Source organism: Peribacillus phoenicis, from assembly GCF_047238085.1.
Lineage (GTDB): Bacteria > Bacillota > Bacilli > Bacillales > DSM-1321 > Peribacillus.
In genome coordinates, this window is record NZ_JBDFMF010000001.1 from 1,222,701 (window position 1) to 1,280,371 (window position 57,671).

61 protein-coding genes, 1 pseudogene and 2 other annotated features (2 of these 64 cut by a window edge) are annotated in these 57,671 nt (G+C 40.6%); of the genes and pseudogenes, 43 read left to right on the forward strand and 19 right to left on the reverse strand.

What is annotated here, in order from left to right:
* Window positions 1-245: the 5' portion of a hypothetical protein gene (locus tag ABC374_RS05895; protein ID WP_350301896.1), read on the reverse strand. It extends 121 nt beyond the left edge of the window; 245 of the gene's 366 nt are visible here — the first part of the coding sequence; its start codon is at window positions 243-245; its stop codon lies beyond the left edge, outside the window.
* Between the two features lie 118 nt (window positions 246-363).
* Here ABC374_RS05895 and ABC374_RS05900 point away from each other — a divergent pair, with 118 nt between their 5' ends.
* Window positions 364-744, forward strand: a complete 381-nt coding sequence (locus ABC374_RS05900) for a fluoride efflux transporter FluC (RefSeq protein ID WP_350301897.1) — start codon at window positions 364-366, stop codon at window positions 742-744.
* Entirely contained in the window at window positions 741-1,103 is a 363-nt protein-coding gene (gene crcB, locus ABC374_RS05905) for a fluoride efflux transporter CrcB (RefSeq protein WP_350301898.1), read from the forward strand. The genes ABC374_RS05900 and crcB overlap by 4 nt, the downstream gene beginning before the upstream one ends.
* A gap of 170 nt (window positions 1,104-1,273) precedes the next feature.
* On the opposite strand, the gene ABC374_RS05910 is transcribed toward crcB, so the two are convergent.
* Window positions 1,274-2,137 carry a metallophosphoesterase gene (locus ABC374_RS05910; RefSeq protein ID WP_350301899.1) on the reverse strand — a complete coding sequence of 288 codons (864 nt, stop codon included), beginning with the start codon at window positions 2,135-2,137 and terminating at the stop codon, window positions 1,274-1,276.
* Between the two features lie 160 nt (window positions 2,138-2,297).
* Between ABC374_RS05910 and ABC374_RS05915 the strand changes: the two genes are divergently transcribed.
* From ABC374_RS05915 to ABC374_RS05930, 4 genes are all read left to right on the forward strand, one after another.
* Window positions 2,298-4,157 carry an SLC13 family permease gene (locus ABC374_RS05915; protein ID WP_350301900.1) on the forward strand — a complete coding sequence of 620 codons (1,860 nt, stop codon included), beginning with the start codon at window positions 2,298-2,300 and terminating at the stop codon, window positions 4,155-4,157.
* Window positions 4,158-4,354: 197 nt separating this feature from the next.
* Entirely contained in the window at window positions 4,355-5,560 is a 1,206-nt protein-coding gene (locus ABC374_RS05920) for an EAL domain-containing protein (protein WP_350301901.1), read from the forward strand.
* Between the two features lie 74 nt (window positions 5,561-5,634).
* A complete protein-coding gene (locus ABC374_RS05925) occupies window positions 5,635-5,862 on the forward strand; it encodes a hypothetical protein (protein ID WP_137018849.1) in 228 nt (75 codons plus the stop codon).
* Between the two features lie 181 nt (window positions 5,863-6,043).
* Window positions 6,044-6,529, forward strand: coding sequence for a DUF3993 domain-containing protein (locus tag ABC374_RS05930; protein WP_413016472.1), 486 nt, complete (start codon window positions 6,044-6,046; stop codon window positions 6,527-6,529).
* Window positions 6,530-6,620: 91 nt separating this feature from the next.
* Here ABC374_RS05930 and ABC374_RS05935 read toward each other — a convergent pair whose 3' ends face one another.
* Together ABC374_RS05935 and ABC374_RS05940 are read right to left on the reverse strand one after the other, a co-directional pair.
* Window positions 6,621-6,854, reverse strand: a complete 234-nt coding sequence (locus ABC374_RS05935; protein WP_350301903.1) for a glutaredoxin family protein — start codon at window positions 6,852-6,854, stop codon at window positions 6,621-6,623.
* A 91-nt stretch (window positions 6,855-6,945) separates the two neighbouring features.
* Window positions 6,946-7,905, reverse strand: a complete 960-nt coding sequence (locus ABC374_RS05940; protein ID WP_413016474.1) for an MBL fold metallo-hydrolase — start codon at window positions 7,903-7,905, stop codon at window positions 6,946-6,948.
* A 183-nt stretch (window positions 7,906-8,088) separates the two neighbouring features.
* Here ABC374_RS05940 and ABC374_RS05945 point away from each other — a divergent pair, with 183 nt between their 5' ends.
* The 4 genes from ABC374_RS05945 to ABC374_RS05960 all read left to right on the forward strand — a co-directional run bounded on the left by ABC374_RS05945 (window position 8,089) and on the right by ABC374_RS05960 (window position 10,791).
* The gene (locus tag ABC374_RS05945; protein WP_034314086.1) at window positions 8,089-8,328 is read left to right on the forward strand and encodes a YkuJ family protein; all 240 of its coding nucleotides are present in this window, start codon (window positions 8,089-8,091) and stop codon (window positions 8,326-8,328) included.
* 115 nt (window positions 8,329-8,443) lie between these two features.
* Window positions 8,444-8,590, forward strand: coding sequence for a hypothetical protein (locus ABC374_RS05950; RefSeq protein WP_089362373.1), 147 nt, complete (start codon window positions 8,444-8,446; stop codon window positions 8,588-8,590).
* 122 nt (window positions 8,591-8,712) lie between these two features.
* Window positions 8,713-9,153: a cyclic-di-AMP-binding protein CbpB gene (gene cbpB / locus ABC374_RS05955; RefSeq protein ID WP_063232001.1), complete on the forward strand. Its 441-nt coding sequence runs from the start codon at window positions 8,713-8,715 to the stop codon at window positions 9,151-9,153.
* 132 nt (window positions 9,154-9,285) lie between these two features.
* Window positions 9,286-10,791, forward strand: a complete 1,506-nt coding sequence (locus ABC374_RS05960) for an MDR family MFS transporter (RefSeq protein WP_413016477.1) — start codon at window positions 9,286-9,288, stop codon at window positions 10,789-10,791.
* Window positions 10,792-10,830: 39 nt separating this feature from the next.
* Here the strand turns inward: ABC374_RS05960 and ABC374_RS05965 are convergent, their stop codons facing one another.
* Window positions 10,831-11,568, reverse strand: coding sequence for a sulfite exporter TauE/SafE family protein (locus tag ABC374_RS05965; RefSeq protein ID WP_413016478.1), 738 nt, complete (start codon window positions 11,566-11,568; stop codon window positions 10,831-10,833).
* A 113-nt stretch (window positions 11,569-11,681) separates the two neighbouring features.
* Between ABC374_RS05965 and ccpC the strand changes: the two genes are divergently transcribed.
* The 4 genes from ccpC (at window position 11,682) to ABC374_RS05985 (ending at window position 15,322) form a co-directional block, all read left to right on the forward strand.
* Complete coding sequence (gene ccpC / locus ABC374_RS05970) at window positions 11,682-12,566, forward strand: transcriptional regulator CcpC (protein WP_063231999.1); 885 nt, start codon at window positions 11,682-11,684, stop codon at window positions 12,564-12,566.
* 124 nt (window positions 12,567-12,690) lie between these two features.
* Window positions 12,691-13,401 carry a 2,3,4,5-tetrahydropyridine-2,6-dicarboxylate N-acetyltransferase gene (gene dapD / locus ABC374_RS05975; protein WP_101224529.1) on the forward strand — a complete coding sequence of 237 codons (711 nt, stop codon included), beginning with the start codon at window positions 12,691-12,693 and terminating at the stop codon, window positions 13,399-13,401.
* Between the two features lie 75 nt (window positions 13,402-13,476).
* Window positions 13,477-14,601 (forward strand): N-acetyldiaminopimelate deacetylase, encoded by a 1,125-nt coding sequence (locus tag ABC374_RS05980; protein ID WP_137018995.1) that lies wholly within the window; start codon window positions 13,477-13,479, stop codon window positions 14,599-14,601.
* A gap of 58 nt (window positions 14,602-14,659) precedes the next feature.
* Window positions 14,660-15,322, forward strand: a complete 663-nt coding sequence (locus ABC374_RS05985; protein WP_284702805.1) for a potassium channel family protein — start codon at window positions 14,660-14,662, stop codon at window positions 15,320-15,322.
* A gap of 112 nt (window positions 15,323-15,434) precedes the next feature.
* On the opposite strand, the pseudogene ABC374_RS28810 reads toward ABC374_RS05985, so the two are convergent.
* The 3 genes and pseudogenes from ABC374_RS28810 to ABC374_RS05995 form a co-directional block, all read right to left on the reverse strand.
* Window positions 15,435-15,555 (reverse strand): annotated as a pseudogene (locus ABC374_RS28810) (transposase); the annotation flags it as partial.
* A 455-nt stretch (window positions 15,556-16,010) separates the two neighbouring features.
* Complete coding sequence (rnjA, locus tag ABC374_RS05990) at window positions 16,011-17,681, reverse strand: ribonuclease J1 (RefSeq protein ID WP_034314071.1); 1,671 nt, start codon at window positions 17,679-17,681, stop codon at window positions 16,011-16,013.
* Window positions 17,682-17,684: 3 nt separating this feature from the next.
* The gene (locus ABC374_RS05995; RefSeq protein ID WP_034314070.1) at window positions 17,685-17,894 is read right to left on the reverse strand and encodes a DNA-dependent RNA polymerase subunit epsilon; all 210 of its coding nucleotides are present in this window, start codon (window positions 17,892-17,894) and stop codon (window positions 17,685-17,687) included.
* An 886-nt stretch (window positions 17,895-18,780) separates the two neighbouring features.
* Here ABC374_RS05995 and ABC374_RS06000 point away from each other — a divergent pair.
* On the forward strand, window positions 18,781-19,548 hold the full coding sequence (locus ABC374_RS06000) for a Cof-type HAD-IIB family hydrolase (protein WP_413016481.1): 768 nt from the start codon (window positions 18,781-18,783) through the stop codon (window positions 19,546-19,548).
* A 47-nt stretch (window positions 19,549-19,595) separates the two neighbouring features.
* On the opposite strand, the gene def is transcribed toward ABC374_RS06000, so the two are convergent.
* Entirely contained in the window at window positions 19,596-20,150 is a 555-nt protein-coding gene (gene def / locus ABC374_RS06005; RefSeq protein WP_350301908.1) for a peptide deformylase, read from the reverse strand.
* Between the two features lie 240 nt (window positions 20,151-20,390).
* A complete protein-coding gene (locus ABC374_RS06010) occupies window positions 20,391-20,546 on the reverse strand; it encodes a YjcZ family sporulation protein (protein ID WP_063231991.1) in 156 nt (51 codons plus the stop codon).
* A gap of 214 nt (window positions 20,547-20,760) precedes the next feature.
* Between ABC374_RS06010 and ABC374_RS06015 the strand changes: the two genes are divergently transcribed.
* The 7 genes from ABC374_RS06015 to ABC374_RS06045 all read left to right on the forward strand — a co-directional run bounded on the left by ABC374_RS06015 (window position 20,761) and on the right by ABC374_RS06045 (window position 28,457).
* Window positions 20,761-21,420 (forward strand): YkyA family protein, encoded by a 660-nt coding sequence (locus ABC374_RS06015; RefSeq protein WP_413016483.1) that lies wholly within the window; start codon window positions 20,761-20,763, stop codon window positions 21,418-21,420.
* Window positions 21,421-22,064: 644 nt separating this feature from the next.
* Window positions 22,065-23,180 (forward strand): pyruvate dehydrogenase (acetyl-transferring) E1 component subunit alpha, encoded by a 1,116-nt coding sequence (pdhA, locus tag ABC374_RS06020; RefSeq protein WP_241590432.1) that lies wholly within the window; start codon window positions 22,065-22,067, stop codon window positions 23,178-23,180.
* A 3-nt stretch (window positions 23,181-23,183) separates the two neighbouring features.
* Complete coding sequence (locus tag ABC374_RS06025; protein WP_034314063.1) at window positions 23,184-24,161, forward strand: alpha-ketoacid dehydrogenase subunit beta; 978 nt, start codon at window positions 23,184-23,186, stop codon at window positions 24,159-24,161.
* A gap of 120 nt (window positions 24,162-24,281) precedes the next feature.
* Window positions 24,282-25,640: a dihydrolipoamide acetyltransferase family protein gene (locus tag ABC374_RS06030; protein WP_101224535.1), complete on the forward strand. Its 1,359-nt coding sequence runs from the start codon at window positions 24,282-24,284 to the stop codon at window positions 25,638-25,640.
* A gap of 3 nt (window positions 25,641-25,643) precedes the next feature.
* Window positions 25,644-27,056 carry a dihydrolipoyl dehydrogenase gene (gene lpdA, locus ABC374_RS06035; protein WP_133348424.1) on the forward strand — a complete coding sequence of 471 codons (1,413 nt, stop codon included), beginning with the start codon at window positions 25,644-25,646 and terminating at the stop codon, window positions 27,054-27,056.
* A 269-nt stretch (window positions 27,057-27,325) separates the two neighbouring features.
* Window positions 27,326-27,583, forward strand: coding sequence for a hypothetical protein (locus ABC374_RS06040; protein ID WP_306804763.1), 258 nt, complete (start codon window positions 27,326-27,328; stop codon window positions 27,581-27,583).
* A gap of 46 nt (window positions 27,584-27,629) precedes the next feature.
* Window positions 27,630-28,457 carry a polysaccharide deacetylase family protein gene (locus ABC374_RS06045; protein ID WP_350301910.1) on the forward strand — a complete coding sequence of 276 codons (828 nt, stop codon included), beginning with the start codon at window positions 27,630-27,632 and terminating at the stop codon, window positions 28,455-28,457.
* A 26-nt stretch (window positions 28,458-28,483) separates the two neighbouring features.
* On the opposite strand, the gene ABC374_RS06050 is transcribed toward ABC374_RS06045, so the two are convergent.
* Window positions 28,484-28,918, reverse strand: a complete 435-nt coding sequence (locus tag ABC374_RS06050) for a DUF1885 family protein (protein ID WP_413016486.1) — start codon at window positions 28,916-28,918, stop codon at window positions 28,484-28,486.
* A 585-nt stretch (window positions 28,919-29,503) separates the two neighbouring features.
* On the opposite strand from ABC374_RS06050, the gene ABC374_RS06055 reads away from it, so the two are divergent.
* Window positions 29,504-29,629, forward strand: a complete 126-nt coding sequence (locus ABC374_RS06055; protein WP_072272684.1) for a GapA-binding peptide SR1P — start codon at window positions 29,504-29,506, stop codon at window positions 29,627-29,629.
* A 145-nt stretch (window positions 29,630-29,774) separates the two neighbouring features.
* Here ABC374_RS06055 and ABC374_RS06060 read toward each other — a convergent pair whose 3' ends face one another.
* Entirely contained in the window at window positions 29,775-31,232 is a 1,458-nt protein-coding gene (locus ABC374_RS06060; protein WP_350301912.1) for an aminotransferase class I/II-fold pyridoxal phosphate-dependent enzyme, read from the reverse strand.
* A 417-nt stretch (window positions 31,233-31,649) separates the two neighbouring features.
* Between ABC374_RS06060 and ABC374_RS06065 the strand changes: the two genes are divergently transcribed.
* From ABC374_RS06065 to trpA, 9 genes are all read left to right on the forward strand, one after another.
* Window positions 31,650-32,609 (forward strand): NAD(P)H-dependent flavin oxidoreductase, encoded by a 960-nt coding sequence (locus ABC374_RS06065; RefSeq protein ID WP_350301913.1) that lies wholly within the window; start codon window positions 31,650-31,652, stop codon window positions 32,607-32,609.
* A gap of 56 nt (window positions 32,610-32,665) precedes the next feature.
* Complete coding sequence (locus tag ABC374_RS06070) at window positions 32,666-32,941, forward strand: UPF0223 family protein (protein ID WP_063596342.1); 276 nt, start codon at window positions 32,666-32,668, stop codon at window positions 32,939-32,941.
* A gap of 69 nt (window positions 32,942-33,010) precedes the next feature.
* Window positions 33,011-33,240, forward strand: a binding site (T-box leader).
* Window positions 33,241-33,276: 36 nt separating this feature from the next.
* Window positions 33,277-33,513 (forward strand) — a binding site (T-box leader).
* 172 nt (window positions 33,514-33,685) lie between these two features.
* Window positions 33,686-35,080 carry an anthranilate synthase component I gene (gene trpE / locus ABC374_RS06075; RefSeq protein ID WP_413016489.1) on the forward strand — a complete coding sequence of 465 codons (1,395 nt, stop codon included), beginning with the start codon at window positions 33,686-33,688 and terminating at the stop codon, window positions 35,078-35,080.
* Window positions 35,077-35,682 (forward strand): anthranilate synthase component II, encoded by a 606-nt coding sequence (locus ABC374_RS06080; protein WP_413016491.1) that lies wholly within the window; start codon window positions 35,077-35,079, stop codon window positions 35,680-35,682. Before trpE ends, ABC374_RS06080 begins: the two co-directional genes overlap by 4 nt.
* A 27-nt stretch (window positions 35,683-35,709) precedes the next feature.
* Entirely contained in the window at window positions 35,710-36,732 is a 1,023-nt protein-coding gene (gene trpD / locus ABC374_RS06085) for an anthranilate phosphoribosyltransferase (protein WP_413016493.1), read from the forward strand.
* Entirely contained in the window at window positions 36,732-37,508 is a 777-nt protein-coding gene (gene trpC / locus ABC374_RS06090) for an indole-3-glycerol phosphate synthase TrpC (RefSeq protein ID WP_413016495.1), read from the forward strand. Before trpD ends, trpC begins: the two co-directional genes overlap by 1 nt.
* 10 nt (window positions 37,509-37,518) lie before the next feature.
* Entirely contained in the window at window positions 37,519-38,133 is a 615-nt protein-coding gene (locus tag ABC374_RS06095) for a phosphoribosylanthranilate isomerase (protein ID WP_413016497.1), read from the forward strand.
* Between the two features lie 4 nt (window positions 38,134-38,137).
* The gene (gene trpB, locus ABC374_RS06100) at window positions 38,138-39,343 is read left to right on the forward strand and encodes a tryptophan synthase subunit beta (RefSeq protein ID WP_413016498.1); all 1,206 of its coding nucleotides are present in this window, start codon (window positions 38,138-38,140) and stop codon (window positions 39,341-39,343) included.
* Window positions 39,336-40,115 (forward strand): tryptophan synthase subunit alpha, encoded by a 780-nt coding sequence (gene trpA, locus ABC374_RS06105; RefSeq protein WP_413016500.1) that lies wholly within the window; start codon window positions 39,336-39,338, stop codon window positions 40,113-40,115. Before trpB ends, trpA begins: the two co-directional genes overlap by 8 nt.
* Before the next feature lie 280 nt (window positions 40,116-40,395).
* On the opposite strand, the gene ABC374_RS06110 is transcribed toward trpA, so the two are convergent.
* Window positions 40,396-41,016 carry a YktB family protein gene (locus tag ABC374_RS06110; protein WP_413016502.1) on the reverse strand — a complete coding sequence of 207 codons (621 nt, stop codon included), beginning with the start codon at window positions 41,014-41,016 and terminating at the stop codon, window positions 40,396-40,398.
* Window positions 41,017-41,210: 194 nt separating this feature from the next.
* Here ABC374_RS06110 and ABC374_RS06115 point away from each other — a divergent pair, with 194 nt between their 5' ends.
* Both ABC374_RS06115 and ABC374_RS06120 read left to right on the forward strand, forming a co-directional pair.
* Window positions 41,211-41,408 carry a hypothetical protein gene (locus ABC374_RS06115; protein ID WP_034314018.1) on the forward strand — a complete coding sequence of 66 codons (198 nt, stop codon included), beginning with the start codon at window positions 41,211-41,213 and terminating at the stop codon, window positions 41,406-41,408.
* A gap of 413 nt (window positions 41,409-41,821) precedes the next feature.
* Window positions 41,822-42,625 (forward strand): inositol monophosphatase family protein, encoded by an 804-nt coding sequence (locus ABC374_RS06120; protein WP_350301922.1) that lies wholly within the window; start codon window positions 41,822-41,824, stop codon window positions 42,623-42,625.
* A gap of 111 nt (window positions 42,626-42,736) precedes the next feature.
* Here ABC374_RS06120 and ABC374_RS06125 read toward each other — a convergent pair whose 3' ends face one another.
* Window positions 42,737-42,919 carry a YlaF family protein gene (locus tag ABC374_RS06125; protein ID WP_034314013.1) on the reverse strand — a complete coding sequence of 61 codons (183 nt, stop codon included), beginning with the start codon at window positions 42,917-42,919 and terminating at the stop codon, window positions 42,737-42,739.
* 124 nt (window positions 42,920-43,043) lie between these two features.
* Between ABC374_RS06125 and typA the strand changes: the two genes are divergently transcribed.
* From typA to ABC374_RS06140, 3 genes are read left to right on the forward strand one after another with little or no spacing between them, the layout of a single operon-like run.
* Window positions 43,044-44,891: a translational GTPase TypA gene (gene typA, locus ABC374_RS06130; protein WP_048684521.1), complete on the forward strand. Its 1,848-nt coding sequence runs from the start codon at window positions 43,044-43,046 to the stop codon at window positions 44,889-44,891.
* A gap of 22 nt (window positions 44,892-44,913) precedes the next feature.
* Entirely contained in the window at window positions 44,914-45,222 is a 309-nt protein-coding gene (locus ABC374_RS06135) for a YlaH-like family protein (protein WP_034314008.1), read from the forward strand.
* 4 nt (window positions 45,223-45,226) lie between these two features.
* Window positions 45,227-45,511: a hypothetical protein gene (locus ABC374_RS06140; protein WP_101224732.1), complete on the forward strand. Its 285-nt coding sequence runs from the start codon at window positions 45,227-45,229 to the stop codon at window positions 45,509-45,511.
* A gap of 36 nt (window positions 45,512-45,547) precedes the next feature.
* Here ABC374_RS06140 and ABC374_RS06145 read toward each other — a convergent pair whose 3' ends face one another.
* From ABC374_RS06145 to ABC374_RS06155, 3 genes are all read right to left on the reverse strand, one after another.
* A complete protein-coding gene (locus ABC374_RS06145) occupies window positions 45,548-45,910 on the reverse strand; it encodes a hypothetical protein (protein ID WP_413016505.1) in 363 nt (120 codons plus the stop codon).
* A 52-nt stretch (window positions 45,911-45,962) separates the two neighbouring features.
* Window positions 45,963-46,163 carry a YlaI family protein gene (locus tag ABC374_RS06150; RefSeq protein ID WP_072272690.1) on the reverse strand — a complete coding sequence of 67 codons (201 nt, stop codon included), beginning with the start codon at window positions 46,161-46,163 and terminating at the stop codon, window positions 45,963-45,965.
* Between the two features lie 159 nt (window positions 46,164-46,322).
* The gene (locus tag ABC374_RS06155) at window positions 46,323-46,922 is read right to left on the reverse strand and encodes a YhcN/YlaJ family sporulation lipoprotein (protein ID WP_350301924.1); all 600 of its coding nucleotides are present in this window, start codon (window positions 46,920-46,922) and stop codon (window positions 46,323-46,325) included.
* A 267-nt stretch (window positions 46,923-47,189) separates the two neighbouring features.
* Between ABC374_RS06155 and ABC374_RS06160 the strand changes: the two genes are divergently transcribed.
* Window positions 47,190-48,521, forward strand: coding sequence for a PhoH family protein (locus tag ABC374_RS06160; RefSeq protein WP_413016507.1), 1,332 nt, complete (start codon window positions 47,190-47,192; stop codon window positions 48,519-48,521).
* A 64-nt stretch (window positions 48,522-48,585) separates the two neighbouring features.
* Here ABC374_RS06160 and ABC374_RS06165 read toward each other — a convergent pair whose 3' ends face one another.
* Window positions 48,586-49,089, reverse strand: coding sequence for a peptidyl-prolyl cis-trans isomerase (locus ABC374_RS06165; RefSeq protein WP_413016509.1), 504 nt, complete (start codon window positions 49,087-49,089; stop codon window positions 48,586-48,588).
* A 221-nt stretch (window positions 49,090-49,310) separates the two neighbouring features.
* On the opposite strand from ABC374_RS06165, the gene ABC374_RS06170 reads away from it, so the two are divergent.
* Both ABC374_RS06170 and pyc read left to right on the forward strand, forming a co-directional pair.
* A complete protein-coding gene (locus tag ABC374_RS06170; RefSeq protein WP_034313996.1) occupies window positions 49,311-49,592 on the forward strand; it encodes an Fpa/YlaN family protein in 282 nt (93 codons plus the stop codon).
* Window positions 49,593-50,163: 571 nt separating this feature from the next.
* Complete coding sequence (gene pyc / locus ABC374_RS06175) at window positions 50,164-53,601, forward strand: pyruvate carboxylase (RefSeq protein WP_350301926.1); 3,438 nt, start codon at window positions 50,164-50,166, stop codon at window positions 53,599-53,601.
* Window positions 53,602-53,782: 181 nt separating this feature from the next.
* On the opposite strand, the gene ABC374_RS06180 is transcribed toward pyc, so the two are convergent.
* Window positions 53,783-54,769 (reverse strand): COX15/CtaA family protein, encoded by a 987-nt coding sequence (locus ABC374_RS06180; protein ID WP_350301927.1) that lies wholly within the window; start codon window positions 54,767-54,769, stop codon window positions 53,783-53,785.
* 599 nt (window positions 54,770-55,368) lie between these two features.
* On the opposite strand from ABC374_RS06180, the gene cyoE reads away from it, so the two are divergent.
* From cyoE to ctaD, 3 genes are all read left to right on the forward strand, one after another.
* A complete protein-coding gene (gene cyoE, locus ABC374_RS06185; protein WP_350301928.1) occupies window positions 55,369-56,307 on the forward strand; it encodes a heme o synthase in 939 nt (312 codons plus the stop codon).
* Window positions 56,308-56,560: 253 nt separating this feature from the next.
* Window positions 56,561-57,643, forward strand: a complete 1,083-nt coding sequence (gene coxB / locus ABC374_RS06190) for a cytochrome c oxidase subunit II (RefSeq protein ID WP_350301929.1) — start codon at window positions 56,561-56,563, stop codon at window positions 57,641-57,643.
* A gap of 24 nt (window positions 57,644-57,667) precedes the next feature.
* A protein-coding gene (ctaD, locus tag ABC374_RS06195) for a cytochrome c oxidase subunit I (RefSeq protein WP_054396968.1) crosses the window boundary here: on the forward strand, window positions 57,668-57,671 show its beginning. The gene runs 1,868 nt beyond the window's last position; 4 of the gene's 1,872 nt are visible here — the first part of the coding sequence; the start codon lies at window positions 57,668-57,670; its stop codon lies off the right edge, out of view.

The window sequence follows — 57,671 nt, forward strand, 5'->3', positions numbered from 1 at the left end:
GCGGGCGGGTATGGAGGAGGATATGGAGGATATGCAGGGTAGACAGGTGGACGGTTATTGAATAGCAACGGTCCAATTGCCAATCCTGCAACAAAAGCTACAGGTGCCAATAGAGGAAAGAAAGGAAAGAAGCGCTCGTCATTCCAATTTTCAGGTCCATATTCATTCCCATATGCATTTCTGTATTCGTTCTGTAGCATCAGGGTTTGTGGATAGTGGTAGTAAGGAAAATACTGTGTTTGCATAAATTAGCCTCCTTTTCTCAAATTCTTTACATAGTATGGTTTTTTTAAAGAAAAGAGCCTGTTTCATCTTAATCTGTTATAATGAGTCTACTTATGAGAAATATTCGGGGGGACCTTAATGGATCGATTTAAAAGCATTTTTGCAGTCGGTTTTGGAGGAGCGGCAGGAGCGATATTGCGATATTGCATAATCTTGACTGCTGGCCATTCCATCTTTCCGTTTGGAACCCTATTGATAAATATAGTAGGCAGCTTTTTGATTGGAATGATCAATGGCTATTTCGCCTCGAAAAAGAAGTCGCTTGTTTTTTTAGCGCTGGGCAGCGGGTTTTGCGGCGGCTTCACCACGATGTCCACATTTTCCCAAGAAATGGTGAATCTACTGCAGACTTCTCTGCCAATGGCGGGACTGTATCTTGGAGCTACGCTTTTATTTGGTTTGGTCGCTTGTTTCCTCGGACTGGGCCTTTTTAATAGACAAAGAGGTGACTCCCTTTGATTGAGGTTCTTTCAGTTTTTATAGGAGGCTTTTTTGGGGCGGCCTCTAGATATGTCTTGCAGATTATTTTTAATAGGCTATTGCCAGCGGTCTCTATACCCATTAGCATTTTACTGATTAACCTTATAGGTTCCTTTGGGCTGGGAATGGTGTTTCCGCAAAAAGAGAGCTGGGCTTTATCTTTGCAGGTTTTTCTGGCGATAGGTTTCCTGGGTGCTTTTACGACCTTTTCGACATTCAGTATGGAAACGCTTGAACTTATTAGAAAACACCGTTATATAGATAGCCTTATCTATATAACGGTGTCTGTTTTAGGGTGTATCGGCACTTTCCTGTGTGGCTATTTAAGTATGGTATAACCTTTATGGCATTACCTTTGATACTGGTAAAAAAAACCTGGTTTTCTCGGATATACTTCTAATGCTATAATTCATAGGAGTCCATTACAAATGATACATGGCAACAAGTTGTTTTATCCGCACAGGTTTTGTTAATAAGTCTGGCTGTTTTCCCCTGTGTTCTTTTTCTATCATTTTTCGGTTTGTAGCTCGTAAACAGTCAACTCCGGACGTGAAAGAAAACGATAGGGGAGACGGGTAGTGCCAAGCCCTCTATTAACATGTAACGTTAATGAATCGATTTCATATGTGCCTTCCCGGTACTTTTCAGCGTATGGAGGAGTTACAAGGGCACCGGCAAACGGAATTTGTACTTGGCCTCCATGACTGTGACCGCTAATTTGATACTGGATGTCGTAAGTCCTTGATATGTCGGCAAGGTCAGGGGCATGTGAAAGCATAATGGTGAATACTCCTTCCGGGATGCCGGAAAGGGCTTTTTCAAAATCCGGCTTTCCTAGCATGGCATCATCAACCCCGGCAATGATTATTTCTTCAGCCGTCAATAAGGTTATCTTAGCTGAGGTATTCTGCAACATGGTAAAATGGGATTTTTCCATGATATCGCTGTAAATTTCTGAGCCATATCCCCCATGATCATGGTTACCGTAGATGCTGAACTTTCCAAGCGGCGCTTTGAGCTGATTCAAAACAAGAGGGATTTTCTGGTGAGCCTTGTATTTATTAGGCTGGTCCATTAAATCTCCGGTAAATAAAATAACATCAGGGTCCAGTTGGTTTATCTTATTGACAATTGCTTGTAAATCTTTAAGCTGAAATTGAAAGCCTAAATGCGTATCACTGAATTGGACCATTTTCATGCCATGAAAACCTTTTGGGATAAGCGGATGGCTGATAATTTTATGCTTGGTTTCTAACCATTTCGGCTCCAAATTATGGGCATAATAGTTTCCGCCAATACCTAAACCGGTTAAGGTAGCCAATGTACCAAGACTTTTCTTTAAAAATGTTCTTCTTGATATGGGTTTATTCAAATTAATCAACCTATCTAATATAAAAATGTTACTTCCTCATACTAACAAACAATATACATAAATTGAAGAAAATATCTTCTATAATCCTATGAAAAACATGTAAACTGGGGTTTGATGAAACCGTATCCGGTTTGAAATTGAACATCTATACGGAGGTAACATGATGACCGAACCAATGTTTATTACACTGATTATACTTCTATGCGCGATTGCGCTTTTTATACAAGGAAAATTTCGAGCTGATTTAATTGCACTTAGTGCACTATCCATACTGGGTTTATTGGGGATTCTTACATTGGATGAACTGGTGGCCGGGTTTGCGAATCAAGTGGTCATCATGCTGGCAGGGCTATTCATCGTCGGTGCCGGCCTGTTAAATACAGGAATCGTGGAAAAGGCAGGAAATAAGTTGTTAGGTTTATGTGGGGGCAGTGAATGGAAATCGCTGCTTATCGTCATGCTGACTGCAGGAATATTAAGTGCATTTTTAAGTGGAACAGGAATTGTTTCCATACTGCTTCCGCTGGTTATGAGCATGGCCTTACAACAAAAAACAAGTCCGACAAGGTATTTATTGCCCCTTGCCTACGCAAGCAGTATTGGGGGGCTATTAACACTTACCGGTACTCCCTCCAATATGATCGTTGCTGATGTATTTAGACAAAACGGAATAGGGACTTTAGAATTTTTTGACTTTACACCTGTTGGCTTAATCGCCTTTGCAGCAGGGTTATTCTTCATGTTGACACTCGGGCGCCTGTTGCTTCCCGAGAAAACGATTGCCGCGAACAACAGTGTCAAGGGACTGTCGGCAGGGGAGCTTGCCGGCATGTACAAAGTATATGACCGATTGCATTATCTGCATATACCCGCTACTTCCGATATTGTTGGAGAAAGGCTGTCAGACCTCCAGCTTCCTATTCAGTATGAATTGACTTTGATTGAAATCCAGCGGAAGCCAAAGGACAAGCAATTGCCACTGCTGCAAAGACAGCTGACGATTTCAGCCAGGGCGGATGAAGTTCTTCATCCTGAAGATGTCATTTTGGTGTTTGGAGAAGAAGAAGCAGTCGAGAGGTTGGCACTTAACTATGAACTGGAGTTTAAACATTTCAATACCGAACAAATAAAGAAACATTTTCTTAGCAGTAGATTTGGATTGACAGAAATATTGATCGTCCCGAATTCGGATTATGAAAATCAAACCTTGATAGATGTGCATTTTCGTGAGAAATACCAATGTAATGTGCTGGCAATCAATCGGAATGGCGAATATATTCAAGCGGATGTCGGAACGGAACGCTTGAAACCGGGTGATGCAATCCTGATACATGGGGAATGGGAGAACATTGAGAGGATTTCCTCGGATTTACAGGATGTCATCGTTATTGGAAGTACCTCGGAAGATGGCTCTCCGGTTCACTCCAGGGGCAAAGCATGGATCGCCTTGGGAATCACTGCATTGATGGTCATTCTTTTATCGATGGAGTCCGTACCTGCTGTACTATCAGTATTGACGGCAGCATTGTTGATGGTGATCACTGGCTGTGTCCGTTCGATGGAGGATGCTTACCAAAAGATTAACTGGGAACCTGTTCTCTTGATTGCTGCCATGTTCGGAATAACGGCTGCTTTGGATAATACGGGTGGAGTGAGAATGATAAGTGATTGGCTGACCGTTTTATTCAGTAATATCGGGGCACACGGCATATTGGCGGTCTTTTACCTCCTGACACTGCTACTGAGCCAATTCATCCCGTATGGAGCCGCCACGGTAATCATGACGCCCATTGCCCTGACATCTGCGGTGAATCAAGGAATCGATCCGCTTCCTGTGTTTCTATGCCTTGCCGTTGCTGGCAGTTTGGCGTTATCCACTCCAAGGGTTGCCACTACCAACGCGCTTGTCATGACGGCGGGTGATTACAAGCATAAAGATTTTATCATAATCGGGATTTCCATACAGATCTTCATTGGTGTTATCATGGTGATCACGATTCCGTGGTTCTTCCCTTTTTGATCAGACTTAAGGCATTGTTCCATTATGGACAATGCCTTTTCAATTTATTTTTTTCAAATGGATAGGATGAACGGGTATTTTAATGTTCTGAAAAAAGAGTTGTTCAGTAGGAATTAAAATTATTTATTATCAATGCCAGAAACTAATGGTATAATTTTGGCATATTGGTGTTTTCGTAATTAGGGGGAAGATGCATCATGGATACAGAAAAGATATTAAAGAATTTAGACAAGGTGACACCATTCTTTCAACCGATTTTCAGTGCAGATCAACATCAGGTAATCGGGTATGAAATTCTAGGGCGCTATGAGGAACAAGCGGAATATAAAAGCCTTGGCCCTTTTTTTCACGATTCTGCAGTGCCGGAAGAGTATAGGGTGGAAGTGGATAATTACGTACTTGAAATTGCCTTGGAGAGAATAAAAGACTATGGTGAAGATTTTCTTATCTTTATCAACAGAGATCCTAATTTGCTTATGCTGGATCATGGCGAAGAATTCATGGAGATTTTACATCGTCATTTTCAACCGGAGGAAATGCACCGGATCGTGCTGGAATTATCAGACACGATCAGTCCGGATAACTTAGATCCTTTGCAGCATGTGCTTGCTTACTTTAAAACATATGGGATTAAGATAGCTTTAGATCATTTAGGGCAAGATACGCAATTGGACCGAATCGCACAGATTTCTCCGAATATTTTAAAAGTTAACCTGGACCAGCTTCGCATTTCAGGTGGAGATGCCTATCAGGTCATCCTGTTTTCTCTAAGCATGCTTGCACGGAAAATCGGCGCCAATTTACTATTTGAGAACATTGAATCCGAATACCAGCTTCGCTTTGCATGGAAGAATGGGGGACGATATTATCAAGGGTATTTTTTGGCGAAACCGGAAGGCGAGTTCATTAATAAAGATTTACTTCGTGAAAAATTCCATCAAGAATGTCAGTCTTTCATTTCTTTAGAGACCAAGAAGCTTGAAGCCGTTTATCAAAAGACTTTGCAATTCAACGAGAATATGCAAAACTTCTTAAAACAGCAAAAGCGGGCCAGCTCCCATGAAGAGTTTCTCGGAGTTTTGGCGAAAAAGTTGGATTCCGTATGTTTCCGGCTTTATATTTGTGATGAAGAGGGGTATCAAAAATCTCCCAATATCCTCCATAAGGACGGGCAATGGTTAGTCCAACCGAGCTATATGAATAAAAATTGGAGCTGGAGACCTTATTTTCTCGAAAATATCGTAAAGATGCGTAATGGGAAAACAGGAATACTATCCGATTTATACAGTGATATCGAAACGGGAGAAACCATTCGGACCTTTTCATATCCCCTGAATAATAAGGAATACATATTCTGTGATCTTTCTTATAGTTATTTATATGAAAATGAAGCACTATTATAAAAAACGATTCATGAATATAATCGCTTTAAATGTGTAACGATAAGCAGAAATGATGCGCTTGGAGGAGACATATTTTGAGCACGTACATCTGGATTCTAATCATAATCGTTACAGTCATGGCGTTATATCTGCTCTTTTATACTTATTCTGTGGCAAGGGCACAGAAAGTGAAAGCCAGATATGATTCGACTATCGATGATTCAGTTAAAGAACATCCTTATTTAAAGAACCCGATATTCGTTTCTCTTTTAGTTGGGACGATTTTGGTTGCCGGTTTTATTTTTTACTATGCTTTTCGATAGCTGTAAGAAGAAGATTTCAATATCATGAAATCTTCTTTTTTATTGTGAAGAATGGGCAATGGTTTCAAGGTCTAACGGAGAATGTGATTTTGTAGTTTGGCTTTGATCTGGACGGGTATTGAAAGACATGGGCAAAAATCCGAATCATTAGGAGAAATTCTATAACTAGGAGATGATTGTAATGAGTAAATATTTAGTTGCATGTCTTGCCAGTATCCTTCTAATTTTAAGTGGGGGATTCACTGCTTCAGCGGAGGGCTTACATAGAGAGGAAGTGCTATCCTTAGTACAGGATGCCATGGAGAATCAAGGCTCGATCAGTGAAGAAGTACGTACTAAGGAAGCGATTGAAGGGAAGTTGGATAAACATTTCACAGATGATTTCATCGAGAAGTTCGTCCAAGCGAATGTAGTGAAAGTTGATGGCGGTTATACCGCATTTGGATCAGATTTCGCTCCATATTATATCCCATTTTTCAGCTACGACAAAAATACGGAAATTAAATATGGCAAAAACGGTGATTTCATTTATGTTCAGGAGGAATTCCAGGACACAGGGGACGGACCTGTATCGATGGAAAAACATGTTGAATCAGTTACTTTGAAAAAGGAAAATGGAGTTTGGAAGATAATGGACGTAAAGTATGGAAGTAAAAAAATGAAATAAGGGATTTAGAGGAAAGTCCTTCAAAGCTGAAAAGTATGGAGGCTGAAATGAAAAAGTCCAAGGAAGGTTACAGCCTTCCCTGGACTTTTTGTTATATATTCAGTTCTTTCTTTATTTCGTCCAATTCAAAACCAATAATGGCTTTCCCATCGATGACGACCGTCGGTGTGGAATAGGCGCCATATTTATTCATTAGTTCTTTTCGTGCATGTCCATCCGCTTTAATATCTTTTTCTTTGTATACGACATTATTATCATCAAAGAACATTTTCATGATTTTGCAGGGAGGGCAATCAGGTTGGGTATAGAGCGTAACGTCTTTCATTTCATTCCTCCATATATGCTTTAGTAAGGTTCACTTTTTCATTATAGAGAATGCAACGACATTTGAATAGGGATAAACCTTAAGGATCCTTTTACCGATCTTTCTCCTGTTTTACAAGATAGTCTATCAATCCCATGGAACAAACGTTCAGGTCCATGGCAATGATATCAAAAACTGGATGATCAGCGGTGATTCCTTTTTCGCCTAAATGAACAGCGACTTCCGTGAAAATATTTTTACTGGTTGCTGCCACTTGATCCTCGAAGCTAGCATATTCCCTATATGCCATTTTGGCAGTCTCCACAAATTTAGGCAGCCAGTAATGAAGTTGTTTATATACTTCCTTAGGGTTTTCCGATACGCCGTAATGGCCAAAATATATACGTTCGACGCCGATGCTTTCATACAAATCCGCTGCAGCAAGCATCGCACCGGGATTAAATTGGTTCGGCGATGTGGACGGTAAGTAAAATTCCAAACCTTCATCATCGAGTTCACGATAATAGATGCCTACGGTGTCACCTGAAAACATCCCTTTTGAAACTGAATCGAAAATGCTTAAATGATGGTTTGCGTGTCCTGGCGTGTCATAAAAGGTCAACTTGGAATTTTCACTTGTTTTTAGCGATTCCCTATCATGTTTAGTCAGGATTCTATCTAATGGAATAGGTAATATCGGATCGAAAAGCTTGTTGAATTCTTCACCATAGACTGCTTTAGCACCAGCGATCAAACGTGTTGGATCTTCTAGATGCCGTGCGCCTTTTGGGTGAACGATCACTTTCGCATTCGGACAATGCTGTAAAAAAAGTCCAGCTCCGCCTGCATGGTCCAAATGAATATGGGTAAGAATGATATATGTAATATCTTCGAGGGCGATTCCCAAATGTTCGAGCCCCTTCATTAAGTGGGGGATGGAAGGGCTGGCAGAAGTTTCGACTAAGGTGATGTCTTCATCGGCAATTACATATGTTCCTGTACGATCTCTTCTATCCAAATCAAAACCATCAATCAATGAAATGCGATATCCAAGCTCACTAATGTTTTGCAACAGTATCTACCCCCAGAAAATTTTTCATGTACAAAATCCATTCCTTATTTTATTCTGTTAATAGTGCCATGTAAAGAATGAAGTTTTAAATTATTCTGAATTTATTTCAGCGTGGCTACTGGATAGAAAAGTATGGTATAGTGAAACCTATCGAAAAGGTTTTATTCAGAAAGGAGAGGGAGTATGTCTCAATTACAGGGCATTCTTACCAGATTGAAAAGTCTTCAAGAGCAAGCGAAGGAATCTGAATCTGCTCAACGTTTTTTTGAAATAGATGGTGTGAAAAAGTGCCAGGTTACATATTTCAGCAAAACAGAAATGTTCGAGCTTGAAGTATACAGTGATAAAGGGAAATCATCTAAATATCAATTCGATAATATTGATATGATTACCATTGAAATCTTTGATCTTCTTCAATCTTAAAAAAATCACAAAAAGCCGCCTTCCATTGGAAGCGGCTTTTTTATTGTGAACCGGTCAATTTTTACTTGAATGAAGTAGTGATTTTTACGACATCTTATTAATTGGAGGGATGTAAATGAAAAATCCAATGGTAATATGCCCGGTATGCGGTGAGGAAAGGGAAATGGAAAATGTATTAACGGCACAATCCAACCAAAATGTGATTTACCAATGCCCGGAATGCGGTTTTAAACAGGTTAACATCAAAACTAGTAAGGGCTAAGGGGCTATTGCTGAAATCCCGCCGTTTGGGATTTTATTGGTCTAGGAATGAGCCTTTTCTGCTTACATATGTTAAACTATAGAAAGAGCTGTATATAAAAACATATGGTAAGGGGTTTTAACATGATCGGTACTCATGATGGGGATTTATTGGAATCCAGCGTTAAAGACTTAATGATTTCTTCTGAACGCGTGGCCCACGTGCAGGTAACCAATAATTTAGAACATGCACTATTGGTATTAACAAAGAGCGGTTATACGGCCATTCCTGTGTTAGATCCGATGTATAAACTGCATGGTTTAATCAGCACACCAGTCATTCTTGATTCAATCTTGGGACTGGAACGAATTGAATTTGATAATCTTGAGAATAAAAAAGTTTCCGAAATAATGAATATAGAAATACCTCGCCTTCATATTGAAGATACATTGACCAAGGGTGTGGAATTGTTGATTGATCATCCGTTTGTCTGTGTAGAGAATGACGAACATGTATTTGAAGGGATCTTAACGAGAAGGGCAATCTTGAAAAAGGTATTTAAACAAAATACACCTGACAAATAAGCAAGGCATAAAATGATGATGGTTAACCTCAAGACTCGCCAGTTGGCGAGTTTTCTTGTTTTTTTACATATTCAATCCAGCTAGTGGTAAAGTCTATAAAAACAATTAAGGTCTAAGGGGAGGATGCGGGAATTGGGCCAAGCAGCGGATAGTGCAAAATTGCAGAATGAAAAATTGAAACGTCCCTTCATATTAGCTGCCATTATGTTGGCTATGTTTATGAATGCTATTGAAGGAACGATCGTTTCGACAGCAATGCCAGCCATTGTAAGTGATTTAGGTGGTTTTTCACTTTACAGCTGGGTGTTTTCAAGTTATTTGCTAATGAACGCCGTAACAGTCTTGATTTATGGAAAGCTATCGGATATTCTCGGGAGAAAACCTGTCTTATTATTTGGAATCGTTGTCTTTTTAATTGGCTCCATTCTATGCGGCTTTGCCGATTCTATGACGGAACTCATCATTTATCGCTTTGTACAAGGATTCGGGGCGGGGGCTGTAGCTCCTGTAGCTTCGACGATTGTTGGTGATATCTATAAAAATGAAGAGAGGGCCCGCGTTCAAGGGTATCTATCGAGCGTTTGGGGCATTTCAGCGGTCATGGGACCCGCTTTGGGCGGCGTCCTCGTTGAATCCCTGACTTGGAAGCTTGTCTTCTGGGTTAATGTTCCTTTGGGCTTATTATCTTTTATTGGGATTTGGTTTTTCCTTCATGAAAAAATCGAAAAGAAAAAACGTGATATCGATTACCTGGGTGCAGCGCTATTGACGTTATCCATATCCACTCTTATGGTGATACTCGTAGAAGGAGGAGTGAAATGGTCATGGGCTTCAGCTCCGGTCATATCCTTGGCATTAGTGGCCATCATCACCTTTATCTTATTCATCCTTCAGGAAAAGAAAGCGGCCGAACCGATGATGCCATTTGAAATTTGGCAGGAGCGTTCGATTCTGATTGCGAACCTTGTATCCCTGACGACAGGGGTGATGATGATTGGATTATCAAGTTTCCTCCCGACATTCGTTCAGGGCGTGATGGAGCGCTCGCCTACGGTAGCTGGTTTTACATTGACAGCCATGTCGATTGGCTGGCCGATCGCATCAATGGTCTCAGGCAGGTTATTGATAAAAATAGGATTCAAATCAACCTCACTCCTTGGAGGGTGCTCATTGGTCCTTGGGAGTTTGATCCTAGTATGGATGAAGCCGGAGGCTGGGCCCCTGATTGCTGCCATGGGATCATTCTTTGTCGGTGTAGGCATGGGGTTGACTTCTACCTCATTCATTGTCGTCATTCAAAAAACAGTCAGCTGGGAACGCAGGGGTATTGCGACAGCTTCCAATATGTTCATGCGTAATTTAGGTAATACGGTAGGTGCCGCATTACTTGGAGGAATCATGAATATGAGACTTCAAGCCTATTTGAACGAGCATGCGCCTGCCGGCTCGGGAGTGACGATAAATACGGCTAACAAACTGTTGAACAGTGAAGAACGCATGTCGCTTCCTGAAAATGTGGTGAAGGTTTTACAGGAAGGACTTACATTGTCACTGCAGACGATTTATCTCATCGTTCTAGTCTTCTCTATAATCAGCTTCCTGTTACTTACGAGACTTAGAAAGAATAAAAAGGCATAGGGAAAAAAGGCAGACTCTTTAAATGGAGTTTGCCTTTTCTTAAGGAAACGCGACTCTGATGATCAATTGAATCAATAATGCGATCGTGACCGAATGTAAAATGAATTTCAATTGTCGAGTGGAGATTTTTTGAGCCACCCGCAGGGCCAGCTGTGATCCGATCAGGGAACCGATCGTGTAATAAATGGCAATCTCCCAAGCAATGTTACCGGCAAGGAAATAGGTGATGAAAGCAGCTGTACAGCTAATGAAAGTTTGGAATCTAGTAAAAGCCAGAGATTGAAGGTAGGTGGCCCCATTTCTTAAAAAGGTATACATGAGCATGGTTGCCTGTCCCGGTCCGAACATTCCGTCATAGACACTGATTCCGAATAGGGATGGATAGACTTTTTTTGTGAGATGCCAATCCGTTTCATCGGAAGGTTTCGGTTTTTTTATGAAATTCATGATCAAAGCGACAGTCAAAAGACAGATGGCCAATAGATTCATCGCCTTTTCAGAGAATGAATTAGCAAGCAGCCCGCCACAAAAGCCACCGAAAAGGGCAAATGGGATTAACTGGAGGGCAGCCTTCAATTTTAACTGTTTCTTTTTGAGTAAAATATAAAAACTGGAAAAAGAAGAAAAGATATTGGAAAACTTGACTGAACCAATAACCTGGTGGATGGGTAAACCTATCAACAGAAGGGATGGCATGCCGATAAGACCGCCGCTCCCGGCCAATGTACCGACAAAAGATGCTGCAAAACTGATGGCAAGCAATACAATGATTGTCAAAGGATATCCACTCCGTTTCTTTTCTCTTGTATTATAAGCTGACTTTGTTGATAATAAAATTTAAATAAATTAATTCATCATGATAAGATTTGATTATCAAGAGGTTGGTGTGTATGTCATTTTCAGAATTTCATTTATTATCCGTGCTTGCTCAGGAAATGAATATGAGAAAAGCGGCTGAGCGGCTGTTCGTTTCCCAGCCGGCTTTATCTCAGCGTTTACAATCAATAGAAAAGGATTGGGGCTCGAAACTGTTTTTGCGTTCACAAAAAGGACTGTCACTGACGCCAGCAGGCGAAGCGGTAATTCGTTTGGCCAATGAAGTTATAGAAAAAGAAGAAAAGGTCAGGGAAAGTATTCAAGCTATGGACCATGAAGTATATGGCACTTTGAAAATAGCCTGCGCCTCGATTGTCGGTCAAAATTGGCTGCCGCAAGTATTGAAAAAGTTCGTCCAAAAATACCCGTATGCCAAAATTTCCTTGATCACTGGCTGGAGCAGTGAGATTTTAAAGTCTTTGTATGAAGGGCAAGTGCATATTGGCATCATAAGGGGAGCCCCGGATTGGAAAGGGGTAAAACAGCATTTATTCACGGATATGCTTTATTTGGTGGATACTGAAATGAAGGAACTGAATCAAGTATTCGAAACGGACCGGCCATTCATTCAGTTTAAAAGCGATTCGAATTATTACCAGGAAATCCAGGACTGGTGGCATCGGCAATTTAAAACGACACCAAAAAACACCATAGTCGTGGATCAAATCGAAACATGCAAACAAATGGTGTTTAATGGTATAGGATATGCGATCCTGCCAGCCATCACTTTACATGATAAAGATACTAATGTATTTAAAATCCCTTTACTGGATGGGCATAACCACTCAATCGAACGTGATACATGGCTTTGCGGCTATGAATCTGCCTTCCAGTTAAAGCAAGTCCAGGCATTCACGGAAGTGGTGAAAGAGCATATTCGCGACCAAGGAATGTTATAGGTCCGCCTACGAAAATGTCAATAGGGCAGAATAATATATAAGAGTGACATTCAACTTGTCTTGCCGGCTGTTGTCTGGTAAATTTAAAACGAGTAATGATACATATTTAGGAGGTTTACCCGGAATGAATAAAATGGATGCAAACGAAATTATTTCTTTTATCTCAAATAGTAAAAAATCTACACCTGTAAAGGTATATGTCAAAGGTGATTTAGAAGGCATGGATTTTGGTCCAACTTCTAAAACTTTCATTACAGGAAATACAGGGGTTGTATTCGGTGAGTGGTCTGAAGTCGAAGAAGCAATCAAGGCAGCAGGAACAAAAATCGAGGATTATGTAGTTGAAAATGATCGTCGTAACTCTGCCATTCCTTTATTGGACCTAAAAGGCATCAAAGCCCGTATCGAGCCTGGCGCAATAATTCGTGACCAAGTATCCATTGGAGACAACGCAGTCATCATGATGGGCGCATCAATCAATATTGGTTCTGTTATCGGTGAAGGTACAATGATCGACATGAACGCAATACTTGGCGGACGTGCAACAGTGGGCAAAAACTGTCACGTAGGTGCAGGTGCCGTTTTAGCAGGTGTCATCGAGCCTCCTTCCGCACAACCGGTCATTTTGGAAGATGATGTGTTAATCGGAGCCAATGCGGTCGTACTAGAAGGTGTCAAAATCGGTGAAGGTTCCGTTGTAGCGGCTGGTGCAGTTGTAACGAAAGACGTTCCTCCATACTCCGTGGCTGCTGGTATCCCGGCGAGGGTCATTAAACAAATTGACGAAAAAACAAAATCAAAAACAGAAATCATGCAAGAACTTCGTCAACTTTAATTTCTTTAGTGAATATTGCCTGAAGCGTGGATAAATATATCCACGCTTTCTGTATAGGGAGGGAATAATGTGAAAATAAATCCTTTTGCCGAGATCCGGCGTGATTTGCATCAAATACCGGAGATAGGATTCAAGGAATTCAAGACGCAGCAATACCTACTGAATTACATAACGAATCTTGCCCAGGAGCGAATGGAAATCGAAACTTGGCGGACTGGGATATTCGTGAAAGTGAAGGGAAGGAATCCGCGAAAAACTATTGGCTACCGGGCTGATATTGATGGTCTGCCGATAAAAGAGGAAACCGGATTGCCGTTCGCATCCAACCACGAGGAATATATGCATGCCTGCGGTCACGATTTTCATATGAGCATAGGTTTGGGGTTATTGACATATTTCACTGAAAATCCGATTGATGATGACTTGCTATTCATCTTCCAGCCTGCAGAAGAGGGGCCTGGAGGAGCTGAACCAATGCTTAAATCGGAAACAATGAAAAAATGGAAGCCGGATATGATTCTTGCTTTACATATTGCTCCAGAGTATCCAGTTGGTACGATTGCCGTTAAAGAAGGGCTTCTATTTGCCAATACATCTGAATTATTCATCGATTTGAGGGGGAAAGGAGGGCATGCAGCCTATCCGCATGAAACAAATGACATGGTCATTGCGGCCTGCTCGCTTGTAGGGCAGCTGCAAACAATCGTTTCAAGGAATGTCAATCCACTTGATTCAGCTGTCATTACAGTTGGGAAGATTACTGGAGGCACCGTTCAAAACATTATTGCGGAGACAGCGCGGTTAGAAGGCACAATACGCACTCTTAACCCCGAATCGATGGTAAAGGTCAAGTCAAGAATAAAAGCGCTTGTGGATGGTATACAAGTGGGATATGAGTGCTTGGCTGATATCGACTATGGAGCGATGTATCACCAGGTATATAATGAAGAACGGTTGACCCGGGAATTCATGGAATTTACAGAGAAGTCAAATGCTGTTCATTTGCATTGTTGTACTGAAGCGATGACTGGTGAAGATTTTGGATATATGTTAAAAGAGATTCCAGGATTCATGTTCTGGCTGGGGGTTTCATCGGAATACGGATTGCACCACGCCAAGTTAAGTCCTGATGAAAAAGCGATTGAACTCGCGATCAATCACTTAACGGAATATATAACGTTTAAAGGAAGCGAAGCGTAAAAATGCTTTTCAGTACAGAACATGCTCTAAAGAGCGAACGAATCACGTTGGAGGGCTTATTGTGAAAAAAGAATTTGCGGTGATTGGACTTGGCCGTTTTGGCGGCAGCATAGTCAGGACATTAGCTGAAGAAGGATTAGGGGTTCTGGCCATCGATGCTGACGAAGATCGAGTGAATGAATTTGCCAGGATAGCTTCACATGCCGTTGTAGGGGATACGACGGATGAAAATGTGCTGAGAAACATAGGTATTCGTAATTTTGATCACGTCATTGTAGCGATTGGCGAGAATATTCAAGCTAGTATATTGACGACCCTCATGCTTAAGGAATTGGGTGTCGGAAATGTAACGGTTAAAGCGCAAAATGATTATCATGAGAAGGTTCTCCGGAAAATCGGGGCCGACTTTGTCGTGCACCCCGAACGAGATATGGGAAGAAGGATTGCCCACAATATCGTCTCCAATAATATTCTCGATTATTTGGAGCTTTCTGATGAACACTCCATCGTCGAAATTGTTGCCAGCCAAAAGATGAATGGAAACTCGATATTTGACCTTGATATCCGTGCTCACTATGGGCTGAATATCGTCGCGATCAAAAGAGGGAACGAAATAAATGTCTCCCCACAGGCGAGCGATTTAATTCATAAAGGTGATATATTGATCGTCATCGGCGCGGATTCGGACATCAATCGCTTTGAAAAAAAAATTGTGGAATAAGCAACGTCCTGCTAAAATCGAGCAGCGCTTTTATCAAAGGAAAACAAAAAGGTTTCGGAATGGTCTCATTCCGAAACCTTTTTGTTTTTTAATTGGATTTGAAGTAGTTATAGAGAATAGCATGCATCGACATTTTTTTAATTCCCTTAAGTAGTCCTACGAAAACCATTCTTTTCTTTTACATCTGCAAGTACACGCAATATTGTTTCTTTGCGTTTCGCATATATAGATTCACATAATGACACAAATGATCTTTACTTTCTGTACACTGTGATAATAGTGAACAAGTGCACGAAAGGGTTTGGATGATTTGTACTCTCTATTTTGATTTATTTTTTCTTGAAGGCGTACTTGATAGGCTCGTGTTTCGGGCACTGGCTTTCCACAGTGTGGAATCAACAAATACATGCTTCTTATCAGTTTACTTTCGGAAGCTTTCCATTAAGATGCGATAGAAAATCTATTCAAGCATCCTTATCACCTCAAGTTTTAATAATCCTTTTTTTAAACAAAAAAGACTGTAGGCAAAAGAAGTTCTATCTAACTGTTAAAACAAAGTTGATTGGAGCGGGTGTTCGAGGCTCCGGGCCGCCCGCGGAAAGCTAGTGCCTGGAGCGGAATTCAACGTTCGAGATTTACAAACCTAAACAAAAAAAGCCCAGCCAAATGATGGCTGGGCTTCTATTATTTATTGCACTTCCATGATGATCGGCAGGATCATCGGACGGCGTTTAGTTTTTTCATATAGGAATGGAGATAGAGTGTCAGTAATTTCATTTTTGATTTCAGACCATTGTGTAGTTTTGCGATCCATCACCTTATTTAAATGCTTGGTGATCAAGGATTGAGCATCGCTGATCAGGTCTCCTGATTCTCTCATATAAACAAATCCGCGTGAGATGATGTCAGGACCGGATGCAATTTTGAATTCCTTCATATTGATGCTGACAACGACAACCACAAGACCTTCCTCGGAAAGAATCCGACGATCACGGAGAACGATATTTCCGATATCCCCGATACCGCTTCCATCGATATAAACCGAACCTGAAGGGATTTTACCAGCGATTTGTGCTGTGTTTTCACTTAAGGAAAGAACTTCACCATTATCCATGATAAAACAATTTTCTTCCGGAACTCCGCAGTCGACTGCATGGCGGGCATGAAGTTTTTGCATACGGTATTCACCATGGATCGGCATGAAGAATTTTGGTTTTATCAAACGTAGCATTAGCTTTTGTTCCTGCTGTCCGCCATGTCCTGATGTATGAATGTCATTCAAAGGACCTGAAATGACGTCTGCTCCTGCACGATATAATTGATTGATCGTTCTGGATACACTGATTGTGTTACCTGGGATGGGTGAAGAAGAAAATACGACAGTATCACCAGGGATGATTTGAATTTGACGGTGAGTGCCATTCGCTATGCGCGACAGGGCTGCCATTGGTTCCCCTTGGCTGCCTGTACAAAGGATGGTTACTTTATTCGCAGGCATGCGATTCAATTGCTGTACATCAATAAATGTATCTTTAGGCGCTACGATATAACCAAGATCTTGTCCGATTGATATGGCTGAATCCATGCTTCGGCCAAAAACGGCGATTTTGCGTCCGTTAGCCACGGCTGCTTCCACAACTTGCTGAAGGCGATGGATGTTCGATGCAAACGTTGCAAAAATGATCCGGCCGTCAACCTTACGGAAAATATCTTGAATGGTATCGCCGACACGGCTTTCGGACATAGTAAAGTTCTGCACTTCACTATTTGTGCTATCCGAGAGTAAGCACAATACGCCTTCTTTTCCGATTTCCGCCATCTTGGTCAGGTTAGCAGGCTCGCCCACTGGTGTGAAGTCGAATTTAAAATCACCAGTATGGACAATTTGTCCAGGTGGCGTTTTAACGACGATCCCATAAGAATCAGGGATACTGTGAGTTGTGCGGAAGAAAGAAACGGACGTCTTCCGGAACTTGATCACTTCATCTTCACTGATTTCAATCATGGTTGTCTGACGTAAAAGGCCGTGTTCTTCCAATTTATTACGAAGCAGTCCAAGTGCCAGCTTCCCGCCGTATACAGGGACATTCACTTTTCTAAGTAAATAAGGAATCCCGCCAATATGGTCTTCATGGCCATGGGTAATGAAGACACCTTTAATTTTATCTACATTTTTCTCTAAATAGCTGTAATCTGGAATCACATAGTCAATACCGAGAAGTTCATCTTCAGGAAATTTAATTCCAGCATCAATGATGATGATTTCATCTTGAAACTGAACAGCATATGTGTTCTTACCGATTTCGCCTAAACCGCCCAGGGCGAATACAGCTGTTTGATCATTTTTTACAAATTTCATAAATTATAGCTCCAATACTTTGTAATCTTCATTTTGTTTTTCATATTCTAAATATGCTCCGGTTACGGGTAGTACGATTTCTACGTTATAAGGTTCTTTTTTTAATTTTAAACGGACGTCACGAACGGATTCACCTTCGACAAACATTGTTTTAGTATTCTCCCTGATGGGAACCTCTGATATGGTTACTTGATAGTATACCTTAAAAACCATTTTAATCTCTCCTCACTTGTTTGCATTGCTTTTTTCATTATATATAAAAACAACAATTTTTTCATGTTTTTCAACATCATGTAAAAATAAACCCAGCTCCGCCATAAAAACGGAAGGGGTTTGATGAATTAAATATACCAATGTCTAAAAGTATATAAAAAAATAGATGGCAGATTTGGTATCAATCCAATTGTAGCTTCCTCTATCTTATATCCTATCCGTTTTTGCCATGTGTAAAACTTAAATCATCTGATCTTTTTTTCGTAAACGATTTCTTTCTAAATTAATCTAGTTTCAATGTGCACACCGTTTCATGAAAAGACAACGACTCATATTTTGATTGAAATATGTATTCACCTGACCATATAAAAGCCAAGATAGAAAGAATGCTTAACAAGAACTTTACAACAAGGAAGAAGCCCTCCGCAAGTTTTTGAAGGGCTGTCCGAAAAAAATTCGCATATGGATGACGGCCAAGGCAGGAATGAGTGGCAAATCATGCGATAGTTTTTTTTCTTAAAAGATCATTCCACTGTTTAACAAGCTTTTTACGAAGCTTTTTTAACATGGCGATCACGCTCCCTTAGTTATTATTGTATAGGATTATTCAATAATGTAAATACGTCTTTACAGGTACTTGGCCCATTTTTGAAAAAAAAGGCTCATTCAAACTAGCAACTGGGATTTTAGAGGCAAGAAGGGTGGGAGAAGTGTAATCGGAAAGCCTTAGTTGATTTCTGATTAACAATAGTATATGCCCATTCCCGAATAAAAAACGTAACTTTGAGGTGGATCCGGTAGAGTTACTTGACTTATCTTGATGACAATTATTAAATGAGTACATATTAAAAAAGGAAAAAATGAATGAATTGGAAGTGAATCGTTAGTGAAAATCGTATTCTTTGATATTGACGGAACATTGCTTGATCATGAAAAAAAGTTACCTGCTTCAACAAAAAAAGCCATTAAGCAACTGCAGGATAGCGGGGTTTTTGTAGCGATTGCCACAGGAAGGGCTCCGTTCATGTTCGAGTCCTTAAGGGAAGAGCTTGGCATCGATACATTCGTAAGTTTCAATGGACAATACGTTGTTTTTGAAGGGAAAGTCGTTTATAAAAACCCTTTGAGCAAACCTGAGATAAAACGGCTCCACGAACATGCTGAAAATAATGAAATCCCGATCGTTTTCATGAATGAGGAGACAATGAAATCGAGTGTTCCTCATCATAGCCGAATTGAAGAGGCATTAAGCAGCCTGAAGTTTCCCCATCCTGAACATGTGGCAGATTTTTATGAGAACCATGAAATATACCAAGCCTTGTTATTCTGCTCGGAAGATGAAGAAGGGAACTTTGTTGGGAATTATGATGACTTTCACTTCATTAGATGGCATGAGTATTCCACGGATGTACTTCCATTCGGGGGTTCAAAAGCTGAAGGCATTAAAATATTAATGGAAAAAGTCGGGTTTGCTCTGGAGGATGTTTACGCCTTTGGAGATGGCTTAAATGATATAGAGATGTTAAAAGTAGCGGGATATGGCGTGGCGATGGGGAATGCCGGTCAACTTGTGAAGCAAGAGGCCGACTTTGTAACGAAGGATGTCGATGATGATGGCATACTTTTTGGTTTGAAGGAACTTGAATTGATATAAAAAACAAAACCCCCGTCAACCAACTTGCGGGGGTTTTGCTTATTACGTTACCTTTCCACTGCAATAGAATTTTCCGGAATGGCATAAGGGTCTTCCGGGTTGATATGATCATAGAACATGATTCCATTAAGGTGGTCGATTTCATGTTGAAAGCAAATGGCTGCGATGCCTTTCAGGCGGAGTTTAACCGACTTTCCTTCCAGGTCGGTACCCACAACCGTTATTCGAGCATAACGGGGCACATAGCCGGAAACGGGACGATTTACGGAAAGGCAGCCTTCTCCGGATGTCAAGTATGCTTTTTCCACTGAATGGCTAATGAGTTTAGGGTTGAAAAGTGCATAGCTATACAGTTGATCATCTTTTTCTTTCAAATGAACCGCAATCATCCTTTTTGAAACATTCACTTGAGGTGCAGCCAAGCCAATGCCTGCCCTTAACCCATATATAGCAGCAATATCGGGCTTCTGGCTGTTTTGGACATATTCCATCAGGCTGGCTAAAAGTTGTTTATCTTCATATGATGCCGGAAGCGGAACCTCTACCGCGACTTGCCTTAAGATTGGATCGTCTTCATTAACAAAATCATCCATGGTTAGCATAATCTTTCACCCCATAAAAATTCTAATAATATGTATAGGGTTATTTTAACAAAAAAAATGCTGAAAGTTAATGGATGGTCTAATGAAAGAAAAATGGAAGGGATGGAATCAAATCGATTAATTCCTAACCCAACCATTATTTTATTTGCCTGTTGAGGTCTATTTAAATAAATAAATCATTTTTTGTGAATCAGGGTAAATAGTTAACATTTTCGGGTATAGGTAATAGTAATTACCTGCTTAGCATAAGCACGCGCCGACAATGATTAGTAGAATGAACAGGACAATGATTATGGCGAAGCCACTTCCAAAGCCGCAGCCTCCACCATCACCATAACCATAGCTGGGTGCAACGGAAACCGGATAACAACATTCCTGGTTGGAACCTCCATACATAATTTCATACCTCCGTTTTTGTATTATTAAAATGCTGACCACTCTGATTTGAAACGGTCCCTACAGCCTATGCAGTATGGTTTAAAGGGTGTAGGCTAGCGCCCAGTAATGAAAAAAACCTGTTCGGAATATTATTGTAACAAGTGTCAGCGGCTTATAAGGGAATTTAGAGAAATATGAATCTTCGAAGAATTATCAGAAGGAGCTGTCTATTTTGAATCGTTTTGGCCCATATGTTATTTTACTTCTTTCTTTAGTGGTCTTGACTGGTTGTTTCAATGGTTCACCGGAAGAAAAAATCCACAAAATCCTAGAGAAAACTGCAGAAAAGGAAAGTGATTTCACCGAGAATCAAGAGCCTCTTAATGATTTGGAGAAAAAAGAAAAAGAAAAATATGAGAAAATCATTAAACTTGGATTGGATGATTATGAACAGATCGTCGAGCTCTCAGATGAAGCAACCAAGAATATCGACCAAAGGGAAGAAATAATTGAAAAGGAACAAAGCAGTATGCAATCCTCAAAAGAACAATTCAATCAGATTGACGAACAAATCGGGAAAATAGAGGATGAAAAGATAAAAAAAGAAGCGACTGAAATGAAAAAGGTCATGAGTGAGCGCTATAGCACCTACGATAATTTATATGATGCCTATCAACAAAGTCTGGCTTATGATCGTGAATTATATGAACTGTTTAAAAAAGAGGATTTGAAAATGGATGAATTACAAATGCAAATCGAGAAAATCAATACTTCTTATACAAAAGTTTTAAAAGCGAATGAGGAATTTAATGCATTAACGGAAAAATCAAATCAAAAAAAAGAAAGTTTTTATGATAGTTCCGGCATAGAAATGGCTGATTCAACAAAATAATATAAATAATGATGGGCTGTGATCCTCAATCACAGCCCATATTTTATTCCACCCAGTCCATTTATGGACTGAAAATTTCTAGAATGATCTTTTTTTGTGTAACCAAATTGATGTGAGATTTTATACCTGTACTAAAAAAAATCGATAATTAAAAATCTAACAGCAGCGTTATATGAAAGCGTTTGAACGTTTTTTTGGAATATTATTCCGAAGCCTCAAATGCCTTTAGTTAAAGCGGTTTTGGAATCGATGGGATATGCGGGGGAATTGAAATGTTATCCTTCGCCAACCTTAAATCGATAAAGACGTAAATTTTAATAGTACAGTTGTAAAGTGAAAACTAATACAGAGAAGAAGTATGAGTGCTGGAAATTCTATTAAATCAAAATTATAAGGAGCTCCAAGTGATTGACTTGATGTTAATTCATCTTGTAAACTTAATCTATAAAAATTCTTGTATCATTTTCCTTGATTTTTTTTATGGTACAGAATAAGATTGAGACATATTAAGCATATCCACGTTTGAGGGATTGGTCTTAAGGGAAAAATAAAAGAATGTATTGTTGAAGAAACTAAAAAGCAAACTTTTTTTGCTTTATAGAATAATAATAGCAAACCTTTTTAATGAAAGGATGAGGTGCCAAATGGCTCAAAAAACTAAGCAAGCTAAAATTAATGTTCAAGATCAGCTTAAGAAAGTAGAAGAACAATTTGAAACTTTTCAAATTTTAAATGAAGAGGGAGAAGTCGTTAATGAAGCGGCTATGCCTGATTTAAGTGATGAACAATTGCAAGAATTAATGCGTCGTATGGTTTATACACGTATCTTGGATCAACGTTCCATATCACTGAACCGCCAAGGCAGATTAGGTTTCTATGCACCGACTGCCGGTCAAGAAGCTTCTCAAATCGCTTCCCAGTATGCTTTGGAAAAAGAAGATTTCATTTTGCCTGGTTACCGTGATGTTCCGCAAATCGTTTGGCATGGTCTGCCGCTTTGGCAAGCATTCTTATTCTCCCGGGGACACTTTAAAGGAAATCAAATTCCTGAAGACGTCAATGTCATTTCCCCTCAAATCATTATCGGCGCTCAATATATCCAAGCTGCCGGAGTGGCTCTTGGGTTGAAGAAACGCGGGAAAAAAGCTGTTGCCATTACATATACGGGTGACGGTGGAACCTCACAAGGTGACTTCTATGAGGGAATTAACTTTGCAGGTGCATTTAAAGCGCCAGCTATCTTCATCGTGCAAAATAACCGTTTCGCAATCTCGACACCGGTTGATTTGCAATCAGCAGCTAAAACATTGGCTCAAAAGGGTGTGGCTGCAGGTATTCCTGGAATCCAGGTTGATGGTATGGATGCGTTGGCCGTTTATACAGCCGTTAAAGAAGCACGTGAACGTGCAATCAATGGTGAAGGCCCTACATTGATTGAAACATTAACTTACCGTTATGGTCCGCATACGATGGCTGGGGATGACCCGACACGTTACCGTACTTCCGAAATGGATAACGAGTGGGAACTGAAAGATCCATTGGTTCGTTTCCGCAAGTTCTTGGAAAACAAAAAACTTTGGAATGAAGAATTAGAAAACGAAACGATAGAAAAAGCAAAAGACGATATTAAAGAAGCAATCAAATTGGCTGATGCAGAACCTAAACAAAAGGTTACAGACCTAATTGAAATTATGTATGAAGAAATGCCTTATAACTTAAAAGAACAATATGAAATTTATAAAGAGAAGGAGTCGAAGTAAGCCATGGCTCAATTGACGATGATTCAAGCAATTACAGAAGCATTACGCACAGAACTTAAAAATGACGAGAATGTACTCGTTTTTGGGGAAGATGTTGGTCTTAATGGAGGAGTTTTCCGTGCAACGGAAAATCTTCAAAAAGAATTCGGTGAAGATCGTGTATTCGATACACCTCTAGCTGAATCTGGAATCGGTGGATTAGCGGTCGGTCTTTCTTTACAAGGTTTCCGTCCTGTTCCTGAAATTCAATTCTTCGGATTTGTATATGAAGTAATGGATTCCGTAAGCGGTCAGCTTGCTCGTATGCGCTACCGTTCAGGCGGACGTTACAGTGCACCTGTTACAATTCGTTCACCTTTTGGAGGAGGAGTGCATACACCGGAAATGCATGCTGATAGCTTAGAAGGTTTAATGGCTCAGCAACCAGGGTTAAAAGTAGTTATCCCTTCCACTCCTTACGATGCAAAAGGCTTATTGATTTCTGCGATTCGTGATAATGACCCTGTCATTTTCCTTGAGCACATGAAATTGTACCGTTCTTTCCGTCAGGAAGTTCCTGAAGAAGAATATACAATTCCATTAGGAAAAGCGGACGTGAAAAGAGAAGGAACGGATTTATCCATTATTACGTATGGTGCGATGGTGCAGGAATCCATCAAGGCAGCTGAGGAATTGGCTAAGGATGGTCATTCCGTCGAAGTGGTCGACTTACGTACTGTATCTCCATTGGATATCGATACAATCATTGCTTCTGTAGAAAAAACAGGACGCGCTATCGTTGTTCAAGAAGCACAAAAGCAAGCTGGTATAGCAGCTAATGTTGTAGCGGAAATTAACGAACGTGCCATTTTAAGCTTGGATGCTCCAGTACTGCGAGTGGCGGCAGCTGATACGGTATTCCCGTTTTCACAAGCTGAAACAGTATGGCTCCCTAATTATAAAGACATTATTGAAACGGCGACTAAAGTCTTGAAGTTTTAACAATCTTAAGTAATGGAATGAATGTCCTGCTTGGGAAAGTAGTTTTGCATTAACGGTAATGCAAGATAAAGGACTTTATTCAAAGCACTAAGTATGATTTAATATAGGAGGTTGAACTCAGTGGCATTCCAATTTAGACTCCCTGATATCGGAGAAGGTATACACGAAGGTGAAATAGTGAAATGGTTTGTAAAACCAGGAGATAAGATTCAAGAGGATGACGTGCTTTGCGAGGTTCAAAACGATAAGGCCGTTGTTGAAATCCCATCACCGGTGGAAGGTACCGTTGAAGAAATCCTTGTTCAAGAAGGAACGGTTGCCGTTGTTGGCGATGTGCTTGTAACATTCGATGCTCCAGGTTATGAAAATCTTCAGTTTAAAGGGGATCATGGAGAAGAAGCGAAGGCAGAAGGCGAGAAGAATACGGAGGCCCAGGTTCAAGCAACTGCTGAAGCTGGACAGGAAGTCAAGAAAGAGGCTGCTCCGGTTCAAGAAAATAGCGGAGTAACGGGCGCGGGAGCACAACCACAGGTTGAGGCAGATCCTTCACGACGTATTATCGCCATGCCTTCTGTCAGGAAATATGCACGCGAACAAGGGGTAAACATTCGTGAGATCTCTGGTTCTGGGGATAACGGCCGCATCATGAAAGAAGACATAGATGCTTTCAAAAACGGCAAAACCGCTCCACAGCAACCAGCAGCTCAAAGTGAAGCTTCACAACAAAATGATACGGAAACAACCGAAAAACAAAAAGTTTCAATTCCAGAAGGGCAATATCCTGAAACTCGCGAGAAAATGAGCGGTATGAGAAAAGCGATCGCAAAAGCAATGGTTAAATCCAAGCAGACAGCTCCGCATGTAACATTAATGGATGAAGTCGATGTGACGCTATTGGTTGCTCACCGTAAGAAATTCAAGGAAATTGCTGCAGAAAAAGGAATCAAGCTTACATTCCTACCTTATGTTGTTAAAGCGTTAACAAGTGCATTACGTGAATTCCCTATGCTAAACACATCATTTGATGATGAAGCTAGTGAGATTATCCATAAACACTATTACAATATCGGAATTGCGGCAGACACAGATAAAGGACTGCTCGTTCCAGTTGTAAAAGATGCAGATCGTAAATCAACTTTTGCTATTTCACAAGAAATTAACGAATTAGCGACGAAAGCCCGTGACGGCAAATTGGCTCCTAACGAAATGAAAGGTGCTTCTTGCTCCATTACGAATATCGGTTCCGCAGGCGGTCAATGGTTCACACCTGTAATCAATCATCCAGAAGTTGCCATTCTAGGGATTGGACGCATTGCCGAAAAAGCAATTGTACGCGACGGGGAAATTATCGCCGCTCCAGTTCTGGCATTATCACTGAGCTTTGATCACCGCATGATTGATGGAGCAACAGCTCAACATGCATTGAATCATATCAAAAAGTTATTGAACGACCCAGAATTATTGTTAATGGAGGCGTAAACAATGGTAGTAGGAGATTTTCCAATCGAAACAGATACTTTAGTGATCGGTTCAGGCCCAGGGGGATATGTTGCCGCAATTCGCGCAGCACAGCTTGGACAGAAAGTAACGGTCGTTGAAAAAGGAACAATCGGCGGAGTTTGTTTGAATGTAGGCTGTATCCCATCGAAAGCTTTAATTTCGGCTGGACACCGTTTCCATGAAGCTCAGCATTCAGAAGATATGGGTATCTTTGCAGAAAAAGTTACGGTTGATTTTTCTAAAGTACAAGCTTGGAAAGGTTCTGTTGTCAAAAAATTAACAGGCGGTGTAAGCAGCCTATTAAAAGGCAATAACGTTGATGTTGTAACTGGCGAAGCTTATTTCGTTGATGAAAACAGCATCCGTGTTATGAATGATGACTCAGCCCAAACATATACATTTAAAAACGCAATCATCGCCACTGGCTCATCGCCAATCGAGATTCCGTCATTTAAATATACGAAACGTGTACTTAATTCCACTGGCGCTCTTGCTTTGGAAGAAGTTCCAAGTTCGATCGTAGTAATCGGCGGAGGTTACATCGGAACTGAGCTTGGCGGAGCATTCGCAAGCTTTGGCACTAAAGTGACCATCCTTGAAGGTACGGAAGAAATCCTTTCTGCAGGCTTTGAAAAACAAATGGCAGCACTTGTTAAGCGTAACCTTAAAAACAAAGGTGCTGAAATTGTCACTAAAGCTAATGCTAAAGGCGTGGAAGAAACTGAAACAGGCGTAACAGTTACTTATGAAGTAAAAGGCGAAGAGAAAAAAGTTGAAGCCGATTACGTTTTAGTAACAGTTGGACGTCGTCCAAATACTGCAGAAATCGGCCTGGAACAAGTCGGTATCAAAATGACTGACCGAGGTTTAATCGAAACGGATAAACAATGCCGTACAAGCGTGAAAAACATTTACGCAATCGGTGATATCGTTTCTGGGCCTCAGTTGGCTCATAAAGCTTCTTATGAAGGTAAAATTGCAGCTGAAGCCATTGCAGGACATTCATCTGAAATCGACTATCTTGCTATTCCGGCTGTTGTATTCTCTGAACCGGAACTTGCTTCTGTCGGTTACAATGAAAAAGAAGCGAAGGAAGCTGGAATCGAAGCGCTTGCTTCTAAATTCCCATTCGCTGCAAATGGACGTGCTCTTTCCTTAAATAATACGGACGGATTTGTGAAGCTTATTACTCGCAAAGAAGACGGATTGGTTATTGGAGCACAAATTGCAGGACCAAACGCTTCTGATATGATTGCAGAACTTGGTTTGGCTATCGAAGCAGGAATGACTGCCGAAGATATAGCAATGACAATCCATGCACATCCAACATTAGGGGAAATCACAATGGAAGCTGCTGAAGTTGCCCTTGGAACTCCTATCCACATCATTAAGTAATTGAGTTATATAAAAGCGTACTGCTAATGCAGTACGCTTTTTTTGGCCGGATTAAAAAAATTAAGGATGACTCCCCATTCATGATTTTCTTCACACTAGTTAAATGAAAAGGACAAAAAGGGCATAAGCTATAAAAAGGACTTCTTACTTTTTTCCTTGAAAGGGTTTGAAAAAGTTAATAGAGGATAAAAAATAAGATGAGCGATGTGCTATAGGAATATTTTTTGCCAATAAAAAGATCATGGCTGATATATTCATATTAAAATGAGGTGGATCACTTGAAAAACTATCTGGTAATCCTCTTTCAACTAATCGTTTGGAGCGGGTATACATTAGTTGAATGGCTGTCTGTTAACGATCGATTCGTTTTCAAAGTATTCATGTTTCTGGTCTTTTCTTATTTAGCCATCTACATTGGTAAGATGATTTTAAAATCCAATAGACGAACCATGCTTGTTACCGTGATAAGTCTATTATGTTACGGGATTTTGCAAATCCTTTTGGAAACGCTGGTACCCGTTTATTGAATTTTTAAGTAAGCCGCAATGACACACAATCAACCACGGAGGAATCATGATTAACAAAGTAGTAGCATTATTTACATTTGTATCATTTTTATTGATGGCTTGTAATGATCCGAGTTCCGGTCAAACTGAAAATGAGAATCAAAAAAGTGTTGAAACGACCACAACGATCCAAGATGAAAGCCATCAAGAGAAAGATTTGAAAAAAGAAACGTCAAAAACAATTGGCGAAAGGAATGTAAAGGCAGAATATCGGGTGAATAAAGAGAATTGGTCATTTAAACCGATTGGGGATGCAAATCCGAAAGTTGTGTTGTTAACATTTGATGATGCACCTGATAAATATTCCCTGGCAATCGCCCAAACCCTGAAGCGACTTAAAGTACCTGCAATATTTTTCGTGAATGGTCACTTTCTTGAAAATGATGAAAATAAAGCGATGCTAAAAGAAATTTATGAAATGGGTTTTTCTATCGGCAATCATACTTATTCCCATGTGAATTTAAAAGAGTTGACCGAAAAGGAACAGGAGCGGGAAATCGTAAAATTGAACAATTTGGTTGAGGGCATTACAGGGGTACGCCCTAAGTACTTCAGGGCGCCATTTGGATCGAATACCGAGCATTCAAAAAAAGTCGCTGAGAAAGAAAAAATGTTGGTCATGAACTGGACATACGGATATGACTGGGAAAAAGAGTATCAGGATAAAAAAGCTTTAACGGAAATCATGTTGAACAGCCCTTATTTAGGAAATGGCGCGAACTTACTGATGCATGACCGGAAATGGACGAGTGAAGCGATAGAGGATATCGTGAAAGGTTTTCAAAAGAAAGGTTATGAGATCCTTGATCCAAAATTAATTGAAACGCCTGCATGAGCCAATTTAGGCAATCTGCAGGTTTTTTATTTCCTTGGATAATAATACATCACCCGTTTATTGAAGAGGTGAAGCTGTGCCCGTAATTTCTTTGCAAGGAACTTGCACAATTCATTTGCTTTTCCCTTATCACCGAAAGTGGCTGTTTCAGGGAGGGTGAATTGGATATAGGATTGAATCCGCTCAGATCCATCTTCATCCTTAACGATCTCTTGGTCGACGCCTATCAATATCATGTGATATCGATCTTCTTTGGATTGGAGGTATATGGCCTTATCTTTCATTCTTGCCGGTTCTTTCATTTCATAAGGAAATGCCTTCTTATCATAGTCCCAATCCAGCTGCTTTCCGGTTTTCGCTGTGATCATTCGATAATAGTTCAGCAATTCTTTCACGTCTTCGATGGTTACAGTTCCTTTCGCGGACTCAGGAACAAGTTTGATATAGGCATTTTCAGTCATGTGGATCCCCCTTAATAGAATGTAAGAATATATTAACATTTTATGGATGTATTATATACATATCTATATGTAAATGAAAAGGCGAAATTCCTTTTTCACCTTGCTATGCTGAAGCAAGGAGTATGATGCATTGAGTCAAGGGCCCTTCGTTTATAAATAAATTCCCGTGTTTTAAAAAAGGCTGTTTTCGCATACTTTGTTGCTATTTACCAAGTAGTGCGGTGTGGTTGATTTCCCCTCCAGATGCTCGCTTTCCGCGGGGCGGGCGGTGAGCCTCCTCGGCGTAAACGCCTGTGGGGTCTCACCTGTCCCGCTGCTCCCGCAGGAGTCTCGCACTTCCGCTCCAATCAACCTTAAATAGTTTCGTTTTAAAAACAACAATCTTTATGAAAAGAGCCTAAAAAAAAGAATCAGTCTAACGAACGATTGGAATGCAGTTCTTTCAAGATGATCGTTCATAAAGTGGGGAAAAGTATATATGTTATACTTTTTAGCTTGAAATAATAAATGTGTTATATTATAATTCATTTAAAGCGGTTACATTATATCAATAATGCATACAATATAGGGGAAGGGGTTGTAAAAATGGGAACTATCGTATGTCAAACTTGCAATAGCACGATTGAACATTTTGAAGATGAGAAAGTAAGTGTACTATATACACATAATCACAACTGCCAAAGCTGTGATACAGCTGCCTCTGAAAAATAAATCGAAAAAGGATTTTCAAGATTAATAGAATTTAAGGGTGTTTCAGGATTGTAACCTGGAGCACCCTTTTTATAGAAGTCAGTGCTTAATATTAAAAGGTACAAAAAAACCAGAGCAGTACTCTGCTCTGGTTTGATGGAATCGATCAATTCTTAATAATGCGTAAATATTTTATTTCTGGGTCCTCAGGGCCTTGAACAGGAAGTCCGGCCTCGATGTTTTTCCGGATGTAATTGATATTATCTTCAGTAATCAATTCACCTGGAATGAAGATCGGGATTCCCGGCGGGTAAACCATTATGAATTCAGCGCTGATTTTGCCGACCGATTCCTCAATGGGAACCACTTCGGTTTCTGCATAAAATGCCTCCCTGGGTGATAAAGCCAGTGGTGGTGTATCAGGAAGCAGGACTTCAATTTTTTCATGTTCTGCAGCCATTTCCTTAAACTCATCCGATAAGTCTCTAAGGGCAGCGATCAGCAGATCCGCTTCTGTTTTTGAGTCTCCAGGTGTTATCAGGCAAAGGATGTTGTACAAGTCAGAAAGTTCAACTTCGATATTATGCTTTTCACGAAGCCATTTCTCGACGTCGTATCCGGTAATATTCAATTCCTTAATGGATATGATCAATTTAGTCGGATCATAGCTATATGCTGCCTTACTCTCGAGAATTTCGCTGCCGACACAGTATAGATAAGGAATCTCATTAACGGCCTCACGGATATACCCTGCGAGATTGATCGCTTCATCGACCATTTCCCTGCCTACCGTCGCAAGTTGTCTTCTAGCCGTATCCAGGGAAGCCAGAAGGATATAGGAGGTTGAGGTGGTTGTGAGCATGCTCAATATGGCTTGAACACGATTTGCGGAAACCAATCCAGTCTTAACATTCAATATGGAACTTCCCGTCAGTGAACCTCCCAGTTTATGAACACTCGTTGCAGCCATATCTGCTCCAGCTTGCATGGCTGACATCGGCAAGTCTTCGTGGAAGTGAATATGGACACCATGCGCTTCATCTACGAGTACTGGGATTTGGTGGGAATGAGCCACTTCCACTATTTTCTGCAAATCAGCCGAAATGCCGAAATAAGTGGGGTTGATGACAAGCAATCCTTTTGCATCGCTATGTTCGCTTAAAGTTTTTTCAACGGCCTCGACGGTGATACCGTGTGAGATGCCCAAATCTTTGTCTATTTCAGGATTGATGAAAATGGGAACAGCTCCAGAAAATACAATGGCGGACATTACGGATTTATGTACATTCCTTGGAACGATGATTTTGTCCCCAGGTCCGCATACTGTCATGACCATCGTCATGATTGCTCCACTTGTTCCTTGAACGGAAAAGAATGTGTGATCTGCCCCAAAAGCCTCGGCTGCAAGATCCTGAGCTTGTTTAATGATCCCTTTTGGCTGATGGAGATCATCGAGTGGAGCGATATTGATTAAATCTATGGATAATGCATTTTCTCCAATGAAATTACGGAAATCAGCGTCCATTCCTTTTCCTTTTTTATGACCTGGAATATGAAATTGAACGGGATTTCTTTTTGCATGCTGCAATAAGGCAGTGTATAAGGGTGTTTCATTCTGTGACAATTCTTTGTGGCCCCTTTTCAATAAAATAGGTACGAAATATTTGGGAGCATATACTCCCTTTCTATTAACGATCGTATGTTTCTCCGATTCCATTCAAATGGTTTGTAAGCTTGTGGATAGACATAAAACATATGAATTATAGCACGTCTTATAATAAATGCCTAGAGTGACTTTAATGTCCTGACTTAAACAATTTATATATGTCTTTGTTGTTAAGGGGCTCAATAAAATTATCTGCAGTTTATAAATGTCCATTTTCCTAGTATTTACTGGATTTACTCAAGAATTCTTCTTTTATTAATATTGTATTTGTGAGTTTAAAAATTGAACGGGTAAACAATATTTGCCATAATGAAGCTAATGATTTGGATTCAGCTAAATAAACAAACGACCAAAATGAAAAGGGAGATGAGGAGTTTGAAGTGGAAAACGCGTGTGACCGATTTGTTAGGCATTCAATACCCAATCGTACAAGGGGGATTGGCCCATTTAGCATATGCAGACCTGGCTGCGGCAGTTTCGAATGCAGGGGGGCTTGGGCAGGTAACGGCCATGTCCTTGGACAACCCGGAGCAACTGGTAGATGAAATTAGAAAAACGAAATCATTGACGGATAAACCGTTTGGTGTGAACTTTGCAATCGGTCAGCATGGAAGGCCTTATGAACACATGCTGGAAGCAGCCTTGAAAGAGGATATTGCAGCTGTTTCCGTAACCGGCGGCAACCCTGGCCCATTCCTTGATTACGTCAATGGCACCCAGGTGAAAAAACTTGTGCTTGTTGCTGCAAGAAGGCAGGCAATGAAGGCTGAACAGCTTGGGGCAGATGCAGTGATGGTGGTTGGTCAGGAGGGAGGAGGACATTTAGGCCGTGATGATATTGGAACTTCTGTGTTAATTCCTCAAGTTGTGGACTCCGTTAAAATTCCAGTAATCGCCTCGGGTGGATTTGGCGATGGACGCGGTTTGATGGCAGCAATGGCACTTGGTGCCGAAGGAATCGAGATGGGGACAAGATTCATAGCAGTCAAGGAGTGTGTTCATGCACATGAATTATATAAAAATACCTTGGTTTCCGGCACGGAAAATGATACCGTTATCATCAAGCGGTCCATTGGTGCACCAGCAAGGGTAATTGCTAACAGCTGGACCGATAAGATCCTTGATATAGAAAAAGAAAACGGCGGATATGAAGAATTGAAGGATTACATAAGTGGTAAAGCGAACCAGCGTTATATCCATGACGGTATTGAAGCTGAAGGCTTTGCCTGGGCTGGACAAGTGATGGGGCTGATTCATGATGTACCATCGACTGCTGAACTATTCAGTCGGATTATCGACCAGGCGGAAGCAATTCGTTCAAAATGGGCAGACTGATATAAATGGTCTGCCGGACAACATGAAAAACTATCTAGAAGGAGCGTGTTTAGGGTATGGATTATCAATATCCAATGGATCTTGATTGGTCTACTGACGAAATCGTAGATGTGATTAAATTCTTTGAAGCGGTAGAAAAGGCTTATGAAAATAAAATACAAAAGGAAGAATTCATGAAGGCTTACCGAAGATTCAAGGAAATAGTCCCTGGTAAGGCGGATGAAAAAAAGTATACGGATGAGTTCGAGTCAGTAAGCACCTATTCAGCCTATCTTGTTATAAAGAAGGCAAAAGGAATCGATGACGGAGAATGGATAAAAATGAAAAATTAAAAATATAATTTTTAGAAAACTCCATTGACTTACTGAAAAGATTGTTTTAACATAATAAACAAGAAAAAGATAAAGGCAGTGACGAAGAAGAGTACCTTAATGATGTTCTGCAGAGAGCCAGTGGTTGCTGAAAACTGGTGAACGAATTTAAGCGAATGGACTTCCGAGCCCCAAACCGAAACGGATAACGGAGTAGGCTTTGGCGATTATCTCATCGTTAATGGAGATAGGCATGTTAATGCCGTAAAGTGAGCTAATTTAGCTAATTAAGGTGGTACCACGGGTTCCTCGTCCTTTGGATGAGGGCCCTTTTTGCGTTTTTTTTGAAAATGATAATTAAATCTATGAATGAGAGTAGTAATCTTTTTAGATGCGTCACAGAGAGCCGGAATAGGTGGAAACCGGTACGATATAAGAAGATGAATGGACTTATGAGTGGTTTCTTGAAATAAGTAGGGAAACTCGGCTGCCACCGTTAAAGGGTAAACGCAAGAATTTTTCATTCTTGCTTGAGAGGGAAAAATGATGCGTTTTTCCAACTTGAGGTGGCACCGCGGTATACCGTCCTCTGCAGACACATATTTGTGTTTGCAGGGGATTTTTTTATTGAAATTTCAATATATATACCTTTTAGAGAAGCATCAAAAAATATCCAGAGGAATTGAAAACTCCGGCAATTGGCCAAAAGGGTTTTCCTTCGGAGGTTTATAAGAACGCACGCATAAGGATCGGGAGGGAATTGAGATGAATAATTTGGATGAAAAAAAAATACTCCGTTTTAAAATGGACACAATTGAAGGGGATATCCACACACCCATTGCCATATTTCAGAAATTGGATGGTGACCAGAAGTTTTTATTGGAAAGTTCAAATTCGCATCATGACAACGGCCGCTACTCTTATCTAGGTTCAAAACCGTACCTGGAGGTAACATCACTTGGTGACAAAGTATATGTGAAAGACACGGTAACAGGTGACCAAATCGTAAAGAACACAAATATCATCGAGTTTCTAAAAAACGAATTATTAGTGGAAATAGGAGAAGCTCCCATACATCTTCCTCCTTTTAACGGTGGCGCAATCGGATATATGGGCTATGATATCATTCGTCTATATGAAAATATAGGTACGGTTCCTCCTGATTCACTGCAAATGCCTGATGCTCATTTTCTTTTTTATAAAGAATTGTATATATTCGATCATGTTCTACAAAAGATCCATCTTTTGACTGCGGAAGAAGATAGTGAAAAAAGTTTATTGGAGATGAAGGGAAAAATCAATCAGGCAAGCAAGCCGTCAAAGGAAATATCGTCTGAATATTTGGAATTCGATTCGAATTTCAGTCAGGATGAATTCGAGAAAATGGTCCTTGAAGTCAAAGCGGCGATTGTAGCCGGTGAAGTGTTCCAAGTCGTTTTATCTCAAAGGTTTAAAGCGGACTTCGATGGGGAGCCTTTCGATGCTTACCGACGTTTGCGATTAGCCAACCCGTCTCCTTATATGTTTTATATAGAATTTGGCGACTATACAATCATTGGGTCGTCTCCAGAAAGTTTAATCAGTGTTTCATCAGGAATGGTTCATGTTAATCCCATCGCCGGCACACGGCCGAGAGGGAAAACGGATGAAGAAGATAAGGGCTTCGAAAAAAGCCTGCTGATGGATGAAAAGGAACTTGCCGAGCATAAGATGCTTGTTGATTTAGGCAGGAATGATCTTGGCAGGGTTTGCGAAATAGGTTCAATCCACCTTACTGAGGAAATGGAAATTCAAAGATATCAGCATGTCATGCATATTGCTTCGAAGGTTAGCGGAAAGCTTAGGGAAGGGTACACGAGTTTAGATGCCCTTACGGTTTGCCTCCCTGCCGGAACAGTTTCAGGTGCTCCTAAAATCAGGGCAATGGAGCTGATCAATGAACTGGAAAATTGTAAACGGGGGATGTATTCGGGCTCGATAGGCTACATAGGTTTTGGAGGGGATCTTGATATGGCTTTAGCCATTCGGACGATGATCATTAAAGATGGCAAGGCCTATGTTCAGGCAGGGGCTGGAATTGTATATGATTCAGATCCAAAAACGGAATATGAAGAAACACAAAATAAAGCACGCGCTTTAATGGAGGTTCACACTAAATGATTTTATTAATTGATAACTATGACTCGTTCACTTACAACCTTTATCAATATTTAGGGGAAGTGGAAAAAGAAATCGTAGTAAAAAGGAATGACGAAATCACCCTTGCGGAAATTGAGGAACTGAATCCAATGGCAATCGTCATTTCCCCGGGACCCGGCAGGCCGGAAGATGCTGGTATCAGTATGGAGATCATCCGTAATTTTTATGAGAAGGTTCCGCTTTTAGGCATTTGTCTGGGGCATCAGGCCATTGGTGCAGTTTTTGGTGCGAATGTGGTTGGAGCGAAACAAATCATGCATGGGAAAACATCGGTAATCGAACATGATGGAACAGGTGTATTTGCCAAACTGGACTTGCAATTCCCGGTAATGCGTTACCATTCCCTTGTAGTTGAAAGGGCGAGTTTGCCAGAAGAACTGACTGTGACGGCAGTAGCACTGGATGATGGGGAAATCATGGCCCTGAAACATCAGGAATTCCCGCTCTACGGTTTACAGTTCCACCCTGAATCAATAGGGACGAAAATCGGCAAGGAATTATTACATCAATTTTATGAGATTGCCGGAACCTTTCAATCAGAGAAGCAACAATCCATTTTATAAAACAAAAAACGACTGGGGGAGTTAGCGGTGAAGGAATATTTAGCGAAGTTAGCAGAGCGTCAAACATTGACGGAAGAAGAGATGAGCAGAGCAGCCCAATCGTTATTTTCTAAAGATATCACCGAAAGCGAAATGGCAGCATTCATCATTGCCCTAAAATCCAAAGGGGAAACGGCAGGTGAAATAGCGAGCCTTGTCAGGGTCATGAGAAAAGAAGCAAGAAGTGTACAAACAAGCTCCCTTAATGTAATGGATAATTGCGGAACGGGAGGAGATGGATCACAAAGCTTCAATATAAGTACAGCATCGGCCTTCGTGCTGGCTGGTGCCGGTGTCAAGGTTGCCAAACATGGAAACCGTAGCATTTCAAGCAAAACGGGCAGTGCGGATGTATTGGAAGAGCTAGGTGTTAATTTGTACTTGGAGCCTGCCATGTTAAAAGAACTGTTGGAGGAGAATGGGATCGCATTCTTATTTGCCCCATCGGTCCACCCTAATATTGCACGGATAATGAAAGTGAGAAAAGAACTGAAAATCCCGACGATATTTAATCTCATCGGACCTTTGACAAATCCAGTCCAACTCGATACGCAATTAATGGGTATCAATCGACGCGATATGCTCGAGCTTTTTGCGGAAGTCCTGCATAAATTAGGCAGGAAACGCGCGGTCGTGATAAATGGTGCCGGATTCATGGATGAAGCGAGCCTACAGGGTGAAAATTCACTCGTGCTTTTGGAGCAGGGGGATATTATCCCATTTACGCTGCATCCTGAAGAAGTGGATTTGCCGGTTTACGGAAATGATGCCATCCGCGGCGGTGACGCCAAACAAAATGCCGATATCATGCTTAGGCTTCTCAAGGGGGAAAAAGGGGCCTATCGTGATACCGTTTTATTGAATGCTGGATTGGGATTATTCGCACATGGAACGGCAGCAACGATCAAAAAAGGAATCTCTATGGCCAAGGAAAGCCTTGATAGCGGATCGGCTCTTGAAAAGTTAGAAAATCTGATTGCTTATGGCAATAGAAATAAGGTGGTCATGTAATGGAAAATATTTTAACGAAAATCATCGAACAGAAAAAGGTAGAAGTCGCAAAATTAAAAGAAAGGGGCTTAGGTGATTCGGTCATGGTCAACATAGTCAGACCATCTTTGGTGGATAATTTGAAAACGGCGAAATCGATGGCTGTTATCGCGGAAATAAAAAGGGCTTCCCCTTCAAAAGGGGACATTAAAATCCATGTTAATCCGATTGAGCAGGCCCTTTCATATGAAAGCGGCGGAGCGGCAGCGATATCCGTATTGACGGATGAGGTTTTCTTTAAAGGATCAATTGCAGATTTGAAAAACGTAAGCGAGGCTATACGGATTCCCAGGCTTTGCAAAGATTTCATCATCGATGAAATCCAAATCGATCGTGCCCATCAAGCTGGTGCAACTATCATTCTATTGATTGTGGCAGCACTTTCTAAAGAACGCCTTCATGAATTATATCAATATGCAAAAAAGAAAGGGCTTGAAGTATTGACGGAAGTCCATGATGAAGCCGAACTAAAACAGGCTCTCGAGCTGAATGCAGAGCTCATAGGGATTAACAATCGGAATTTAAAGACCTTTAAAGTGGATTTGGCTGTAACGGAACGACTGGCGATGTTACTTGATCCAACACGCCATATCATTATCAGTGAAAGTGGGATCAAGACAAAAGAAGACGTGATGCGTGTGAAGGAAGCTGGTGCAAAAGCGATTTTAGTCGGGGAGACGCTGATGACTGCATCAAATCTTCCGCACACGATGGCCGAACTGCAAATGAGTATATAAGGAGATTAATATGTTAGTGAAAATCTGTGGGATAAAGACATTGGCAGCCGCCCAGACTGCTGTTGAATCAGGGGCAGACTTCATTGGTTTCATCTTTGCCGAGAGCAGCAGGAAGGTTGAGCCGGAGATAGTGGGAGAATTCGGAGCAAATCTAGCTGGACATGTTAAAAAAGTCGGAGTGTTTGCCAATCAAACTGAACAAGAAGTGATAAAAAGTGCTGAAATTGCAGGATTGGATTATATTCAGCTTCATGGTAACGAGTCTGCCAGCTTCGCCCGCAGAATGCCCTTACCGGTGATCAAGGCCTTTGCGGTCCATACAGAGAAAGACCTTGAAAACCTTCATGAATACCCAGCAGATTATCTATTAGTTGATCTTCCTAAGAGTTCATCTGGAAAGGGATTGACATTGGATTGGGAAATGATCCGAAAAGCGGAACTGCCACTGGGGAAGGTGATTCTAGCGGGTGGGCTGACTCCGGAAAATGTCGGAAAAGCGATTGATGCCGTTTCACCGTTCGCAGTTGACGTAGCCAGTGGTGTTGAAACAAACGGATTAAAAGATGCTGCAAAAATAAAAGCATTTATTAATGAGGCAAAATATACAGCCGGAAAAGAGGAATGAATAGATGAACACTTATACACAGCCTGATAAAACTGGACATTTTGGAGCATATGGAGGCCGTTTCGTTCCGGAAACTTTAATGGCGGCGATTACGGAGCTTGAAGAAGTATATGAACAATCTAAAAATGATCCTGAATTCCAAAGTCAGCTAAGCTATTACCTGAAACAATATATCGGTCGGGAAACACCACTTTATTTTGCGGAGAACTTAACGAAACTGGCTGGTGGTGCAAATATTTACCTGAAGCGCGAAGACTTGAATCATACCGGGGCCCACAAAATAAATAATACGATCGGTCAGGCTTTGCTGACTCAGAAAATGGGCAAGAAAAAGGTGATTGCCGAAACGGGTGCAGGACAGCATGGGGTAGCAACGGCGACTGTGTGTGCATTGCTGAAGCTGGAATGCATCATCTTTATGGGAGAAGAAGATATCAGGAGACAGAAATTAAATGTATTCAGGATGGAGCTTTTGGGAGCCAAGGTCATATCTGTATCACAAGGAAGCGGGACACTGAAGGATGCAGTGAATGAGGCGTTACGATATTGGGTGGCGAATGTGGATGACACCCATTATATAATGGGATCGGTTCTTGGACCGCATCCATTCCCCGTTATAGTTCGTGATTTTCAAAGCGTGATAGGCATTGAAACAAAGCGTCAATATTCGGAGGAGGTTCATTCCCTACCTGATGCAGTAGTCGCTTGCATTGGCGGAGGAAGTAATGCAATGGGAATGTTTTATCCCTTTATTGAGGATGAAACGGTAAAATTATACGGAGTGGAAGCGGCAGGGCGTGGACTTGAAACGCCATTGCATGCATCAAGTTTGACGAAGGGGAAACCTGGGGTGCTCCACGGGGCATTCATGTACGTATTGCAGAACGAGGACGGTCAGATCCAGGAGGCACATTCAATTTCAGCAGGGCTGGATTATCCAGGGGTAGGACCTGAACATAGTTACTTAAAAGATACAAATCGGGTGGAATATACTTCGGTAACCGATGCTGAAGCATTGGAAGCTCTAGCGTTGCTTTCAAGGGAGGAAGGGATCATCCCTGCTTTAGAAAGTTCACATGCGATTTCCTATGGTTTAAAGCTTGCTAAAGAAATGGAGAAAGGAACAGGACTGGTGATTTGCCTGTCCGGCCGTGGTGATAAGGATGTTGAAACGGTCCAATCGTTGATGGGGGGTAGTGAACATGAATAAATTAACAAACGCGCTTCAAGAATGTCAAACAAAACAGGAAAAAGCATTCATCCCATATATTATGGCAGGCGATGGAGGTCTTGAACGGTTAAAGAGCCAACTTCTTTTCCTTGAAAACAGCGGAGCGACTGCTGTTGAACTAGGTATCCCATTCTCTGACCCCGTCGCAGATGGACCGGTTATCCAACAAGCCGGCATCCGTTCTTTGGAAAATGGAACAACTTTAAAAGATGTCTTGAAAAAAGTAATGGAAATCAAAAACGATGTGAACATCCCAATTATTTTAATGGGATATACGAATTCAATCCTGGCATATGGACTTAAAGAGTTTACGAATGACTGTCTACAAGCAGGGATTTCCGGGTGCATCATCCCTGATTTACCAATTGAAGAAGAAGCCATCTTTTCATCAATCAAAACTGCAGGAATCGTTCTTATCCGACTTGTGACACTCACGTCATCGGAAGAGCGTATCACTGAGATTACCGCAGGGGCTGAGGGCTTTATCTACGCAGTTACAGTCAAAGGCATTACAGGTGCCCGTGACGCCTTCGGGGAAGAACTTGGAGGCTATCTAAAGAAGGTAAAAGAGATAAGCCCGGTTCCCGTTCTTGCTGGGTTCGGCATATCGACGCCAGATCATGTCCGTGATGCAATGCAATACTGCGATGGTGTCATAGTCGGCAGCAAGATCATCGATTGCTTCGAGACAGGTAAGGAAGATCAAATTAGTGACTTGATACAAGCAAGTAAAGGGGTAGTGCAAAAATAGGAATGGAGAGACTCCCGGGCTGCCCTCAGTTTGTAGGCAAAAGGATTTTAAAACAAAGTTGATTGGGGGAGTTCGAGATTCCCGCAGGCGCAAGAGCGCCAAGGGCGGACCGCCCGCGGAAAGCAAGTGTCTGTAGGCAACGGTCAAATTTTAAAAACCTAAAAAAAACTGTAGTCAAACTCTATAATGATCGAGTTTGTCTACAGTCCGAGGAGAGCCTTAAGGCTCTCCTTTTATCTAAACCAGTTTTTTGTTGGATCCGAATACAAATCAAATGTGTTTAATTTAATTGATATAAGGGTAAAAGATGTTCAAACGCATCTTGAATGGTTTGAATGAAATCATCATCTTTTAACTTAATGGCGTCATCACGGGAAATTTTTATACCGCATAGAATTTCGGCTTTCTTTACCGTTTGCAAACGAGTGAACATTGAATTCAAATCATCTACTTCAAGACCTTCATGAGGGATGACATCAGGTTTTGTATGGTCCATTGACCACACATAATGTGAGGGAATGCTATTCACCAATCGGTCTGCCTGCTGCTCCAGATGCTTTCCGATTTCCGTTTTATTAGGGGCTTCATAAATGACGGCATACCAGATGAACATATGCGTTTCCCATAATCCGATTTGGAAATGCGGCATCATTTTATAGCCTCTGCTGTTGGCAGCGAAAGCAACCCATGTATCATTAGGAGGATTCACTGTCCGTCTAGCATGCTTTGCAACGTGAGGGTACATTTCATCGCCGGTCATAACTGACAGTTTTTGAGAAAAGTGCTCTCCTAGGGCTTGTAATTTGGGCTGGATCCGTTCTTTTAAAGCATCCATGCGCGATTCCAATCCATCAATTTTAAAAACGTCAAAATCACTTGCTGTAAAACTTGCTATAGTCATTTTCATCTCTCCTACCGTAATATCTGCACATATTGTAGCATAAGTAAAAGTAAAATTTAAAAAATACGATTTGGGTTGGCGATATAAAATTACTTATAGGTTAAAGCACAAATTAGTTGCTATTTGTTGTAGGAAATCATATGATAATATAAATTCAGAAAATTACGTTAATTGATGAAGGGAGAATGTTAATTATGAAACAAGTCATGAACCAAGCATTAAAAGCTAAAGAAGTTGAAAGACATAGAGCTGCAGTGTTGAGAATGGAAATGGACTATGAATTAGCAACCCTTTTTGAAGCAATTGGTGAAGAGAATGACCAAAAGAGGTCACAATGCAAGCAAAGGCTTGAACGCATCCGCTTGGAATTGTTAAAACTGAAAGCCTTGTAAATATTGGCTGCAGAGATCTTGAAGGAGAATGAATAAAGGAAATGAATCAATTTCAATACAAGGAATTTTATTATAGATGAACGGACACTTTATTTTATTAAAAAATAATGTGTCCGTTTTTCATTAAATGTCCAATATATATAAGGTGGTATTTTGTTTTAGTTCGGTTCGGTTCCAATTAATAAGGAAGCGAGACGTTAAGGCAAAGTGGTCTGATAAGTATTCGTGCGGGCTAACTCATGATTGCGATACCGATTAATGGATGGATGGTCAAGGAACCTTCTTTCTTCATATGTTTTAAAAAATGGAAAATTTAAGATGTTAAAAACTTGAAGGCAAGCTATATTTGCTTTAATCTTTAGAAGTGGATCATTTTAATGTAGTTTCTGATCATAAAGGACGGGGATATTATAATGGCATCGGTCAAGGAAATGGATACATATGCGAAGTTATGGATGAAAGAAGCGGGTACTAGGCTAAGGGCGTCCTTTAAAACCAAGTTGAATATTGAAATGAAAACGAATCCGAATGATTTGGTCACTAATATGGATAAGGGGATAGAAAAGTTTTTTTGCGAAAAAATCGGCGAAGTCTTTCCTGAACATCGCATTTTTGGCGAAGAGGGAATGGGCCATGATATTAAAGACTTAAAAGGTACGGTGTGGATAATCGATCCAATTGATGGAACTTTGAATTTCATTCATCAACAGAGGAATTTTGCAATTTCTCTTGGGGTTTATGTGGATGGCATTGGAAAGATTGGCATGGTTTATGATGTCTTCAGTGATGAATTATATCATGCGGTCAAGGGGCAGGGAGCATTTCTGAATGATCAAAGGCTTCCATCGCTTGAAGAGGCATCAGTAAGCAAAGCGATCATTTCCATTAATGCTAGCTGGGTAACGGAAAACCGGAGGATTGACCCGAGTCTTCTGGCACCGCTGGTTCGGGATGCAAGAGGGACACGTTCTTATGGCTCGGCAGCATTGGAGCTGGCATTCGTGGCAGCTGGAAGGATTGATGCATACATAACCATGAGACTCATGCCTTGGGACTTTGCCGGGGGAGTTTTACTGGTTGAGGAAGTGGGCGGGGAAGTTAGTAATATTAAAGGTGACAAATTGAATTATTTGAAAGGAGACTCACTTTTCGTATCTAAACCTGGGCTTCACGAAGAAGTATTCGATAAATACTTATCAGGAAACACCAGCCGTTAGCATCAAGGGCCTTATTGCGTGCAAGATAAATATCTTGCATGGATGGAATCAAATACCCATTTTGAAATAATTAACAAAAAAAACTCGCTGTCTGTCAGCGAGTTTTTTATATTATAACTTCCCGGCTTCGCGTAATTTCTTCTTCTGGGTGAAACCGAACCCCATGATTCCGCAAAGAATAACGATTGCAGCCAATATTCCAATCAAGCTTTTTTCAGCAATGAAGATGCCAATGGAGCCAATGCTGGATGTTGCCAATACCGCTAATATTAAGAAATTCCATTTAATGTTCATTAATATCACCCCTAATATATCTATTGTACATAATTTCTGTATTTGTTTCTAGTATGTTTGTGATATAATATGTAAGTTAATACTAGTGATACGTTATACACAAACTTTTTTAGGAGTGAATTTTTTGAAATTAAGAGAAAATATTCGTAATATAGCCATCATTGCCCACGTTGACCATGGTAAAACAACGTTAGTGGATCAGTTGCTTAAGCAATCTGGTACTTTCCGTGAAAATGAACATGTGGAAGAACGTGCGATGGATTCTAATGCGATTGAAAAAGAACGCGGAATTACGATTCTTGCGAAAAATACAGCAGTTCAATACCAAGATACAAGGATCAATATTTTGGATACACCTGGTCATGCCGACTTTGGTGGTGAAGTGGAACGGATCATGAAAATGGTTGATGGCGTTCTTCTTGTTGTTGATGCATATGAAGGCTGTATGCCGCAAACTCGCTTCGTGTTGAAAAAAGCATTGGAACAAAAGATCACGCCAATCGTTGTCGTGAACAAAATCGATAAAGATTCTGCACGTCCAAATGAAGTGGTCGATGAAGTAATTGACTTATTCATCGAACTAGGAGCTGAAGAAGAACAATTAGACTTCCCGGTTGTCTTCACTTCAGGTATTGCTGGTACTGCAAGCTTGGATTCAGATCCTGCTAAACAAGAAGAAGACATGACCCCACTTTTCGAAACAATCGTTGAAACGATCCCTGCACCAATTGATAACTCAGATGAACCGCTTCAATTCCAAGTGGCTTTACTTGACTATAATGATTATGTAGGACGTATTGGCGTTGGCCGTGTATTCCGCGGTAAAATGCATGTAGGTCAACAGGTTTCATTAATGAAACTTGATGGGAAGGTTAAACAATTCCGTGTAACGAAAATCTTTGGTTATATTGGCTTGAAGAAAGTTGAAATCCAAGAAGCCGTTGCCGGTGATTTAATTGCCGTTTCTGGTATGGAGGATATTAACGTAGGGGAAACAGTTTGTCCGACTGAACACCCTGAAGCTCTACCTATCCTGCGTATTGACGAGCCAACATTACAAATGACTTTCCTTGTAAATAACAGCCCATTCGCAGGCCGTGAAGGTAAATTCGTTACAGCTCGTAAAATTGAAGAGCGTTTGAGAAACCAATTGCAGACTGATGTCAGCTTAAGAGTCGAAAATACTGATTCTCCGGATGTCTGGATTGTTTCAGGTCGTGGGGAGCTTCACCTTTCCATCCTGATTGAAAACATGAGACGTGAAGGTTATGAACTGCAAGTTTCTAAACCGGAAGTTATCGTTCGTTTGATTGATGGTGTCCGTTGTGAGCCGGTTGAACGTGTACAAATCGACGTACCTGAGGAGCACACTGGTTCGATCATGGAATCAATGGGAGCCCGTAAAGGTGAATTATTGGATATGATCAACAGCGGAAGCGGTCAAGTTCGTTTACTGTTCACGATCCCAGCTCGCGGACTTATTGGCTATTCAACTGAGTTCTTAACGATTACACGCGGATATGGTATCATGAACCATTCATTTGACAGCTACCAACCAATGGCACAAGGTCAAGTCGGCGGAAGACGTCAAGGTGTACTTGTATCCATGGAATCAGGAAAAACTACACAATATGGTATTATGCAAGTTGAAGACCGCGGTGTTATTTTCGTTGAGCCAGGTACGGATATTTACGAAGGCATGATCGTCGGGGAACATAACCGTGATAGCGATTTGACAGTTAATATCGTTAAAGCGAAACAAATGACAAATATGCGTTCAGCAAATAAAGACCAAACTTCTTCCATGAAAAAACCAAGAATCATGTCCCTTGAAGAAGCTCTGGAATATTTGAACGATGACGAGTACTGTGAAGTAACTCCGGATTCAATCCGTCTTCGTAAAAAAATTCTAGATAAAAACGAGCGTGAAAGAGCAGCTAAAAGAAAAAAAGTTGCTGTTGAAGAAAAATAAATAGCAAGAGGAGGAGAAAAGATTGGATATCCAAGAGCGATTATCATTTTTTGCAGCATTGTACAGAGTGGATGAAAACCCTGAAGCAGGAATGTGGTATTTATATTTGACGGTCTTTGGATTATGCATCCTTGTCTATCAGTTAGGTTTTGCCAAAAAGTTACCATTGCTAAAAAATGTGGTCATTTATGTGGTAATGGCACTTGGATGTACCCTTCTTTCTTTCTTTGCGGTGTTTCTTCCTATGGGGGAAGCATTAGTCATCGCTTCGCTTGTTCTGGGGATCTATAGGATCCGTCTTCATAATTCGAGAAAAGAAGAACAGGCTTAAGATGATGAAATCATTACAGGATGCTTTATACAATTGGTTGACGATCAAAGTTGTCTGTGATGCAAGGCCTGATGATACAGCTGCACGCGATACAGAAATGTTTTTCATGCAGATGCTGAAAGACGATCATCAGGTGATAATCGATTCGGTTACAAAAACAGAACCATTTTATTTCGTCGAGTACCTTTTGGGAGACGAAATGAAAAAGCAACGTTATCCGATTGAATTGATTGATATCATGTTAGACCAAATTCAGTTAGAGCCAGAAAAGTATAAAAATATCGAGTAATGAAAAAAGAACCGTGCGATTACGCACGGTTCTTTTTTATATTGCTTTAGGGAGGAAAAGTCCGTAAAAAAGATGTAAGATTGTCCACAAAAAGAAAGCTGTCAAATCAGAAGGAAGGACAACTTCTGTTTTCGACAGCGCCGATAGCGGGAAGTAAAGCATGATGGCGGGAATGATCGTGATAAAAGCAAGTGCGTATTTGTTCCATTTCCTGAAAATTTTCAAAGGAAGAAGAATATAAGCGTAAATAAACGTAATGGCAAGTGAAAAAAGGAGATGGAAAAAGAACAATGATGCCTCACTCCAGGAAACGGCTCCAATTAGAGGAAGGAAATCAACATTCAATAAAAGCTTATACACTTGCTTGCCGGAAAACATTTCTACCCACTTCATTATCAATCCAAGCAGAACTCCATTGATGAGACCAATGAGGCAAACTTTATAAAATATTCTACCATTCATCTTCATTTTTGATTGTCCGGTACAGACGGAAGTTTCCGGTTGCAATCCGTTCGTTCGTACGCTCTTCTATGCGTTGGTTACATGTATTGCACATATAGGTATGTATAGGACGGTTTCGAAGTTTCTTTGCTTCTGGGCTATCGTCAGGTATAGATTCAATTTGATCGCATATTACACATTTAACCTTCATATTAGTTGAACCTCACTTCAATTCGAATATGCTTTTAAGTATACCAATATTTTTATGGTAAAACGAGGATAAAGTGAACTGACATTTGAAAGTTAATGTTACTTGGTGCATGGCGGGTATAGACAAAAAACCCGAAGATTCACTTCGGGTCAGGAAAATTCATTCTTTAAAGTGATTGGATTGATCATTTTGCTCTTTATCGAGTTCTTTTCTTTCCGTTTCATCATCAAGTTTATTTTTTTCCTTTTCAATGTTCTTGGACGGCGTTGGGGTTAAAATATCACCAGGAACCTCAGGAATGACTCGGCTTGTGATGTCAGCCAGTTCATTCAGTATCCCGGTAACCGGTTTGCCGTCTTTAATGTCTCTGGCCACCTCCCTGATCCGCTCATTTATATCCGGGTCAGCGACGATGAGGGCATTTGCGCCTTCAGGATCATGTTTTAAAGTTTCTCCAACAGAGTACTTTATCGTTCCAACCTGTGAACGCTCAATATCTTGGTCAATATCTATTCCGACGATGGCATATTTGCCAAGTACGACTGCGGTGGCATCGTTCACCTCCGGAATGGATTTAGCCAAACCGGTGAGTCTTTCCGCTGTTTGCTGGCCTGTATTTCTGTCTGCTTCCTTAATGGTCGTATTATTGACCTTCGTTATATTGTTTTTCGCATTATTTTCAGACACTTCGTTATTATTATCCATTGTGCAACCTGACATCAACAGAACCGCAGCGAGCGACAATATGATTTTTTGCAATGTAAAACCTCCTTAATGCTCTTTATTTTGTTCCAGCCTGTCCATCACTACCAAGTCTGATGCATATAAGTATAAAATGCAGTGAAACATGGTGTAATCAATGTTGGGGATTGCATTCTTTGCTGGAAGTTTTCTTTATAGTCTGTAAATGTTCTTCTATCTTTATGCAAAGGAACATATATTTTATCAACAGTCTCGTCCGCTACATAAATGCTGAGTGTAGTAAATGGTAAGGCATATCCTATAGAGCAGGCAGGAGGCATCATATTGGGGAAAAAAATCTATGTTTTAGATACGAATGTCCTGTTGCAGGATCCGTATTCGATTTATTCATTCGAAGATAATGAAGTTGTCATTCCAGCAGTCGTATTAGAAGAATTGGATTCGAAAAAAAGGTACATGGATGAAATCGGAAGGAATGCCAGGCAAGTATCGAAATTGATCGATGGCTTTCGGGAAAAAGGGAAGCTTCATCAGAGCATTCCGCTTCATAATGGAGGCAGCATAAGGATTGAACTCAACCACCGTTCATTTCATAAGCTTCAGGAAATTTTTGTGGAGAAAACGAATGATAACAGGATATTGGCAGTCGCGAAAAATTTATCTTTGGAAGAAGAGACGAAGGAAGCTGGAAAAACGGTCATTTTGGTTAGTAAAGATACTCTCGTCAGGGTTAAGGCTGATGCGATCGGTTTTGAGGCAGAGGACTTTTTAAATGACCGTGTCGTAGAACTGGACCATATTTACGCTGGGCACAAAGAAGTGTTTGTATCGATTGATAATCTGAATAAGTTTTATGAAAAAAGTTTTCTGGCACTGGAAGAACTGACAAAAGATTCATATTATCCAAATCAATTCCTGTTGATGAAGGACACGCTGGGCAGTTCAGCTTCTGCGATAGGGATTGTGGATGAGAATTGCAGGTTCGTTAAGAAATTGATGTATGAAGGGGAACATATTTGGGGAATTAAACCGAGAAATGTCCAGCAGACGATGGCCTTAGATTTGTTGCTTCGTTCGGATATCAAGCTTGTGACGCTCATTGGTAAGGCTGGGACAGGTAAGACTTTATTGGCATTGGCAACAGGATTGATGCAAACTGAAGATTTGTCACAATATAAGAAACTTTTGGTTGCCAGGCCCATTGTTCCGGTTGGTAAAGATATTGGTTATCTGCCAGGGGAAAAAGAAGAAAAATTAAGACCATGGATGCAGCCTATTTTTGATAATCTCGAATTTTTGTTCAATACGAAAAAACCTGGTGAATTGGATGCCATTTTAGCAGGAATGAGTTCGATCGAAGTGGAGGCCCTCACCTATATCAGGGGAAGGAGCATCCCGGATCAGTTCATTATCATCGATGAAGCGCAGAACTTAACGAAACATGAGGTCAAGACCATTTTGACAAGGGTCGGGGAGCGAAGCAAAATTGTATTAATGGGAGATCCGGAGCAAATAGATCATCCGTATTTAGATGAATATAATAATGGTTTGACATATGTGGTGGAAAAATTCAAGACCGAGCGTATTGCAGGCCATGTTAAATTGATAAAAGGGGAAAGATCTGGATTGGCCCAGCTGGCAGCTACGCTTTTATAATGCAATCGGCAAGGGATATCCCTTGCCGATTGCTCTAAAGTTTTTGGTGAGAATGGACTAAGTCTTATTTAACAGTGAAAGACCGTACATTTTTTATCGGATCATTGATGTTGGAAGCGTCTCCGAAATAAATTTCCAAAGGACCGCCCTCGGATATTTTAAGCGGCTTTCCTTTCTTGGAAAAGCCCAGGAAAAATTCAAGTGCCGTTTCCAACGGGAATGTAAGCTCCTCATCATCGGTTGTAACGATGACTTCAGTTACCCCATTTTCAGGTTCGGCATTTTTTAAAAAAGGTTCAAAAGGGATGCCGAAAGTCCCTTCCAGCAATCTTTGCTTCTCGAACTTTCGTTCCGTTTTTAATGTGGGTGGCATTATTGCGCCTTCCTGTATTTCTTTTTGCCAATGTTTGGAGGCGGCAATCGTATATTCTTCTAATTCATTGACTTGGACTCTTTCAGCGTGGAAATATGTATTTATTTCAACTTTACGGTCATCAAAAATCCATACTCCGGGATCTAGCGTAATTGGATATTTCACTTTTCCATTTATAAATACGATGGGTTCCAAATATCTCATTCCTTTCTGTTGCTCTTTAATGATTATAATCAATTATAATTGAAATGTCACATCTTCACGATGGTGAACAATTTCCATGGCTAGGTATATTCATTTGAGAGGTGATCGTGATATCTCAATGGCAAATTGTTTGTCAATGTCCTTGCTTTTTCACAAAACTAAAGGTAGAATTTAGAGATAAGATTTAATCGCTCTGAGCGGGGGGATTTAACATGGCATCTGATATGCTTGTCAATCATCGAGAAAAAGCTTATGCTTTATTAAAAGCAGATGCTGACAAGATTCTAAAACTGATAAAAGTTCAAATGGAAAATCTCACTATGCCTCAATGTCCTTTATATGAAGAGGTCCTTGATACACAGATGTTCGGTCTATCAAGAGAAATTGATTTTGCCGTACGCTTAGGTTTGGTAGAGGAAACCGAGGGTAAATCCCTGTTGGAAACCCTTGAACAGGAATTGTCAGTTTTGCATGAAGCATCATTAAAAAAATAATAGATAAAACATACTAACTCAAACAAATCTCGATGATTGTTTGAGTTTTTTATTTATGTACATAATTAATTAATAGTGTTATACTATATTCAATAGTGACATACTAATTGAACTACTGAAGTTCAATTTGAGTTTTTGTATTATTTTGAATTTTTATTTTGATATTGGCAATTTATGGTCCTGTTCCTTTGCTGCGGCATTGGAGTCTTGGTGGGAAATCAGATTTAATTCCTTGTTTTTATATACGAATATATGCAATTTTTTATTTTTTTATTGTATTCAGTTAATTTTAGTATTATTGTTATATTAATTGAATGTTAAATCAAATTGATAATATATTATTATAGCTAAATTTTCATTTGCTAGTGGTATAGGGCTCTTTTTTATCTTTATAGAAAGTAAAAAACGAAAATATAAAATATATCGAAATAATTACATCAGCGATAAAATGAGCTTCATCAGATTGGACTCCTTATTTGGGAAATCAATTCATGAATAAAAAGTGGTGGAAATCTTTCACGCTTTTTTTCTATATATTCAATAAAAATACATATTGATTAGGGTGGTAGCAATGGGGAAACGTATAGAAAAAGTACTTGCGGCAAATCGTGGGGAAATAGCGATAAGGATTTTTCGTGCATGTACGGAATTAGACATTCACACAGTTGCAATCTATTCAAAGGAAGATTATGGTTCTTATCACAGATATAAAGCGGATGAGGCATATTTGGTCGGGGAAGGCAAAAAGCCGATTGATGCATACCTGGATATTGAAGGCATAATTGCGATTGCCAAAATGAGCGGAGTTGATGCGATTCATCCCGGTTATGGTTTCCTTTCAGAAAATATTGAATTTGCAAAACGTTGTGAGGAAGAGGGCATAATCTTCATCGGACCAGAATCAAGACACCTAGATATGTTTGGTGACAAAGTAAAAGCCAGAACACAAGCTGAACTGGCTGATATTCCGGTTATCCCTGGTACCGATGGACCGGTGACCAGTGTTGAAGAAGTCAAGGAATTTGGTGAACAATACGGTTTTCCAATTATTATAAAAGCCTCTTTAGGCGGCGGCGGACGCGGAATGCGGATTGTCGAAAAAATCGAAGAAGTTGAAGAGGCTTATGATCGCGCAAAATCAGAAGCTAAAGCAGCTTTTGGTAATGATGAAGTCTATGTAGAGAGATTCATACAAAATCCGAAGCATATCGAAGTTCAGATTTTGGCTGATACTCATGGGAATATCGTCCATTTATATGAACGTGACTGTTCCGTTCAGAGACGGCATCAAAAAGTTGTGGAAGTGGCACCTTCCGTTTCCCTTACCGAAGATTTAAGGGAAAGGATTTGTGAGGCAGCCGTCAAGTTGGCGAAAAATATTGATTATGTAAACGCTGGTACGGTCGAGTTCCTTGTCGCAAATGGCGAATTTTACTTTATTGAAGTCAATCCACGGGTACAGGTTGAGCATACCATTACTGAAATGATTACGGGCATTGATATTGTTCAATCTCAAATCATGGTAGCTGAAGGCCATGAACTCCATGGCAAAAAGATCGGGATTCCCGAACAAGCAGGAATTAAAACTCATGGATATGCGATTCAATCAAGGGTGACGACTGAGGACCCATTGAATAATTTCATGCCCGACACCGGGAAAATGATGGTTTACCGTTCTGGTGGGGGATTCGGTGTTCGTCTGGACGCAGGGAATGGGTTCCAAGGTGCGGTCATCACACCATACTATGATTCCCTTCTCGTTAAACTTTCGACTCATGCGCTTTCATTTGAGCAGGCAGCTTCCAAAATGGTTCGTAACCTTAAGGAATTCAGGATTCGTGGTATTAAAACAAATATCCCCTTCCTTGAAAATGTTGTAAAACATGAAAAATTCATAAATGGGGAATATGATACATCATTCATTGATACAACACCTGAATTATTTAGCTTCCCAATCAGAAAAGACCGTGGGACAAAAATGCTTTCATATATCGGAAATGTGACCGTGAATGGATTCCCGGGAGTCGAGAAAAAGAAAAAGCCGGTTTTTGATCCAGCTCCAATTCCGAATGTTGGTGGTCTGCCGCTTATCTCTGGTACAAAAAATATACTTGAAGAGCAAGGTGCAGAGGGACTTGTCAAATGGATCAAAGAACAGAAAGAGGTATTGATCACCGATACGACTTTCCGTGATGCACATCAATCATTACTGGCGACGAGAATCAGGTCGAAAGATATCCTTGATATCGCTGAGCCTACAGCAAAACTCCTTCCTGATTTATTTTCAATGGAAATGTGGGGCGGGGCAACTTTCGATGTCGCATATCGCTTCTTGAAAGAAGATCCATGGGACAGGCTGTTAAGTTTCAGGAAAAAAGCTCCGAATGTCCTTTTGCAAATGCTTTTAAGGGCTTCAAATGCAGTTGGTTATAAAAATTACCCTGATAATGTCATTCGTGAATTCGTAGAGAAATCAGCGGATGCAGGCATTGATGTTTTCCGTATCTTCGATAGTTTAAACTGGGTTAAAGGAATGGAATTGGCTATTGATGCAGTCCGTCAATCCGGCAAAATTGCGGAAGCTGCCATTTGTTATACAGGGGATTTGAATGATCCATCACGCAGCAAGTATAATATCGAATACTATAAAAATATGGCGGTGGAATTAGAACAAGCCGGTGCCCATATTTTAGCGATCAAGGATATGGCCGGCCTCTTGAAACCTGAAGCTGCTTACCGCCTTGTATCGGAACTGAAAGAATCGACATCCCTTCCGATCCATCTGCATACTCATGATACAAGCGGAAATGGAATTTACATGTATTCTAAAGCGATCGAAGCTGGTGTGGATATCGTTGATACGGCGATTGGTTCTTTAGCTGGACTGACTTCGCAGCCAAGTGTACAAACACTTCATTATGCATTGGAGGGGTCAAGCAGACAGCCTAAATTGGAAGTCGATTCACTAGAGCGTTTAGGAGAATACTGGGGAGAGGTCAGGAAATTCTATCATGACTTCGAAAGCGGCATGAATGCACCTCATACCGAGGTTTACAAACATGAGATGCCGGGCGGTCAATATAGTAATCTGCAGCAGCAAGCCAAAGCAGTGGGGCTGGGAGACCGCTGGCATGAAGTGAAAGAGATGTACCAGCGCGTCAATGTAATGTTCGGCGATATCGTTAAAGTAACTCCTTCATCCAAAGTTGTTGGGGATATGGCTTTATTCATGGTACAAAATAACCTGTCTGAAGAAGATGTTCTGACAAAAGGCAAATCCATCGATTTCCCTGATTCGGTCATAGAGTTATTCGAAGGCTATCTAGGTCAGCCAGTTGGGGGATTCCCTAAAGAGCTTCAGGAAGTTATCCTGAAAGGGAAGAAACCTATAACAGTAAGACCGGGTGAATTATTGGAAGAAGTGGACTTTGCAGCACTTAAAGAAGAATTATTCAAGGAATTGGGACGGGCAGTCACTGATTTCGATGTGCTTGCATATGCCCTATATCCAAAAGTATTCCTGGACTACAATAAAACGATTGAACTGTTTGGAGATGTTTCCAACCTCGATACCGCAACTTTCTTATATGGCATGAGGCTAGGGGAAGAAATCGAAGTTGAAATTGAAAAGGGTAAAACGCTCATCGTAAAATTGGTTTCAATCGGTCAGCCATTGGCTGATGGAACAAGGGTCGTTTATTTTGAGTTGAATGGTCAATCGCGTGAAGTGATCATCAAGGATGAAAACATTAAATCATCCGTTATATCAAAAATGAAAGCAGACCCAAAAAATAAAGAACAACTCGGTGCGACAATGCCAGGTACGGTTATTCGTGTAGTGGTCGAGAAAGGCGATCAGGTCAAGCAGGGTGATCACCTAATCATTACGGAAGCGATGAAAATGGAAACTACCGTTCAAGCACCATTCTCCGGGACCATTAAAGATATTTATGTAAAAGATGGAGAAGCGATCAGTACTGGAGACTTATTGATTGAAATAACTAAGTAATCTAGCTGACTGTGACCTTGTAAACGATTTGGGGTATATAGGGTATGCTTGAGGTTTCAAGCTGCTCTGTACCCTCTTTTTAGGCAATGTACGGTCATCTTGAGACAAAACAAAAACCACCATTCCCGGGAATGGTGGTTTTTGTTTTGTCCTTTTATATTATTGATTGAACAATCAGACATTAACGAGCGGGTACAGTTGGTGTTATATCCTGTTCATCCTGTCCTTTGACTGTGTGCGTGGAGTTCCCTTTTTGCTTGGCTAGGGCATTTTTTTTACTTCTTGATGTCAATAGCATCAAATAGCTCATTACACCAAAAAAGCAGGCAATGAACAATGCGTGTGTCAATGCGATATATAAGTTTTGCCTTGAGAAAATGATGAAGGCTCCAGCTGTAACCTGTAAAAATACGAGAATGAATGCAGCAATCCAACCGCCATATAAAACTTTTTGATTTTTGTAATGTTTTTGGGCGATATAAGCCACATATGATACCCAAATGAATATAGCGCCTGCCATTGCACGGTGACCCATCTGAATCCATTCATAAAGGTTGGATGGGAGTGCAGCGCTGTCATTTACACATAAAGGCCAATCCTTACAGATAAGACTGGATTCTGTATGCCTTACAAGAGCACCCGTATATACGACTGCCAGACAAAAAATCAATACGCCAATAATATGGAATGTCATTCGTTTGTCCACTATAAGTTTTTCGGCTTCGAACTTCTTGTCTACTTCAAAAATCAACAGTGTCAGTAAAAAGACGGAAGCAAAGGAAATGAGCGATATGCCAAAATGAAGGGCAAGGACGAAATCGGATTGTGACCAAATGACGGCAGCGGCTCCGATCAACCCTTGCAGTAACAGAAAGCCAAAAGAAAGGACGGATAAGAAACGCGCTTCACGGATATGGCCGATTTTTTTCCAAGACATATACGATAAAATTAAAACCAAGAATCCTCCAGCACCTGAAACGAGCCGATGGGAAAGCTCAATGACCAATTCAATCGTGATTTTGTCCGGGATCAATTGGCCATTGCACAACGGCCATGACCTGCCGCAACCCATGCCGGAATCCGTCTTCGTGACTAAAGCTCCACCAAGTAAGATGAAAAGCATTACAATCGTTGTTAAAACAGCAAACCATTTAAGAGACGATTTCACTAGTAGTCCCACCTTTTTCTCTGTAGCAAATAGGATTGTTCTTAAAATTAATAATAGCATAAGATTTTTCATAATATTTGTCGAACTTCCTCGATATTACACAAAATAGAATGATTTTACAAGTTCAGTTTATATTATAGCTATTAATTAAAATGCCTGAAATAGTTGAAAGTTACAAAAGACTTTGATAGAAATAAAGGGAGTGTAAACCTTCAAGTAGGAGCAAAATAGGGAATAAGCCTAGGGGATGATGATAACAGCATACTATTCATGTTCTTGATGAACTTCTTATAACAGCAGTAAATTATCGAGACACAAATTGGTCAAAAATTATCCGAAAAATTTTCACAAAAGCTTCCAAAAATGTGTTTTAATATATTGAAGAAATGATTTTACTAAATTTTACTGTTATTAAGCATGATATTAAGAATGATGTCCCTCGATGGATTCCATTGACAACGGTCATTGGTAAATAATTTACTTTTTGTTTACGCTTCCTTGGTTACAAATATCAAAAAGTATGAAATAATGTTCTATAGCATATGTAAGTATTTTTTTGCATTTGCGTCTGTGCTGAATGATTTAAAGGAGGAAAACAAATGTCAGAAACAAGGGGTTTGTCAGAAGCTGTCATGGAGGACAGTAAAGCCGCCCTTCAATCGGATATACCTGAAACAACAGCTTGGAAGGATTTTCTCGCACTTATAAAAGTGGGGATTGTCAATTCAAATATAATTACAGCTTTTACCGGCGTGTGGTTAGCTCTTCATTTTTCGGGGCTTAGCTTCTTAAGCAATCTAGATGTAGTGTTTTATACACTTGCAGGTTCGGCGCTCATTATGGCGGGATCTTGCAGTTTCAATAATTATTATGACCGTGATATCGATCATTTAATGGAAAGAACGAAAAACCGTCCAACGGTAACTGGGAAAGTACAGCCTTCAAAGGTATTGGCATTAAGTTTCGGCTTAATTGCTGCAGGGCTGATTTTACTTGCATTGACTAATATGACAACTGCCATACTAGGTGCATTCGGCGTCTTCGCCTATGTTGTTCTATATACAATGGTTTTCAAGCGTAGATTTGTCTCGAATACGATTATAGGCAGTATATCCGGAGCCGTGCCTCCACTTATCGGGTGGGCTGCAGTCGACCCGGGCCTTGATAAGATCGCCTGGGTCCTGTTTGCGATCATGTTCTTGTGGCAGCCGCCTCATTTTTATGCACTAGCAATGAGGCGTGTCGAAGAATATCGTGCAGCCGGAGTACCCATGCTTCCGGTCGTAAAAGGCTTCAAGGCCGCAAAAAGGTCGATTATGCTATGGATCATCTGTTTAATGTTCGTTCCTTTCTTTTTAACTCCATTAGGAACTCCGCTAGTTATTCTTGCTGCATTATTGAGCACGGGGTGGCTTATTTTGGGAATTAAGGGGTATAAAAAGAAAGATGATGTTAAATGGGCAACATCCATGTTTGTATATTCTTTAAATTATATGACCATTTTATTTGTAGCGATGGTTATTGTCACTCTCATCTAGTTTTGGTTAAAATAAGCTGGGAGCCTGTTCTTTTACAGGCTCCAGCTTACTGATATATATTGCACTGACCGCCACTCATACATATTAACGGAACCAACGGGGTCATACATAAGAGCGGTTACATGGATCATCATAATAATTCCTTAGTTTAGGGATTCTTTCTTTTTAGAAATTGACATAGAGAGAATATTCGCAATTGCGCCCATTTTTATTTTTGTGAGAAAATTTTGACGAAAGAGGGGTTTCTGAAGCTATGAAAAAAAGGCTGCACAAATGGCGCCTAATTGCTCTGCTGGGTATTGTAGGACTTGTCCTTTCGGGCTGCGGCGAACCATTTCTATCCGCACTGAAGCCAGCTGGCGATGTTGCGCAATCTCAGTATGACTTACTGATATTGAGTACACTGATCATGGTACTGGTTATTATTGTTGTGATTATTTTGTTCGTTGTAGTTTTACTACGCTTCCGTCGGAAGGAAGGCGACGAAACAATACCGAAACAAATTGAAGGAAGTCATAAACTCGAAATTATCTGGACTGTTATTCCTATCCTTCTTTTAATTGTTCTGGCTGTTCCAACCGTCGTCACGACTTTCGACTTAGCCGACACAAAGGCAATGGATAAGAAAGATAAGGATGGAAAAACGAAGGATGCACTTGTCGTGAATGTCAGGGCGAACCTTTATTGGTGGGAGTTTGAATATCCGGACCTTGGCGTTGTAACAAGTCAGGATTTGGTTGTGCCAACCGATCAAAAAGTGTACTTCAATCTAACTGCTTCAGATGTTAAGCATTCATTCTGGGTACCGTCTGTCGGAGGAAAGATGGATACCAATACAGAAGGGGTCAATCAGTTTTTCTTAGAATTCGACAGTGAAAAGGCTGAAGATTCAAACAACTTGTTTTACGGAAAATGTGCTGAACTTTGCGGTCCTTCACATGCTTTGATGGATTTTAAGGTCGTAACGAAGTCCAAAAGCGATTTTGAAGCGTGGACCAAAGATATGAAAGCCGCGAAGGAACCTGTCGTTGAAGGTGATCTGGCCAAACAGGGTGAAGATGTCTTTAATCAAAGTTGTATAGGCTGCCATGCGGTGACACCAAATGACAGCAGGCCTGAAGCTGCTCGTCAGGCTCCGAATCTCGCTACATTCGGTGAGCGTCAAAAAGTGGCTGGCGTATTGGATCATACTGAAGAGAATGTAAAAAAATGGATCAAAGATCCTGAGAAGTATAAACCGGGCAACACGATGACCGGTACTTACGGCGAACTTTCGGATTCAGATATTAATGCACTGGCAGCCTATCTATTAGAGCTTAAGGTGGAAGACAAATAGAACATTGATTAAGGAGGTTAAATCGTGA

What these genes read in the sequence shown, in the direction of transcription:
- ABC374_RS05900 (WP_350301897.1), top strand. Translation starts at nt 364, where the DNA reads ATGGATCGATTTAAAAGCATTTTTGCAGTCGGTTTTGGAGGAGCGGCA.
- ABC374_RS05915 (WP_350301900.1), top strand. Translation starts at nt 2,298, where the DNA reads ATGATGACCGAACCAATGTTTATTACACTGATTATACTTCTATGCGCG.
- ABC374_RS05920 (WP_350301901.1), top strand. Translation starts at nt 4,355, where the DNA reads ATGGATACAGAAAAGATATTAAAGAATTTAGACAAGGTGACACCATTC.
- ABC374_RS05930 (WP_413016472.1), top strand. Translation starts at nt 6,044, where the DNA reads ATGAGTAAATATTTAGTTGCATGTCTTGCCAGTATCCTTCTAATTTTA.
- ABC374_RS05935 (WP_350301903.1), bottom strand. Translation starts at nt 6,854, where the DNA reads ATGAAAGACGTTACGCTCTATACCCAACCTGATTGCCCTCCCTGCAAA.
- ABC374_RS05945 (WP_034314086.1), top strand. Translation starts at nt 8,089, where the DNA reads ATGTCTCAATTACAGGGCATTCTTACCAGATTGAAAAGTCTTCAAGAG.
- ABC374_RS05950 (WP_089362373.1), top strand. Translation starts at nt 8,444, where the DNA reads ATGAAAAATCCAATGGTAATATGCCCGGTATGCGGTGAGGAAAGGGAA.
- cbpB (WP_063232001.1), top strand. Translation starts at nt 8,713, where the DNA reads ATGATCGGTACTCATGATGGGGATTTATTGGAATCCAGCGTTAAAGAC.
- ccpC (WP_063231999.1), top strand. Translation starts at nt 11,682, where the DNA reads ATGTCATTTTCAGAATTTCATTTATTATCCGTGCTTGCTCAGGAAATG.
- dapD (WP_101224529.1), top strand. Translation starts at nt 12,691, where the DNA reads ATGAATAAAATGGATGCAAACGAAATTATTTCTTTTATCTCAAATAGT.
- rnjA (WP_034314071.1), bottom strand. Translation starts at nt 17,681, where the DNA reads ATGAAATTTGTAAAAAATGATCAAACAGCTGTATTCGCCCTGGGCGGT.
- ABC374_RS05995 (WP_034314070.1), bottom strand. Translation starts at nt 17,894, where the DNA reads ATGGTTTTTAAGGTATACTATCAAGTAACCATATCAGAGGTTCCCATC.
- def (WP_350301908.1), bottom strand. Translation starts at nt 20,150, where the DNA reads ATGCTAACCATGGATGATTTTGTTAATGAAGACGATCCAATCTTAAGG.
- ABC374_RS06010 (WP_063231991.1), bottom strand. Translation starts at nt 20,546, where the DNA reads ATGTATGGAGGTTCCAACCAGGAATGTTGTTATCCGGTTTCCGTTGCA.
- pdhA (WP_241590432.1), top strand. Translation starts at nt 22,065, where the DNA reads ATGGCTCAAAAAACTAAGCAAGCTAAAATTAATGTTCAAGATCAGCTT.
- ABC374_RS06025 (WP_034314063.1), top strand. Translation starts at nt 23,184, where the DNA reads ATGGCTCAATTGACGATGATTCAAGCAATTACAGAAGCATTACGCACA.
- lpdA (WP_133348424.1), top strand. Translation starts at nt 25,644, where the DNA reads ATGGTAGTAGGAGATTTTCCAATCGAAACAGATACTTTAGTGATCGGT.
- ABC374_RS06045 (WP_350301910.1), top strand. Translation starts at nt 27,630, where the DNA reads ATGATTAACAAAGTAGTAGCATTATTTACATTTGTATCATTTTTATTG.
- ABC374_RS06050 (WP_413016486.1), bottom strand. Translation starts at nt 28,918, where the DNA reads ATGACTGAAAATGCCTATATCAAACTTGTTCCTGAGTCCGCGAAAGGA.
- ABC374_RS06055 (WP_072272684.1), top strand. Translation starts at nt 29,504, where the DNA reads ATGGGAACTATCGTATGTCAAACTTGCAATAGCACGATTGAACATTTT.
- ABC374_RS06070 (WP_063596342.1), top strand. Translation starts at nt 32,666, where the DNA reads ATGGATTATCAATATCCAATGGATCTTGATTGGTCTACTGACGAAATC.
- trpE (WP_413016489.1), top strand. Translation starts at nt 33,686, where the DNA reads ATGAATAATTTGGATGAAAAAAAAATACTCCGTTTTAAAATGGACACA.
- ABC374_RS06080 (WP_413016491.1), top strand. Translation starts at nt 35,077, where the DNA reads ATGATTTTATTAATTGATAACTATGACTCGTTCACTTACAACCTTTAT.
- trpC (WP_413016495.1), top strand. Translation starts at nt 36,732, where the DNA reads ATGGAAAATATTTTAACGAAAATCATCGAACAGAAAAAGGTAGAAGTC.
- ABC374_RS06095 (WP_413016497.1), top strand. Translation starts at nt 37,519, where the DNA reads ATGTTAGTGAAAATCTGTGGGATAAAGACATTGGCAGCCGCCCAGACT.
- trpB (WP_413016498.1), top strand. Translation starts at nt 38,138, where the DNA reads ATGAACACTTATACACAGCCTGATAAAACTGGACATTTTGGAGCATAT.
- trpA (WP_413016500.1), top strand. Translation starts at nt 39,336, where the DNA reads ATGAATAAATTAACAAACGCGCTTCAAGAATGTCAAACAAAACAGGAA.
- ABC374_RS06110 (WP_413016502.1), bottom strand. Translation starts at nt 41,016, where the DNA reads ATGACTATAGCAAGTTTTACAGCAAGTGATTTTGACGTTTTTAAAATT.
- ABC374_RS06115 (WP_034314018.1), top strand. Translation starts at nt 41,211, where the DNA reads ATGAAACAAGTCATGAACCAAGCATTAAAAGCTAAAGAAGTTGAAAGA.
- ABC374_RS06120 (WP_350301922.1), top strand. Translation starts at nt 41,822, where the DNA reads ATGGCATCGGTCAAGGAAATGGATACATATGCGAAGTTATGGATGAAA.
- ABC374_RS06125 (WP_034314013.1), bottom strand. Translation starts at nt 42,919, where the DNA reads ATGAACATTAAATGGAATTTCTTAATATTAGCGGTATTGGCAACATCC.
- ABC374_RS06140 (WP_101224732.1), top strand. Translation starts at nt 45,227, where the DNA reads ATGAAATCATTACAGGATGCTTTATACAATTGGTTGACGATCAAAGTT.
- ABC374_RS06150 (WP_072272690.1), bottom strand. Translation starts at nt 46,163, where the DNA reads ATGAAGGTTAAATGTGTAATATGCGATCAAATTGAATCTATACCTGAC.
- ABC374_RS06170 (WP_034313996.1), top strand. Translation starts at nt 49,311, where the DNA reads ATGGCATCTGATATGCTTGTCAATCATCGAGAAAAAGCTTATGCTTTA.
- pyc (WP_350301926.1), top strand. Translation starts at nt 50,164, where the DNA reads ATGGGGAAACGTATAGAAAAAGTACTTGCGGCAAATCGTGGGGAAATA.
- cyoE (WP_350301928.1), top strand. Translation starts at nt 55,369, where the DNA reads ATGTCAGAAACAAGGGGTTTGTCAGAAGCTGTCATGGAGGACAGTAAA.
- coxB (WP_350301929.1), top strand. Translation starts at nt 56,561, where the DNA reads ATGAAAAAAAGGCTGCACAAATGGCGCCTAATTGCTCTGCTGGGTATT.